This window comes from Streptomyces sp. NPDC058371, assembly GCF_042723265.1.
GTDB lineage: Bacteria > Actinomycetota > Actinomycetes > Streptomycetales > Streptomycetaceae > Streptomyces.
The window spans coordinates 110,725-158,622 of sequence record NZ_JBHXJC010000009.1 but is presented as its reverse complement, the minus strand read 5'-3'; the positions used below and the strand labels follow the sequence as shown (position 1 = coordinate 158,622).

Below are 47,898 nucleotides of genomic sequence, written 5' to 3'. Positions count from 1 at the left end.
CTCTTTCCATGTGTTGGGTTTGGTATTGGCCCATGTTCTCTATGCCCCCCCCCTCCCCCCTCCCCCCCTCTTTCCCCCCGTTCCCCCCCCCTTTTCCCCCCTCCCCCCCCCTCGGTGCTCCTCGCGGGAGGTCTTCGCCGGCCACAGGCCTCAGTCGCCCTGGACGACCTTGTTCTCGATGACGCCCAGGCCCTGGATCTCGCCGCGGAACACGTCGCCCGGCCCCACACCGGGTACCCCCGCGGGCGTGCCGGTGGACAGTACGTCGCCGGGGGCCAGGGTGAGCGCGGTGCTGAGCCACGCCAGCTGTTCGGGGATGGAGTGGCTCATCCCGGCGGTGCTGCCGTCCTGCCGCGGCTCACCGTTGACCCAGGAACGGATGCGCAGGTCGTGCGGTTCGCGGATCTCGTCCGCGGTGACGAACCAGGGTCCGGTCACGCCGAAGGTGTCGAAGCCCTTGGCCCGGTCGGGCCGGTGGTTGTCCAGCGCGGCGACGTCCGGGGCCCCGATGTCGCAGAAGCCGACGTAACCGGCGACGGCCCGCATGGCGGACTCGGGGTCGAGCGCGCGCGAGCGGCTGCCGATGACCACGGCCAGCTCCATCTCCGGCTCGATCCGTTCGCTGATCGCGGGATGGCGGATCTCGTCGTACGGCCCGGCCAGCGAACTGGTCGCCTTCAGGAACCCCTGGAGGGGCCGCCGCGGCTGCCCCGGAGCCGTGCCCTCCCGGTCGGGTGCGGGCCGGTCCTTCGGACAGCCGGCCTCATGCCGACAGGCGACCTCGTGCCGACAGGCGACCTCGTGCGGACAGGCGACCTCGTGCGGACAGGCGGCCGTCATCGCCCAGACCGTGTGGGGGCGTCCGACGGTCGGGCCGAGCCGCTCCGGCCTGTCGGGCCAGAGACAGCCCTCCTGCAGGTCACCGCTGTCCGCGTGGGCGACCACCCAGTCCAGCACCCGGCGCACGGTGGTGAGCCACGGATCCGCCTGGAGCAGCGCGGGCAGATCACCGGGGACGGCGAGACGGGACCGGGCCAGGGCGTCGACCCGGTGTGCGCCGACGGTCTCCAGCCGGAGGGCATGGGCGGCCTGAATGTCCACGAGCTGCTGCGGAACGAGGTCGGGGAAGCAGAGCCGGTCGCCGAAGCGGGTCCGTCGGGAGGAGATCTTCACGGGATCGGGGCTTTCCGTGGGCGGGGCCGGAGCGACGTGCGGGTGCGTCGGCCGCCGGCCCGGAACCGCTCGGCCGGCGGTGGCAGCGCGCCCTTCCGGAGATTTCCGGTCGTCGCCTATGTCCCTAAAGAGACCTCTTTGGTAGGTTTATGTCAAGGTAGGTGGTGGGCTTCTTACCGAATCCTGAGCGAAGCGTTGAGGGCCCCCGGGCACGGGCCGGCTCGTTGCGCGACCTCGGGGCAGACCTACCTGGTAGGTAAACTTCGCGGGGAAGGGGCCACCGGGTCCAGGAACCCTTGGGAGCGACATGTCCGTGCCTCACACCCCGGCGAAGATCTACCGCGGCCGGGTGGCCGACCAGATCGTCGAGGATCTCCGCGAGCAGATCCTCAGCGGGGCGCTCCCGGACGGCTCCCGGCTCCCGGCCGAGCGGGAGCTGGCCGCGTCGTACGACGTCAGCGGCCCCACCATCCGTGAGGCGATCCGCGTCCTGACCGCGATGGGCCTGGTGAACACCAGGAACGGCAGCCGAGCCACGGTCACCGCGCAGGGCGACACCCTGCTCGCCATGTCCATCGCCTCGGTGGTCCAGTTCGAGAAGGTCGGCGCCCGCGAAGTACTGGGCCTGCTGGGGGCGTTGAACGCCTATGCCGCCGAACTCGCCGCGGACCAGGCCTCCGACGAGGAGATCGCGACATTGCGGGACGCGGCCGGGCGGACGGCCGGGGTGGAGAGCGTGGAACAGGCCGCCGCCGCGCTCCAGCACTTCTTCGTCACCCTCTCCGAGATCTCCCACAACCCGCTGCTCGCCGCGCTGTGCCGGTTCATCGGCGACGTCCAGCTCGGACTGGCCGTCAAGATGTCCGACGGCCGCACGGACGACTGGGAGAAGGTCGCGGGCGGTCTCCACCCGGCCCGGGTGGAGATCGTGGACGCCATCGCCGCGCACGAGCCCCAGCGGGCGGCCTCCCTGGTCCGTGACTACCACCGGCAGGTCGTCGAACGGATCCGGTCCGTGCGCAGGTCCGAGGAGATCGCCGCGTCCGACGCCGGCCTCACCGACGCCCTCGCCGCGTGGCTGCGGGCGAACGCGGGGCTGGGCAACCGGGCCGGGGACCGCAGGATCGGGCCGGCGTGACCCGTACCGCGCGCCGCGGGGGCTGACCGCGCGCCCCTGACGGGCCTCGCGGTCAGGGAAGCAGCGGCCGGCGCACCTCGTAGAGGAAGCAGCCGTACTCCACGGCCCGGATGTGGACCAGGGCGACCGCCGGATCGGCGAAGGCCTCCGCGAAGGCCTCGTCGAGCGCCGCGTCGGCGGTGTCCGGCAGCTCCAGGAGACGGCCACCCAGGATGTGACCGTCGGCGGAGTAGCGGCGGACCGTGCGCAGCACGCCCGGCCGTGCGAAGGGATACCGGCCGCCGTCCGGGCCCGCGCACTCCGTGGCGTGGACGAAGACGGGCCCCTGCTCGTCGTACGCCCCCGGCCGGGCCCCCGTCTCCGCGGCCCAGCGCCGCAGGGGCGCGTACGACACCAGGGCGATCCGCTCACCGACCGCGCTGCGGCGCAGGCAGCAGCGCAGCGGAGCGCCGCCCTCGTCGTCGGTGAAGGGGGCGAGCGGCCGCCCGGCGTCGTCCGTCTCGCGCAGTTCCTTCAGGACCGTCGGCTCGATGGGTCGTGCGGTGCAGTTCGTCATGTTCCCCAGGCTCGCGCCCGCGCGGGCCGCCCACCGGCGGGAAACGGACATCGCATTCCGTGCAGGTCCCGTGGAAGGATGGCGCAATCCGCCCACCACCCCCGACGTGGCGCCGTCGCGCCACACCTTTTGAATCATGAGGAGATGACCGCGTGCCTGGCACAAACCTGACCCGCGAAGAGGCGCAGCAGCGGGCGAAGCTGCTCACCGTTGACTCGTACGAGATCGATCTCGACCTCTCCGGCGCGCAGGGTGGGGGCACCTCCCCCGCGGGCGACACCGAGAGCGGGGGAGGCACCTACCGGTCCGTGACCACGGTGCGCTTCGATGTCGACGAGAACGGCGCGGAGTCTTTTATTGACCTGGTGGCACCGACCGTTCACGAGGTGATCCTCAACGGCGACGCGCTGGACCCCGCCGAGGTCTTCGCGGACTCGCGGATCGCGCTCGCCGGTCTGCTGGAGGGCCGTAACGTCCTGCGCGTCGTGGCCGACTGCGCCTACACCAACAGCGGTGAGGGGCTGCACCGGTTCGTCGACCCGGTCGACCAGCAGGCCTACCTGTACACGCAGTTCGAGGTGCCGGACGCCCGGCGCGTCTTCGCCTCGTTCGAGCAGCCCGACCTGAAGGCCACCTTCCAGTTCACCGTGAAGGCGCCCACGGGCTGGACCGTCATCTCCAACTCGCCGTCGCCCGAGCCCAAGGACGACGTCTGGGTCTTCGAGCCCACGCCGCGTATCTCGTCGTACATCACGGCGCTGATCGTGGGTCCCTACCACAGCGTCCACAGCGTGTACGAGAAGGACGGGCAGTCCGTGCCGCTCGGCATCTACTGCCGGCCGTCGCTCGCCGAGTTCCTCGACTCGGACGCCATCTTCGAGGTCACCCGGCAGGGCTTCGAGTGGTTCCAGGAGAAGTTCGACTACGCGTACCCGTTCAAGAAGTACGACCAGCTCTTCGTGCCGGAGTTCAACGCGGGCGCGATGGAGAACGCGGGCGCGGTGACCATCCGCGACCAGTACGTGTTCCGGTCCAAGGTGACCGACGCCGCGTACGAGGTGCGTGCGGAGACGATCCTGCACGAGCTGGCCCACATGTGGTTCGGCGACCTGGTGACCATGGAGTGGTGGAACGACCTGTGGCTCAATGAGTCCTTCGCCACCTACACCTCGATCGCCTGCCAGGCGTACCACCCCGAGTCGCGCTGGCCGCACTCGTGGACCACGTTCGCCAACTCCATGAAGACCTGGGCGTACCGGCAGGACCAGCTGCCCTCCACGCACCCGATCATGGCCGAGATCGGCGACCTGGACGACGTGCTCGTCAACTTCGACGGGATCACGTACGCCAAGGGTGCCTCGGTCCTCAAGCAGCTCGTCGCGTACGTCGGCACGGACGAGTTCTTCCGCGGTGTGCAGGCCTACTTCAAGGCGCACGCGTACGGCAACACGCGCCTGTCCGACCTGCTGGGCAAGCTGGAGGAGACCAGCGGCCGCGACCTGGGGACCTGGTCGCAGAAGTGGCTCCAGACGGCCGGCATCAACGTCCTGCGCCCGGAGATCGAGACCGACGCCGACGGTGTCATCACCTCCTTCGCGATCCGCCAGGAGGCCCCCGCGCTGCCGGCCGGCGCGAAGGGCGAGCCGACACTGCGCCCGCACCGCATCGCGGTCGGCCTGTACGTCCTGGACGAGGCGAGCGGCAAGCTGGTGCGCGACGAGCGCGTCGAGCTGGACGTCGACGGCGAGCTGACCGCCGTACCGCAGCTGGCCGGCAAGCGCCGCCCGCCGGTGATCCTGCTCAACGACGACGACCTCTCGTACGCGAAGGTGCGTCTCGACGAGGAGTCGCTGGCGTTCGTGACGGAGCACCTGGGCGACTTCGAGTCGTCGCTGCCGCGCGCCCTGTGCTGGGCCTCGGCGTGGGACATGACGCGCGACGCGGAGCTGGCGACCCGTGACTACCTCTCCCTCGTCCTCTCCGGTATCGGCAAGGAGTCCGACATCGGCGTGGTGCAGTCGCTGCACCGTCAGGTGAAGCTGGCGATCGAGCTGTACGCGGACCCGGCCGCGCGCGAGGCCCTGCTGACCCGCTGGACCGACGCGACCCTCGCCCATCTGCGGACGTCCGAGCCGGGCAGCGACCACCAGCTGGCCTGGTCGCGCGCCTTCGCGGCGACCGCGCGCACGCCGGAACAGCTGGACCTGCTGGAGTCCCTGCTCGACGGCCGGGAGACCATCGAGGGACTGGCCGTCGACACCGAGCTGCGCTGGGCCTTCGTACAGCGGCTCGCGGCCGTCGGGCGCTACGACGAGGCGGAGATCACCGCCGAGTACGAGCGGGACAACACGGCAGCGGGCGAGCGCCACGCGGCGACCGCCCGTGCGGCCCGGCCCACCGAGGAGGCGAAGGCGGAGGCCTGGACCTCGGTCGTGGAGTCCGACAAGCTCCCGAACGCCGTGCAGGAGGCGGTGATCGGCGGCTTCGTGCAGACCGGTCAGCGTGAACTGCTCGCGCCCTACACGGACAAGTTCTTCACCGTGGTCAAGGACGTCTGGGACTCCCGCTCCCACGAGATGGCCCAGCAGATCGCGGTGGGGCTCTACCCCTCCGTGCAGGTCTCCGAGGAGACCCTCGCGAAGACGGACGCGTGGCTGACCGCCGCCGAGCCGAACGCGGCCCTGCGGCGCCTGATCTCGGAGGCCCGCTCGGGCGTCGAGCGCGCTCTGAAGGCCCAGGCGGCGGACGCGGCGGCGAGCGCGTCGTAGTCGGCGGCACGCGAGCCGGCCGTACGTGAGTTGGGGGGTGCCCGGTGCTGTGCCGGGTGCCCCTTCGCGTCAGCGGTCGAGCCGCGCGGCCACCTCGCGCAGTGTGGCCAGCACCCGGGCGACCGCCGCGCCCTCCTCCGCGCCCCGGCGCACCGCCGCGACCACGTGCCGGTGCGGGCGGTCCGCGTCCAGCGGCCGCATGACCACACCGTCCCGCCGTACGGCCGCCATCCGCGGTACGAGCGCGACGCCCATGCCCGCCTCGACCATGGCCAGGATCGCCGTCCAGCCGGCCGCGGAGTGCCCCTGAAGGGGGCTGAACCCGGCGGCCTCGCACGCGCCCCGCGTGATGTCCGACCAGGGCCCGCTGCCACCGAAGATCCACGGTTCGGCGGCGAGATCGGCCAGCCGCACGGCGTCGGCGCCGGCCAGCGCGTGATCCCGCGGGAGCGCGAGGTCGAGCGGGTCGGCGAGCAGCGGCACCCGGGTGAAGCGGGGGTCGGCCGCCGTCGGGGCCTGCGCGGCCAGCGACAGCGCGAGGTCCACCGCACCCGCGGCGAGCAGTTCGTACGCCTCCGCCGCCTCGGCCTCCCGCACCTGCACGGAGATCCCGGGTCGCGTCGTACGCAGCACCCGCACCGCCGGAACCACCAGCGCGGGCACGGCCGTCGAGAACGCCCCGACCCGCACCTCGCCGACGTCTCCGTGCAGATACGCGGTCAACTCGGCGTCGGCACGCTCCAGTTGCTCGAACACCGCCGCCGCGTGCCGCAGCACCAGCTCCGCCGCGTCGGTGAGCCGCACCCGCCGGCCCTGCGCCTCCAGCAGCGGTACCCCGAGCTGCTTCGCCAGATTGGTCAGCTGCTGCGACACGGCCGAGGGCGTCAGCAGCAGGGCCTCGGCGGTCGCGGTGACGGTGCCGCGCTCCCGCAGGGTACGCAGGATCAGCAGCTTCCGGATGTCCCACCTGTCGTACTCGGCCATGGCGGCAACCTATCGACCCGGGCGCCGAGCTTGTCCGCCGACGTGGCGCGCCCGGCCGCCGACGTGGCGCTTCAGCGGTCCTTGGAGGCGGTGCCGAGGACGACTCCGCCGAGGATCAGCGCCATGCAGACCACCTGCGTCCGGCTCACCGGCTCGCCCAGAACGGCGAACGACAGGGCGGCCACACACACCGGCTGGAGGTGGTAGACCGCACCGGCCCGGGCCGCGCCGACCAGGGAGATCGCCTTGTTCCAGGCGAAGAAGGCGAGCGCGGAGGAGAAGACGCCGACGTAGAGGAGCGGGCCGACGGTGGCGGGCGTCGCCGCGAAGCCGCCCTGGACGGTGACGCTCACCGCGTAGGCCGGGAGCAGCATCGCGGTGCCCAGCGCGAAGGTGGCGAACAGGAAGACGGGGCCGGTGAGTTCGGCGGGCCTGCGGCGCAACAGGGCGCTGTACGAGGCGAAGCTCGTGGCCGCCGCGAGCATCCAGAGGTCGCCCGGCGCGAAGTGCGGGGTGGCCGAGCCCTTGCCGATCAGGAGCAGTACGCCGACGCAGGCGACCAGCATCCCGGTGACCCGGCGCGCCCCGAGACGTACGCCGCCGACCCGCTCGTACACCGCCATCAGGACCGGCGACGCGGCCATGATCATGCCCATGTTGCCGGCGGAGGTGGAGACACCCGCCTGGTTGACCAGGGTGTTGTAGACGGTGACCCCAAGGAGGGAGGCGAGGAGGAGGTGGCGGAGATGGCGGTGCAGTACCGCCCGCCGCCGCCAGGCCTCCCGCGCGGCGAACGGGGCCACCACGACGAGGGCGATGATCCAGCGCCAGAAGGCCTGTTGCACGGGCGGCACGCTGTCGTGCAGGGCCCGCGAGGTGACGAAGCTCCCGGACCAGACGACCGTGGCGACAGCGGCGAGGACGATACCGAGACCGGCCGCCTTCCTTCGTGCCGTCGCGGTCCGGGCCGGCGGGAGCGGGGTGGGGGTAGCGGTTCCGGCGGGCGCGGTGGGCGCCGCGGTTCCGGCGGGCGCGGTGGGCGCCGCGGTTCCGGCGGGCGCGGTGGGCGCCGCGGTTCCGGTGAGCGGGGTGGGCGCGGTGGGTGCAGCGGTTGCGTTGTGGGGCGTGCGGGTCCGGTTCAGGACTGCCACGGGCATCCCTTGCCCTTCGGTAGCGGTCGGTGGGTTGCCCCTACCGTCGCAGCGCCGGAACCGTCACGTCCATCGAATCTTTTCGACCATTCCTTTCAGTTGAACTGAAAGGTCTGGCGGAGCGCGTGAGGGAGCCGGCCGGCTCGGCCGAGGTGACGGGCACGGTGCGGCGAGGCCTCAGCTGGCCCAGCACCGTCGCCCCGAACGCCAGCGTCATGCCCGCCAGCTGGAGCGGCGTCAGCAGCTGACCGAGCGCCGCCCAGCCGATGACGGCCGCGGTGAGCGGCGAGAGCGGGCCGAGGAAGGTGACCTGGGTCGCGGTCAGCCGCCCGATGCCGCGGAACCAGAGCCAGTACACGATCGCCGTGTTCGCCAGCGCGAGATACAGGTAGCCGCCGACGGCCCGCCCGTCCAGCGCGGGCGGGGCCCCTTCGACGAGGAGGGCGACCGGCGCGATCAGCAGCCCGCCCGCCGTCAACTGCCATGCGGTCAGTGCCAGGGGCCCGACGCCGTCCGGCCGCCCCCACCGCTTGGTGAGCACCGTTCCGGTGGACATCGACACGGTCGCGGTGAGGGCCGCGAGGACACCCAGCGCATCCAGCGCCCCGGCCGCCTTGAGCACCACCAGGCTGACTCCGACCGCGGCCAACATCCCGGTGAGCAGGGTGCGTACGGTCGGCCGCTCCCCCAGCAGCAGCGCGGCGAGCCCGGCCACCAGCAGCGGGCCGACCGAGCCGACGACCGCGGCCATCCCGCCGGGCAGCCGGTACGCGGAGAGGAAGAGCAGCGGGAAGAACGCGCCGATGTTCAGCGCGCCCAGCACCGCCGACTTCCACCACCAGGCGCCGCGCGGCAGCACCCGCGCCAGCGCGAGCAGCACGAGACCGGCGGGCAGGGCCCGCATCAGGCCCGTGAACAGCGGGCGGTCCGCCGGCAGGAACTCGGTGGTGACGGCGTAGGTACTGCCCCATGAGACGGGGGCGAGCGCCGTGAGCAGGACGGTCAGAGACCGCCGCGTCGCCGCGGGCCCTCGGGAGCCCTTCGCGGCACCGCGTGGACTCTTCGTGGTGACAGGCCCGCGCGAGCGCTTGGTGGCGATCGGCCGGCGAGAGCCTTGTGTCGTGTCCGTCATGACGGCCCCTCCGTGGATGGGAGCAGCAACTGCCGCTCGGGGCGGCCCGCCCCCGCCTTGCGTCGACGGAAGCAGGCCGAATGAAAGTAGCTTACCGCTAAGCTACTTTCCGTCAAGCAAGTTTCCACCAAGCTACTTTCTTGCGGCCGACCGGTCGCCGTCCGATACTCGACTCATGAGCGCGAACCCGCAGAACAAGGACGCCGTCGACGCGATCATCGAGCAGTGGGCCGCCGTCCGGCCCGACCTCGACACCGCCGCGATGGAGGTCTTCGGGCGCGTCTTCCGGCTCTCGCGCGCCATGGGCGACCGCATGGAGAAGGCGTACGCGAAGTTCGGCATCTCACGCGGGGAGTTCGACGCGCTGGCCACCCTGCGCCGCTCCGGGGAGCCGTACACGCTCTCGCCCCGCCAGCTCTCGGCGACGCTCATGCTCACCACCGGCGGGATGACCGGACGCCTCGACAAACTGGAGCGCGCGGGGCTGTTGCGGCGGTCGCCCGACCCGCACGACCGGCGCGGGCTCCAGGTGACCCTGACGGACGAGGGCCACCGCCTGATCGACGCGGCGGTGGGCGTGGGGCTCGCCACGCAGACCGCCGCCCTCGGCGCCCTCAACGCGGAACAGGCCGGCCAACTGGCCGACCTGTTGCGTCAGTTGCTCTCCGCCACGACGGACTGACCGCCCTTCCCGGCCCGTTCACCGACCGGCACCGCACTCCGGGCTCACGGAGCCCGGGCGGCTCGGCTGCACGCCAACGCTGCGCGCCGACCCGCCGCACGCCACGGCTGCGCGCCGGCCCGGCAAGCACCTCACCACAGCGCCGCGGCCCGGCCACACGCCACCACTACGCGCCGGACGAGCAGGCACCTCACCCCAGCCCCGCGGCCCGACCGCACGTCAGCCCAGCGCGCCGGCCCGGCTGCACATCAGCCCAGCGCAGCGCACCGGCTGCACATCAGCCCAGCGCAGCGGATCGTGCGTCGATCGCGCCCGCGGCAGCCAGTGCGCTCCGGATCGCCGACACGTCCACGGCCTGTCCGGCGCCTTCCGGTTCTGCGGCCCAGGCGACGTATCCGTCGGGCCGCACCAGTACGGTCGTACGCCGCCCGCTCGCCCAACGCTCCACGGCAAGACGGCCGTTGCCCGCCCCCGCTTCCCCGCCCTCCCCCGTCTCGTACGGCTCCGGAGTGATCAGCACGAACCGCCCGCCGCGCAGCGCCTCGTAGAGGCGGCCGCTCTCCAGAGCCACGTCCGGGACCCGCTTGCCGACCAGCGGGTGGGCCCCGCGCGGCGCCGGATAGGCGTACCCGATGCCCGTGATCCGGCCGGTCATCCGGGTGCGGGCGGGGCCGACACGGCCGAGGACGGTGGTGAGCGCGGCGCGGAAGGCCAGTGTCCAGGGGTACTTGGCCATCGCCAGCCGGACGATGCCGCCGCTGCTGCGCAGCACGGACGTACCGACCGGGTAGCGCTCGGCCTGATACGTGTCCAGCAGAGCCGCGTCGGCGTACCCGTCGAGCACCGCGGCCAGCTTCCAGCCGAGGTTCGCCGCGTCCTGGAGGCCGGTGTTCATGCCCTGACCGCCGGCCGGGGTGTGCACGTGCGCGGCGTCCCCGGCGAGGAACACCCGCCCCACGCGGTACGCGGACGCCTGCCGTTCGTCACTGTGGAAACGGGACATCCAGCGGGCGTCGTGCATCCCGTAGTCACGGCCGAGCGCGAGCCGGGCGATCTCCTTGACCTCGTCGAGTTCGAGCGGCGCGCAGTCGGGGACGTCGCGCCCGCGGTGCCAGCCGATCACGCGGTAGTAACCGTCCCCGAAGGGCGCGATGAAGGCGAAGGCGTCACCGACGGCGTCGGCGGTCAGCACCTGCTCGGGCTTCTCGTCGAGCCGCACGTCCGCGAGCACGACCGAGCGGATGACGGACTTCCCCGGGAAGGACAGCTTGATCGCCTTGCGCACCACGCTGTGCAGCCCGTCCGCGCCGACCACATAGGCGGCCGGCAGCGAGTCCGGCTGCCCGTCGGGTCCACGCACCTCCAGCGTCACGCCGTCCGCGTCCTGGGCCAGCCCGGTCACCTCGGTCTCGTACACGAACCGCACCCCGGCCTCGACCGCACGCCGCTCCAACGCCTTCTCCACCTCGTACTGCGGCAGCACCAGCAGGTGATTGAAGCGCGACGGCAACGTGTCGAGCGGGACGGTGAGCCGCCCGAAGAGGCGAATCCGGTCGAGCGCCTGTCCCTTGGCCTCCAGCTCGTCGGCGAGACCGCGGGCATCGAGCTGCTCCAGAGTGCGCGCGTGCAGCACGAAGGCGCGCGACAGATTGCTGATCTCGCGGGCGCGCTTCTCGACGACCGTGACCGGAATGCCGGCGGTGGCGAGATCACCGGCCAGTAGCAGCCCGGTCGGCCCGGAACCGACGACAACCACCGCCCGGGATGCGAGGGGCGAACGGTCCGCCCCGGAGGGGTCCGAGGCGGGGGACGGGACGGAGGTGGCTGACGGCGCTGAGGGGGCGGAGGGCGCTGAGGGGGCGGAGGCGGCCGCGACGGCGGAGGGGGTCGGGGCGGTGGAGGAGGCGGACCCCGCCGCTGCGGTGGAGGCGGTGGACGGGGTGGACGACGCCGTGCGGTGGGTGTTGCCGTTCATCGCGACCTCCTGATGCCAACGTCCGTTGGCCAACACCTGTAGGCCAACGCTCGTTTGCCAACGTAGGGCGACCTCTCTGGACTGTCAACACGTGTTGGCCTACGTTTGTTGGCATGACCGAATACGGACCCTCCGCGCGCGCGACGCCACCCGACCCCGAGCCGGCCGAAGGCCCCGACGCCGACCTCAGGCCCACCGCCCCCCGCCGCTCCGACGCCACCCGGACCGCGATCCTCGCGGCGGCCCGGGAGCGGTTCGCGGCCGACGGCTATGAACGCGCCACGATCCGTTCGATCGCCAAGGACGCGCGGATCGATCCGTCCATGGTGATGCGGTACTACGGCTCGAAAGAGGGCTTGTTCGCCGCGGTGCTGGATGTGGATCTGCGGCTGCCCGAGCCCGCGGCGCTGGATCCGCAGGGAGTGGGGCGCGTTCTGGTGACGCACTTCCTGGATCTCTGGGAGGAGAACGAGGCGCTCACCGCGATGCTGCGCGTCAGCGTCACCAGTTCGGCGGGCGCCGAGCGCATACAGGGCGTCTTCCGGGACCAGATCCTGCCGGTGGCCCGGCAGGTGTGCCCGGACCCCGAACAGGCGCCCGTGCGGGCCGCGCTCAGCGCTTCACAGGTGCTCGGGTTCGCGCTCACCCGCTATGTGCTCCGGTTGCCGCCGGCGGTCTCGCTGCACCGCGAGGAGATCGTGGCCTGGCTGGCGCCGACGGTGCAGCGCTATCTCACGGCCCCGCATCCGCAGACGAGTCCGTGAGCCGTGACGTGCGCGGGCGGCGGACACCGCCACCCGAGGCACGCGAGGCACCCGAGGCACACGAGCCGGACACCCTGGCGACGCACGCGGGAACCGACGCCGGCAGGACCCGCCGGCGACCTGGGCGACGCACCGGCACACAGGCACGCAGGCACGCAGGCACGCAGGCACGCAGGCACGCAAAAACCGTCGAGGGAGCCCGTACACCCGGCCGGGTGCGCGGACTCCCTCGACGCGAAAGGAATCGGGAAGCGGAAGCAGCGGGCGGAATCAGCCCTGCTTCTGCTGCTTGGGGGACTTGTCGAGGACCATCACGAGTCCGGCGATGACCAGGAACAGCACGATCGGGGCTGCCACGTAGAGACCGAGCGTGTCGATCACGCTCAGACCGTGCTTGCCGGGGTCGTCGCCGTCGTCGCGGGTGAGCGCGAGCGCGGGGGACGACATGAGCAGCATCATCAGCGTCGTACCGGCGGCCAGGGCGCCGGCGCGCAGGGCGTTCTTCTTGTCCACGGTGCAAACGTAGCGAACACCCGAACGGGCCGCGCGCCCGGGGTGCCGTACGAAGGAACCGCGGGACGCGAGCCACCGTGGAAGCCGGGCGGGTCAGGGGGTCCGGGAGGCGTCGGTACCCGGGGCCCCCGGGCGGGGGCGCAGCACGTCCAGGAGGGCGTGCAGCCGGGGTGAGGCGGCCAGTTCCTCCAGCGTCACCGGCCGGCCGTCGGCGTCGGCGATGGGCAGGCGCCAGTTCGGATACTGGTCCCAGGTGCCCGGCAGGTTCTGCGGGCGGCGGTCGCCGACCGTGTCCGGGAGCCAGACGCCGACCATGCGGGCGGGCGTGCGCAGCAGGAACCGGTGCACGGCCTGGATCTCGGCCTCCTCGGACGCGACGGAGACACCGCCGCTGCCGCCCTGCAGCAGCCCGAGCCGGGCCAGCAGGGCCAGCCACTCCCGCGTGTCCGCGGCCGCCTCGGCGCGCTCCTCCTCCAGCGGGCGGGTCAACAGGCCGAGGCTGTCGCGGAGTTCGACGTGCTCGCCGGTGAGGCGGGCCGCGGTGGGCGGGAGGTCGTGCGTGGTGGCGGTGGCGAGGCAGTCCGGGCGCCAGCGCTCGGGGGGCAGCGGCAGCCCCGTACCGGCCCAGTCCCGTTCGAACCAGAGCACGGACGTGCCGAGCACACCGCGTTCGTGCAGCGCCTCGCGGACGCCCGGTTCGACGGTGCCGAGGTCCTCGCCGATCACCAGCGCCCCGGCGCGTGAGGCCTCCAGCACCAGGACGGCGAGCATGGCCTCGGCGTCGTAGCGGACGTACGTCCCGTCGGTGGGTGCCTCGCCCAGCGGGATCCACCAGAGCCGGAACAGGCCCATGACGTGGTCGATGCGCAGGGCGCCCGCATAGCGGAACAGGGCGCGCAGGAGGCGGCGGTACGGGGCGTAGCCCGACTCGGCGAGGCGGTCGGGGCGCCAGGGCGGCAGGCCCCAGTCCTGGCCCAGGGCGTTGAAGGCGTCCGGTGGGGCGCCCACGGACATGCCGGACGCGAAGTACTCCTGCTGCGCCCAGGCGTCGGCCCCGCCGGGGTGGACGCCGACGGCGAGGTCGTGGACGAGGCCCACCGGCATCCCCGCGTCGCGCGCGCTGCGCTGGGCGGTGGCGAGCTGGCTGTCAGTGAGCCAGGCGAGGCGGGTGTGGAAGTCGACGCGGTCCATCAACTCGCCCCGCGCACGGGCGGTTTCGGCGGAGCGGGGGTCACGCAGACCGGCCGGCCACTGGTGCCAGTCGGATCCGTGCACCTCGGCGAGCGCGCACCAGGTGGCGTGGTCCTCCAGGGCCTGGCCCTCCTCGGCGAGGAAGTCCCAGTAGGCGGCGAGCCGGCCGGGGCCGAGCGGGACCTCGCGGACGACGTCCAGTGCCTCGCGCTTGAGTTCCCACACGGCGTCGCGGTCGATCAACGCGCCCTTGTCCAGCACCGATTCGCGCAGTCCCTCGGCACGCCGGAGCAGCGCGCGGATCCGCTCACGGTCCTCGGCGTAGGCGAACTCGGGGACGTCCTCGACGCGCAGATGCACCGGGTCGGGGAAGCGGCGGGAGGAGGGCCGGTACGGGGACGGGTCGGTGGGCGTGCCGGGCACGGCCGCGTGCAGGGGGTTGACCTGCACGAATCCGGCGCCGAGGGTGCGGCCGGCCCAGGCGGTCAGCTCGGCGAGGTCGCCGAGGTCGCCCATGCCCCAGGAGCGGCGGGAGAGGAGGGAGTAGAGCTGGACGAGCAGCCCGTACGTGCGTCCCGGCGGCGCGGGCAGCCGGGACGGGGCCACCACGAGGTGGGCGTCGGCGGTGCGGCCGTCCGGCGCGGTGGCGTGCAACGCGTGGACGCCGGGCGGGAGTTGCTGGGCGCCGGCGCGGGTCTCGCCCTGCTCGGTCTCGATGCGCAGCCGGGTGCCGTCGGGCAGGCCGGCGAGGGCGGCGGGCGGACTGCCTCCCCAGGACACCAACGTCGGCGGAAGCAGCCGCTCGCGCAGTACGGCCTCCCGGGCCGCGAGGGCGGTGCGGACGGTCTCCGGAGTGCTCGCGTCCACGCCCAGCGCCGCGAGGGCGGCGGTGACCGCGGTGTCGGAGGCGGCGACCGTACGGTCCGGGGAGGGGCTGTAGGAGGTGGCTACGCCGTGCAGCGCGGCGAGCCGGGACAGCGGTGTCCCGGCGGGGTCGGCCGGCCCGGTCCGCGCCATCAGACCCCCGCGGCGGCGCCGGTCGAGGTCGGCTCGCTGGTCAGGGGCGCGGCGTCGGCGAGCGGCGGTTCGCTGGTGAGGGGCTCGGCGTCGGGCAGCGGTGGTTCGCTGGTCAGCGGCACTTCGGCGCAGGCCTCCTCGCCGAAGACGCACAGGTGAGGATCGGCGGACAGCTCCGCCCAGGGTTTGGAGAGGGCCGGGAGCAGAAGGTGTGCCGGAGCGGCCACGGGGGCCTCCTTGTCGTCGTACGGCTGGACGCGGGTTGTCGCAGCCCTACCCAGTGAGCGCGGCCGCAGACGTACACGAAGGGACAACGTGTCGCTGGTCACATTCTGTTCCAGTCGCGGCCACCGCACCAGGAGACGACCGCAGGCTGCTGGGAGGTACCGGAAATTGCCGGGTCACTGCCGGTCGTCCGGCGCCCGGACTGGGCGTTTGACCCGCATCGGCCACCGCCGCTGACACCGCGGCCGCGAAGGTGCGGTGAACCGTCGGCCCCGAAGAGCGTGAACCGTTCGCCCCGGACCGGTCGATAGACGGGTTGTGAGACTGTTCCGCCCCATGGGGGGCCACCGGGAGGACGCCACGGACGCGGCGCTGCTGCGGGCCGTCGCTGGCGGGGACTCGGCGGCGCTGGCCGCGCTCTACGACCGGCACGCCGGCTGGCTGCACACCCGGCTGACCCGCCGGTGCGGCGACCCCGAGGTCGTGCGCGAGGTGCTCCAGGACACCTTCGTGACCGTATGGCGGTCCGCGGCCTCGCACCGGGGCGCGGAGGCCGGCGGCTGGCTGTGGACGATCGCGGCACGGCGGCTGGTCGACGCGCGGCGGGTCCAGGAGCGAGCCGCCCGGGTGGAGCAGGTGGAGCACACGGCATCCGCGCCCACGCCCTCCGCCGAGGAACGGGTGCTGGCCGGCCTGGAGTACGGAGACGTGGGGACGGCCCTGGACCGCATCTCCCCCGAGCTCCGCGAAGTCCTGCGCGCCACGGTGATCGACGGGCTGACCACCCGCGAGACCGCCCAACTCCTCGGCATCCCCGAGGGCACGGTGAAGACCCGCGCCATGCGGGCCCGCGCCGAACTCCGGGTCGCGCTCGCCCACTTGAACCCGCCCCCGCTGGGAGGCCCGGCATGACCGGCTGGCACACCCCCGACGACCTCATCGCCCGTTACACGGACGGCTCCCTCCCGGAGACGGACTCCTGGTCCCTGGAGAAACACCTGGAGAGCTGCACCGCGTGCGCCGTCCGCGCATCGCACGCGGCGCGCGCCGGGGCGGCGGGAGCGGTGCTCTCGGAGGTGCGGGACGCGGTACTGCACGCGGTACGCGCCCCGGCCGCCGTCCCGTCCCAGGCCCACGCATCCGCACCGACGCCGGCGCCCGCGCCCGCAGGCCGCCGCGCCCGAGCCGTCGGGGGGCGGCTCGGGCGGATCGTGTGGGCCGCCGGGCCCGCGTTGCGCGGGGCGTGGCTGGGAGCCGTCGTACTGGTGGCCCTGGGAGCCCTCGCCCTCGCGTACGCCGGTGGGTTCGCCGGCGCACGGCCGCTGCTGCTGGCCGTCGCACCGGTGGTGCCCGTCGCGGGAGTCGCCCTCTCCTACGGCCGGCACGCCGATCCCCTGTACGAGATCGTCGCGACCTCGCCCACCGGCGGGCTGCGCCTGGTGCTGATGCGGACGGCCGCCGTACTCACGGTCAGCGTGCCGCTGCTGACGGCCGCGGGTCTGTTGCTCCCGTCGGCCGGCCCGCGCCTGCCCCAGGCCCCGGCGACCGCCGCCTGGCTGCTGCCCGGGCTCGCCCTGACCCTGGCCGCGCTGGCGCTCTCCGGATACCTGGGCTGCCGTACCGCGTCCCTGGTGGTCGGCGGCGGCTGGGTGCTCGCACTGGCGGCGCCCGTCCTCACCGCCACCGGCCCCGGTCTGACGGCCCGGCTCACCGAGCAGCTCTCCCGCTATCTCACCGGCGCCCCGCCGCAGGGGGCCTGGGCCGCGGCCGCCGCGCTCTGCGCCCTCCTCCTCGCCGCGCGCCGCACCGCGTACGACCGTCTGGAGACGATGTGAACACCCCTGGTACGACCGGTACGCCCACCGCGTCCGGGCCCGCCGGCTCCGGTGCCCCGCCGGCCTCCGCCTCCGCACCCGCCGTCCGCGTCTCCGCGCTGACCGTCCGGCACCGCAGGACCACCGCACTGGACGCCGTCGACCTGGATTTCGGGCCCGGGGTCCATGGACTGCTGGGGCCCAACGGCGCCGGCAAGACCTCCCTCATCCGCGTGCTCGCGACGGTCTCGGCGCCCGCGGCGGGCCGGGTGGAGATGCTCGGCAGCGACCTCGGGCGGCACCGGGAACGCAGTGCGGTCCGCCGTGAACTGGGCTATCTGCCACAGGAGTTCGGGTACTACCCGGGCTTCACCGTGCGGGAGTTCGTGGCGTACGTGGCGTGGCTGAAGGAGGTGCCCGCCGCGGTCACCCCGGCCGCGGTCGAGCGGGCGGTGGCCAGGGTCGGGCTCACCGACCGCATCGACGCGAAGGTCAAGACCCTGTCCGGCGGCATGATCCGGCGCGTCGGCATCGCCCAGGCCATCGTGAACGACCCGCGCGTGCTGCTCCTCGACGAGCCCACCGCGGGCCTGGATCCCGAGCAGCGGGTCGAGTTCCGCGCGCTGCTCCGGGATCTCGGAAAGGCCGCCACCGTCATCGTCTCGACCCACCTGGTCGAGGACGTGGCAGCGGCCTGCACGGACGTCACCCTGATCGAGGCCGGCCGGGTCGCCTACCGGGGCACGCCCCAGTCGCTGGCGGCCCTGGGAGCGGACGGCCACGAGGCCGACGGCAACGCCACCGAACGCGGCTACACCGCCGCCCTGCGCGGTCACCGCGCCGGGACACCGACGGAGGCCGGCCGATGACCGTACGGATCCCTCCGGGCGGCGACCGCGGCACCCCGACGTCCCCCGCCGAACCCGCGAGCCCTCTGATCGGCGGCCACTCCGACGCCGCCTCCGCACCGGACGGGAACCGCACCTACCGCGACGACGAGACCACCGGAGACCGCGCCAACCGCCCCGGTCACCCCACCGGAGACCGCGCCGCCAGCGCCGGCGACAGCACCGACCGAGTCGACCTCCGCACCGACGTCCGTAGCGACCCAGCCGACCGCCCCGCCGAACGTCGCACCCGGCTCGGCAGGGCCCCCCGAACGAAGGCCCCCGCCCCACCCGAACCCACCCCCACACACCGTCATCGCCACCCCCTCCGCACCGAAGCCCTGCGCGGCTTCGCCCCCTGGGCGGCCGCCGGGATGCTGATCACGTTCGCCTGGGCGCTCGGCGCCTCGGCGGACCAGTGGCAGGGCAGCTGGGGTGAGACGACCGCCCTGCTGAGCACCGGGGCGGGCCTCATCGGCGCCCCCTTCGCGCTGGCCGCAGGCGCCTGGCAGGGCGGCCGGGACCGGCGGCTGCGGATGACGGAGCTGCGGGCCTCCGCCGCTCGCGGCCGGCTCGCGCAGCTCCTGACGGCCGCGCTGCCGCTCGCCTGCTGGCTGGCCGCGGCGTACGGGGTGGCGGTGGCCGGCGCCCTGCTGGCCTGTGCGCCGTACGCGTCGGCCGGCGGCCCGCAGCCGACGGTCTTCGTGGGCACCGCCCTCTCGCTCGCGGCCTGCGCGGTGCTCGGTCATGTGGCCGGGCAGGTGCTGCCCTGGCGGCTGACCGCGCCCGCGTTCGCGATCTGCGGGTACGTCCTCTTCGGCATGGTCGCCCATGCGCCGTCGGACCTCCGCAATCTCGCACTCGCCCATGTGCGCGTGGTCGGCGACCGTGAACTGCCGGTCTGGTGGTACCCGCTCGTGTCGGCCCTCTGGGCGGCCGGTCTCGCCGCGACCGCGGTCCTGGCGCACGCCGGCCGGCGTCGCGTCATCGCGCTGCTGCCACTCACGGCCGCGCTCGGGACCGCCGCAGGCGGGCGACGGTCTGTTGCGCGACAACCCGCTCGTGCACCGGCAGGTGTGCGACGACTCCACCACTCCGGCGGTCTGCGTCAACGCCACCCACCCGGGTCTGCTGCCGGACGTGACCCGGGCGCTCTCCGGTCTCACCGGCCGGCTGGAGGGCGTGCAGAACCTGCCCGTCCGCTTCGAGGACCTGGGGCGCGACCCGCACGAGGACGAGACGCAGTTGCCGATGCTCACGCCCTTCGGCTGGAGCGCCGTACGCGGCAAGGTGACCGATCCGCAGCGCTACGCCTGGGAGGCCGCGCAGCTGATGGTCCGCACGGACTGCGAGCGGGAACCGTCCGAGCGGCGGATCCCGGAGACCGATGAGGCCGTACTGCGCTGGCTGGCTCCGGACGCTGTTGCGAAGGACATCCGTGACGTGTCCGTGGCAGGGGCCCTGGAGCGAGGTGACGAGCCGGGGATCGCGAGGCACCGCGCCGAGGACAGGGCGTACGCGCGTCTCGCCGCCATGCCGGACGACGAGCGCCGCGCCTGGCTGAGCCGCTACTTCGCCACCGCCCAGGACTGCGACCCGGACCCGCAGGAGGTTCCGTCCCTGTGAACGCCCAGCGCAGTCCCGGCACCCCCCTCACGCTCTACGCCCGCTCCCGTGGCCTGCCCCTGACCGCGGCCGCGCTGGCCTGTGCCGCGCTGCTCACGCTGTGGGTGGCGAGCCGGCCCGGCGTCTATCTGGACCCCTACCGCCGGGTGCCGCTGCTCTCCCTGGCCCCGCTGCTGGCGTCCGCGGCGATCGGCGTGAGTCTCCACTCGTACGCGCGCGACCTGGACGACACCGCCGTACGCCCCTGGTGGCCCAGGCGGCTGGCGCATCTGCTGGTGCTGACGGCGCTCGCGGCGGCGGCGCTCGCCTCTGCGGTGCCGGGACAGGCCGAGGTGTTCGGCGCGCCGGCGATGGTCCGCAACACGCTGGGGGCCGTCGGTCTGACGGCGGGCGCGGCGGTGCTGTGCGGTGCCCGGGCGAGCTGGATGCCGACGACGCTGTACTTCAGTGGCGTGTATCTCTCGGGCGCCTCACCCCGTGTGAGAAGAGAGACAGTCCTCACCTGGCCCCTGCAGACGGGCCCTCAGCCCGGCGCCTGGGCCGTCGCGCTGACACTCTTCGTGGCCGGCTCGGCGCTCTGCGCGGTGTACGGCGCCCGCCCCGAGGGGCCCCGCGGCTGACACGGGGCCGTGCGGGACGGGCCGGCGGGTGAGGGGGTATGCAAAAGCCCGGATCGTCAGGCGGAAATGCCGTCGATCCGGGCCATCGCGTCCTCAGCGCCGTATGGCTGCAGGTAAGGCAACCAGCGCGGGTCCCTGTGCCCCGTTCCGATGATGCGCCAGGCGAGCCCCGTCGGCGGGGCCGGTTTGTGGCGCAGACGCCAGCCGATCTCGACCAGATGACGGTCGGCCTTGACGTGGTTGCAGCGGCGGCACGACGCCACCACGTTGTCCCAGGCGTGCTGACCCCCGCGGCTGCGCGGGATGACGTGGTCGACGCTGGTTGCGACGCCACCGCAGTACATGCACCGGCCGCCGTCGCGAGCGAAGAGCGCTCGCCTGGTCAGCGGAACGGGCCCCCGATAAGGGACCCGGACGAACCTCTTCAGCCGGACCACGCTGGGTGCGGGGACAGTAACGGTCGCGCTGTGCATGAAGGCGCCGGATTCCTCGAGAGATACGGCCTTGTTCTCAAGGACGAGGACGAGCGCGCGGCGGAGCGGTACGACGCCGAGTGGCTCGTACGACGCATTGAGGACCAGGACATGCGGCACGGATGCCTCCTTGTACGCCGGCGGCGCGTGGCTCGCGCCGGGACGATCTGCAGTCAGTCTCCCCTCATGCCTGGTGGAAGCGCCACCATGTCCCGGTAACGGGCTGGGAGTGTTTTCGACCACACCTTCTTCATCCCCAGGTGAGTCCGGTCTCTCCCTCGAACATGACAACGATCCGCACACCATGCCCCGTTAGTGTGGTGAGTCTGCCCGACCGGTGTCCCTCTCGTGTCCCTGCCGGGGGCAGACCGCTACGCCTGGAGGTACCCGCTGTGTCCTTGTCCGTCCTGCCGGCCGCCGCCGTCACCCCGTCACCGTCCCCCTCGACGACGACGGCTCCGCCGGCCCCCACGCTTCAGGACGCCCAGGAGAGTGCCACCAACGCCGCGAGCTGGGTCGAGCAGAACTGGTCCACATGGCTGAGCATCGGCCTGCGCGTGCTGCTGATCCTGGTGATCGCGGCGGTCCTCAGAGTCGCGGTACGCCGGGCGATCACCAAGCTGATAGAGCGGATGAACCGCACGGCGCAGGCGGTCGACGGCACCGCGCTCGGCGGTCTGCTGGTGAACGTGGAGCGCCGTCGCCAGCGCTCGCACGCCATCGGCTCGGTCCTCCGTTCGGTCGCGTCCTTCCTGATCATGGGCACGGCCGGGCTGATGGTCCTCGGCACGTTCGAGATCAATCTGGCCCCGCTGCTGGCCTCGGCCGGGGTGGCCGGGGTGGCCATCGGTTTCGGCGCCCGCAACCTGGTCACCGACTTCCTCTCCGGCGTCTTCATGATCCTTGAGGACCAGTACGGTGTCGGCGACTCGATCGACGCGGGCGTCGCCTCGGGCGAGGTCATAGAGGTCGGCCTGCGGGTCACGAAGCTGCGCGGCGACAACGGTGAGATCTGGTACGTCCGCAACGGCGAGGTCAAGCGCATCGGCAACCTCTCCCAGGGCTGGGCCACGGCGGGCGTCGACGTCACCGTCCGGGCGGCCGAGAACCTGGACCACGTCCGGTCCGTCCTCGCCGACGTCGCCGAGAACATGAGCAAGGCCGAGCCCTGGAACGAGCTGCTGTGGGGCCCGATCGAGGTCCTGGGCCTGGACAGCGTCCTCCTGGACTCGATGGTCGTCCGGGTCACGGCCAAGACGATGCCCGGCAAGGCGCTGACCGTCGAGCGCGAGCTCCGCTGGCGCATCAAGCACGCCTTCGACGACGCCGACATCCGCATCATGGGCGGTTCGACGGTCCAGCCGGAGGAGACCCCGGCCTCGGACCCGACGGCGGCCGTGGCGGCCCCCTCGGCCTACGCCTCCACCTCGTCCCCGCAGTCCCAGAACGCCTCGCCCATCACTCCGCCGGGGGCCGCGAAGTAGCGCACGGCGCGAGAACGGGCGGCGGCTGCGGCCACCCGAACGACGACGGTCCGAGGCCGCCGGGGTGCACACACCCCGGCGGCCTCAGCCGTTCCTCCCGAGGTAACGACTTGATTGCCCGCCCTGGCCGGTATTGACGCCCCTGCCAACACCGGCCTACTTTCCTCTCACCCAATAGGAAACTTTCCTAACAATGATCTTGGCGGTGGACTCCACCCTCGGGACACTGCGAAGCTGGGGCATTCGAGAGGCAGGGGGCGACACGCATGGCAGGATCCGCCGGTACGCCGGGCACGCCGCGCGTCCTGCGCGCCATGAACGACCGCGCCGCCCTGGACCTCCTCCTGGAGCACGGCCCGCTGTCCCGCACCCGGATCGGCAAGCTCACCGGCCTGTCCAAGCCCACCGCCTCACAGCTCCTGGCCCGGCTGGAAGCGGCCGGCCTGGTGCTCGCCACCGGAACCAGCGAGGGGCGCCCCGGCCCCAACGCCCAGTTGTACGTGGTCAATCCGGCCGCGGCCCACGCGGCCGGACTCGATGTCACCCCCGAACGCATCCGCGCCGCCGTCGCGGACGTCACCGGCCGGACCGTCGGCGAGTACGAGCTGGCCACGCCCGGCCGGCGCCCCGCCCAACCCGTCGTACGACAGGTCACCGACGCCCTCGACGGGGCGGTGAAGGAGGCCGGGCTGGCGCGCGGCGACATCCACCGGCTGGTCATCGGGACGCCCGGCGCCTTCGACCCCAACACCGGCCGGCTGCGCTACGCCTCGCACCTGCCGGGCTGGCACACGCCGAGTCTCCTCGACGAGCTGGCCGCCGCGCTGCCGATGCCGGTCGAGTACGAGAACGACGTGAACCTCGTCGCCATCGCGGAGCAGCGGCTCGGCGCGGCCCGCGGACACGAGGACTTCGTCCTGCTGTGGAACGAGGGCGGTCTCGGCGCCGCGCTCGTCCTCGGCGGGAGGCTGCACCGCGGCTGGACCGGCGGCGCCGGCGAGGTCGGCTTCCTGCCGGTGCCGGGCGCGCCCCTGGTGCGGCAGGTGACGAAGGCCAACAGCGGTGGTTACCAGGAGCTGGCCGGCTCACAGGCCCTTCCCCAGCTGGCCCGCGAGCTGGGCGTCCGGCCCGTGCCGAGCGGACCGTACGCGGAGGTCGCGGCCGCCCTGGTCGCGCAGGCCGCGGCCGTGAACGAGGGGCCGCACCTGCGGCTCCTGGAGACGTACGCGACCGGGCTCGCCACCGGTCTCGCCTCACTCGTCTCCGTGCTCGATCCCGAGCTGGTCGTCCTCAGCGGCGCCTCGCTCACCGCGGGCGGCGAACCGCTGCGCGCCCTGGTCCAGGCCGAGTTGGAGGAGCTGGCCGCGTCCCGGCCGCGCCTCGTGGTCGGCGACGTACACGAACATCCTGTGCTGCGCGGCGCGTTGGAGAGCGCGCTGGCAGCCACCCGCGACGAGGTCTTCGACACCTCCCGCTGAGTCCGCTCCTCGCACTGTCCGCCCCCCGCATCGTCCACCGCCCCGCCCTGCCCTAGGGAGATCCCGTCATGCCCGGAATGTCCAGGAAAGCGGTCGCCGCGTTCGCCGCCTCCGCCTCGATAGCCCTCCTCGCCACCGCCTGTACCGGCCAGTCCGACTCCGGTGGGAGCGACGACGCGTCCAAGGAACAGACGATCAACTTCTGGCACGCGTGGAGCGCGCCGAACGAGGTCAAGGGCGTGAAGGCGCTGGTGGCGGGCTTCGAGAAGGCGCACCCCAACATCCACGTGAACGTCGTCGGCAACATGACGGACGACAAGATCAACCAGGCGCTGCGCGCGGGCGGCAGCAAGGCTCCCGACGTCGTCTCCTCCTTCACCACCAACAACGTGGGCAAGTTCTGCTCGTCCGGCGCCTTCGTCGATCTGAACCCCCTCTTCAAGAAGGCGGGCATCGACCCGCAGACGACGTTCCCGAAGGCGATGAACGAGTACACGCAGTTCGACGGCAACCGCTGCACGGCGCCGCTGCTCGGTGACGCGTACGGGCTCTACTACAACAAGACCGCCTTCGAGAAGGCCGGCATCAAGAGCCCGCCGAAGACCTGGTCGGAGTTCGAGAAGGACGCCAAGAAGCTGACCATCGCCAAGGGCGACTCGTACTCCCAGCTCGGCTTCATGCCGAACTACCATGGCTGGGAGTCGACGACCGAGCACTACTTCGGGCAGTTCTCGCCGACGTACTTCGACAAGAGCGGCAAGTCGAACATCGCCAAGGACCCCGCGTTCGAGGCCGGGTTCACCCTCCAGAAGAACCTCGTCGACTCGCTCGGCGGCTACCAGAAGCTGGAGAAGTACCGCTCCAAGCTGGGTGACGAGTGGGGACCCAAGCACCCCTTCCACACCGGCCAGGTCGCGATGCAGCTGGACGGCGAGTGGCGACTGGGCATGGCCGAGGAGGCCAAGCCCGGCTTCGAGATCGGTGTCGCACCCCTGCCCGTGCCGGACGACCAGGCGGACCAGTACGGCAAGGGCTACATCACCGGCACCATCACCGGCATCGCCTCCACCAGCAAGAAGCAGAACGCGGCCTGGGAGCTGGTGAAGTACATGACGACGGACACGGACGCCGTGGTCGGCTTCGCCAACGCCATCCACAACGTGCCCTCCACGCTGGCCGCCCTGAAGTCGCCGAAGCTGAAGTACGACGCGCGCTTCAAGACGTTCCTGGACATCGCCTCGAACCCCGACTCGACGACGTCTCCGGCGTCGATCAACGGCGGTACCTACCTCGTGTCGATCCAGCAGTTCGGCTACGACTACGAGAGCGGCAGGACCAAGGATCTGAAGGCGGGTCTGGCATCCACCGCCAAGCAGATCGACACGGACATCGCGCAGGCGAAGTAGCCGCACGCCCATGAGTACTGTCACGCTGGCTTCGAAGCGCCGCCGGTCGGCGCTGCGGACCCTCGCCTTCATGTCGCCCTGGCTGATCGGTTTCGCGGTCTTCTTCGCGTATCCGCTGATCTCGACCGTCTACTTCTCGTTCATGCACTACGACGGCTTCAAGCCGCCGACCTGGGCCGGGACGAAGAACTGGGTCTACGTCTTCCAGAACTACCCGCTGTTCTGGCCCGCCCTGCGCAACACGCTGTGGCTCGTGGTCATCATGGTCAGCCTGCGCGTCCTCTTCGGACTCGGCGTCGGCATGCTGATCACGAAGGTCAAGTCGGCCACGGGTGTCTTCCGCACCCTCTTCTATCTGCCCTACCTCGCACCGCCCGTCGCCGCCACGATGGCCTTCGCCTTCCTCCTCAACCCCGGTACGGGGCCGGTCAACTCGATCCTGGAGAAGATCGGCATCCCGGCGCCGGGCTGGTTCAACGACCCCAGCTGGTCGAAGCCCGCGCTCACCCTGCTCGCCCTGTGGGGCATCGGGGACCTCATGGTCATCTTCATGGCCGCGCTGCTCGACGTACCGCAGGAGCAGTACGAGGCGGCCGAGCTGGACGGCGCGTCCGCGTGGCAGCGGTTCCGGTACGTGACACTGCCGAACATCTCGCCGATCGTGATGTTCGCCGTGGTCACCGGCGTGATCCAGACGATGCAGTACTACACACAGCCACTCATCGCCGGGAAGGTCGCCTCGGGCGTCATCCAGGGCGCCGGTACGCAGTTCGAGCCCGGCTACCCGGACAAGTCGACGCTCACTCTGCCGCAGCTCGTCTACAACCTCGGCTTCCAGCGCTTCGACTACGGCTCTGCCTGTGTGGTCGCGCTCGTGCTGTTCGCCCTGTCCATGGTGTTCACCGCGTTCCTGATGCGGCGCCGGGGCGGTCTCATCCAGGCAGGTGACTGACGTATGACCCAAGTACTGGACAAGCCCGTGGAGTTGCAGACGCAGCCCGTGTCCCCCGCCGAACGCACCGCCCGCCGCAAGGCGTTCCTGGAGTGGATCGCCGTGCACGCGCTGGGCGTCGCGGCAGCCCTCTTCTTCGTCCTCCCCTTCGTGTTCGTGTTCCTGACCTCGCTGATGAGCGACACGCAGGCGCTCAGCCGGGATCTGATCCCGCACACCTGGGAGTGGGGCAACTACAAGAAGGTCTTCGACACGCCGGGCTTCCTGACCTGGTGGAAGAACACGCTCCTGTACGCCGGTGGCGGCACCGTGCTCACGGTCGTGTCGTCGATCCCGGTGGCGTACGCACTCGCCAAGTTCCGCTTCCGCGGCCGGAATCTGTCGCTGATGCTGGTCATCTCGATGATGATGCTGCCGCCGCAGGTCGTCATCATCCCGATGTACCTCTTCTGGGCGAAGCAGCTGGATCTGTCGGGCACGCTGTGGCCGCTGATCATCCCGATGGCGTTCGGGGACGCCTTCTCCATCTTCCTGCTGCGCCAGTTCCTGATGACCATCCCGAACGAGTACCTCGACGCGGCCAAGGTGGACGGCTGCGGGGACCTCAGGACACTGCTCAAGGTCGTGCTGCCGATGGCGAAGCCGGGCATCGCGGCGGTCGCGCTCTTCCAGTTCTTCTACGCCTGGAACGACTACTTCGGACCGCAGATCTACGCGTCCGAGAACCCGGGTGCCTGGACGCTGAGTTACGGCCTGGAGTCGTTCAAGGGCGCGCACCACACCGACTGGAATCTCACCATGGCCGCGACCGTACTGGTCATGGCCCCCGTGATCCTCGTGTTCTTCTTCGCGCAGAAGGCGTTCGTCGAGGGTGTCACGCTCACCGGAGTGAAGGGCTGATCATGAAACTGGCCGTAGTGGGCGGGGGCTCCACCTACACCCCTGAACTCATCGACGGATTCGCGCGGTTGCGGGACACGCTGCCGATCGAGGAGCTGGTGCTCGTCGACCCGGCGGCCGACCGTCTGGAGCTGGTGGGCGGCCTGGCCCGGCGCATCTTCGCCAAGCAGGGCCACCCCGGCCGGATCGTCACCACCTCCGACCTGGACGCGGGCGTCGAGGGCGCCGCCGCCGTGCTGCTGCAACTGCGCGTCGGCGGTCAGGCCGCGCGCAACGAGGACGAGACCTGGCCGCTGGAGTGCGGCTGCGTCGGGCAGGAGACGACGGGCGCGGGCGGCCTCGCCAAGGCGCTGCGCACGGTGCCGGTGGTGCTGGACATCGCCGAGCGCGTCCGCCGTACCAACCCGGACGCCTGGATCATCGACTTCACCAACCCCGTCGGGATCGTGACCCGCGCCCTGCTCCAGGCCGGTCACAAGACGGTCGGACTGTGCAACGTGGCGATCGGATTCCAGCGGAAGTTCGCCGGAATGCTGGGGGTCGCGCCCGCCAATGTGCACCTGGACCATGTGGGTCTCAACCACCTCAGCTGGGAAACGGGTGTGCGTCTGGGCGGGCCCGAGGGCGAGAACGTCCTGCCGAAGCTGATCGCCGAGCACGGTGACTCCATCGCCGACGATCTCCACCTGCCGCGCAGCATCGTCGACCGGCTGGGCGTCGTCCCGTCCTACTACCTGCGCTACTACTACGCGCACGACGAGGTCGTCCGCGAACTGCGGACCAAGCCGTCGCGAGCCGCCGAAGTCGCCGAGATGGAACGGGAGTTGCTCGCGATGTACGGCGACCCGTCGCTCGACGAGAAGCCGGAACTGCTGGCCAAGAGGGGCGGCGCCTACTACTCGGAGGCGGCCGTGGACCTGGCCGCCGCGCTGCTCGGCGGGGGCGGCAGCCCCTACCAGGTGGTCAACACGTACAACAGGGGGACGCTGCCGTTCCTGCCGGACGACGCGGTGATCGAGGTTCAGGCGGCGGTCGGCTCCCACGGCCCGGCCCCGCTGCCGGTGCCGGCCGTCGACCCGCTGTACGCGGGGCTGATGGCCAACGTGACGGCGTACGAGGACCTGGCCCTGGAGGCCGCGCTGCGCGGCGGGCGCGACCGGGTCTTCCGGGCCCTGCTCGCCCACCCCCTCGTCGGCCAGCACGCGTACGCCGACGCCCTCACCGACCAGCTGATCGCGCACAACCGGGAGCACCTCGCGTGGGCATGACGTCATCGGAATCCGGCCCCGGAACGCCCGCCGGGGCCGTCCCCACGGCCTCCGCGTCGGCTCCGGCCGCCGGGTCCACGAGCTCCGCGTACGGGCCGGTCGTCGGGGGCGCGGGCACCACGTCCGGGCCGGCCGCCGGGGCCACAGGCTCCTCGTCCGGGCCGGCCGCCGGGGCTGTGCCGGCTCCAGGGGGTGCCGGGCGCGTCGCCGGGCGCCCCGGGGGTGCCGGGTCCGTGCTCGCCATCGACGCGGGGAACAGCAAGACGGATGTCGCCGTCGTGACGGCGGACGGGCGGGTGGCCGGCACCGCGCGCGGCGGCGGCTTCCGGCCGCCCACCGTGGGCGTGGAGACCGCCGTGGACGCGGTCGCCGACGCCGTCGGCCGCGCCTTCGCCGCGGCGGGCCTCACCTCGGTGGAGCACGTCTCGGCCTGTCTCGCCAACGCCGATCTCCCTGTCGAGGAGGAGGAGTTGGCAGCCGCCCTGCACGCGCGCGCGTGGGGCACGAGTGTGGAGGTGCGCAACGACACGTTCGCGATCCTGCGCGCCGGGATCGCCGAGCCGCGCGGGGTCGCCGTGGTGTGCGGCGCCGGTATCAACTGCGTGGGGATGCGGCCCGACGGCCGTACCGCCCGCTTTCCCGCGATCGGGCGCATCTCCGGTGACTGGGGCGGCGGTTGGGGGATGGCGGAGGAGGCCCTGTGGCACGCGGCGCGCGCGGAGGACGGCCGGGGCGGCCCGACGGCCCTCGCCCGCACCCTGCCCGCCCACTTCGGACTCGGCTCCATGTACGCCCTGATCGAGGCGCTCCACCTGGGGCACATCGGCAACGCCCGGCGCCACGAACTCACTCCGGTGCTGTTCGCCACGGCGGTGGACGGCGACCCGGTGGCCCGCGCTCTCGTCGACCGGCTCGCGGACGAGGTGGTCGCCATGGCCACGGTGGCCCTGACCCGCCTGGAGCTGCTGGACGAGGAGACTCCCGTCCTCCTCGGCGGCAGCATCCTCGCCGCCCGGCACCCCCAACTCGACGACCGCATCGCCGAACTGCTGGCGGACCGCGCCCCCAAGGCGGTCCCCCGGGTGGTCACGGCGAGCCCCGTGCTGGGAGCCGCACTGCTGGGCCTGGACCACGTCCGGGCCCCGGACGACGTGCACGCGCGCGTACGGGCGCACTACGAAGAAGCGTGACCGCTCCCCGGGCGGGGGCCCGACCCCCGCCCGGGCGACGGCACGCTGCACCGCGCAGGAACGACGCGCGCCCCCGCTCGCGCCGGCGCCCGGGCCCCCGCGTACGAGACGGCGTGAGCCCCCGCTCACGAGGCGGCGCGAACCCCTCGCGGTCGTACGGGAACCGAACCCATACGGCACGCGTATTCATGGGCAGGGGGGAGGTGCGGGGAGTCGTGCGCTGCGCGGAAGTTCGTCAAGGGCGCGGCGATCCGCACAAGATCGAGTCAAGGCCTGTGCGGATGTCAGTCCCGGCGGCGATACTTGCGGCCGTGCCACCTCCGTCCGCGCCCTGAGCGCACCGGGGCGAGGTGACCGACGGATGACCATGGGGGAGGTCAAGTGACATACCCGCCGAAGGGCGGCGCGGCACCACCGGCGCAGGCCAGACCCACGATGCCGGCTGTGCCGCCGCAGACCGGGGCCGTACAGCCGGGGTTGCCGGGACAGCCGGGGGCGCAGGCCCCGCGGCCGCTGCCCGACGCCGCACCGCCGCGCCGTACGGCATGGGCCGAGGGCGTCGACCGGCTGCGGGCCGCCGCGACGACCGAGCCCGGCCGGCTGCGGGTCATCGGCGCTCTGCTCGCCCTGCTGGTCGTCGCGTTCGGCGCGGTCACCGCCTGGCAGATGACGGACCGCTCGGCCGCCGCCGACGACGTCCTGCACAACAGCCAGCCGCTGACTTCCGACGCCGCGGAGATCTACCGTTCGCTCGCCGACGCCAACACGGCTGCCTCCAGCGGCTTCCTCGCGGGCGGCCAGGAACCGGCCGTGGACCGCAAGCGCTACGAGGCCGACATCAAGACGGCCGCCGAGAAGCTGGTCACCGCCGCCGCGAACTCGGAGCCCGGCTCCCCCTCCGCGGCCACCATCTCCCGGCTCAACACGCTGCTGCCGGAGTACAAGGGCCTCATCGAGCGGGCCCGCGCCAACAACCGGCAGGGCTTCCCGCTCGGCGGCGCCTATCTGCGGTACGCCAACGAGAAGATGCAGCAGGAGATGCTCCCGGCGGCCGAGGACCTCTACACCAAGGAGAACCAACGGCTCCGCTCGGACTACTCCGACGCGACACCGTACCCCTGGGCAGCCATCGGCCTCGGCGTCCTCGTGCTCGCCGCGCTCGTCTGGGCCCAGCGGCGCCACTACCGGCGGACGAACCGAGTGCTGAACCAAGGCCTGGTCGGCGCCACCACCACGGCCGCGGTGGTGCTGCTCTGGCTCGTCGTCGGCCACAGCGTCGCCCGCGCGGGGCTCGACGCGTCGTACGACCACGGCGTCCGCTCGCTGAACGTGCTGCACGACGCGCAGATCGCCTCGCTCAAGGCCCGGGGCAACGAGAATCTGACCCTGGTCAGCCGCGGCGCGGAGACCGTCGAGGTCAAGGGCGTGATCGAGGACAAGTTCGACGTCGCCTTCAAGGCCTCGATGGAGGACCTCACCACCGGCCTCGCCAAGGCCGCGAGCCTTGCCGACGACCAGGCGGGGGAACAGCCCGTGAAGACGGCCACCGGCAACATGAAGGTGTGGAAGTCCCGTCACACCGAAGCCCGCAAGGCCGACGACTCGGGTGACTACCAAGGCGCCCTGGACAGGATCATCGGCTCCAAGGGGGCGACCGGTGAGTGCTTCGACGGCGTCGACAGCAACCTGACGACGGCCCTCGCCCATGAGCAGCTCGAGTTCAAGCGCTCGGCCGGCGACGGACGGGACGCGATGACCGGACTCCCGGTGGGCGCGGCGGTCCTCGCGATGCTGGGTGCGGCGGGCGCGGTCCTGGGCATCGGGCGCAGGCTTTCGGAGTACCGGTGAGGGGAGGAGCGGCCATGGCCGCACGACGGCTCAGGGCGAGCCTGAAGGGCTGGGGCGGTGTCGGCGCGATGGCGATCGCCTGTGCCCTGACCGCGGTCTTCGCGCTGCTGCTCCCGCTGGCCCACGCGCGCGGGGACGGCAGCACGGGCGTCGGCGGCCAGGGCGTGGCCCAGGGCACCCAGGCGAGGGCGGAGAAGTGCGTTGACCACCCCGAGGACCTGAGCCCCGCCCCGTCCGGCAGCGAGAGCGGCAAGACGATCACCGCCATCAAGGACCGCGGCTATCTCTCGGTCGGCGTCGACCAGAACAGCTACCGCTGGGGCTACCGGGACCCGAACAACACCGACGAGGACGTCGAGTTGGAGGGCTTCGACATCGACCTCGCGCACCGGATCGCCGGCGAGATCCTCGGCGACCCGGCCAAGGTCCGCTTCCGCGCCATCCCCACCAACCAGCGCATCGAGGCCATCCAGAAGGGCCGGGTCGACATGGTGGTCCGCACCATGACGATCACCTGCAAGCGGCTCGACGAAGTGACCTTCTCCGACCCGTACTTCGTGACCGGCCAGCAGGTGCTCGCCCCCAAGACCTCGAAGATCACCGGATACGACAAGTCCCTCGCGGACAAGAAGATCTGCACGGCGACGGGTTCGACCGCCTACGACAAGCTGGACGCCGACAGGAAGGCGGGGGAACTCGCCGGCTCCGCCGACATCTCCACCACGGTCCCGAACCAACTCGACTGCCTGGTCCGGCTGCAGCTCGGTGAGGTCGACGCCGTGGTGACCGACGGCGCGCTCGCCGCGAGCCAGGCCGCCCAGGACCCGACGGTCGAACTCAAGGGCACCACCTTCACCACCGAGTACTACGGTGTGGCGATGAACAAGGACGCCGAGGATCTGGTCCGCCGGGTCAACCAAGTCCTTGTGGACTACCGCAAGAGCGGCTGGCAGACGTCGTACGACAAGTGGCTCTCCGCCACGCTGAAGTCCGACTCGCCGTCGTCCAAGCCGCCCGCCGCCCACTAGAAGCAACGACCGAGAGCGAGAGGTGATCGATGGGCGTCACGGGACCCCCCGGGCCGGTGATGGACCGGGACGAGGTGGACCGTGCGCTGGCGCGGCTCGGCGCGGAGCACGAGGCCATCGAGACCTCGCTCCTCGCCCTGCAGGACCACGCGGGCCGCAGACTCCTCGAAGGCGCCGAGCTCACGGGCACGACCAAGGAGCGCTGGACGGCCGCCGAGGCGTCGATCACCCTGCTGTGGGCGTACTTCGACGCGTACTCGGACGCGCTGCGCGACGCCCGCAACATCCGCTCGCGGCGGCGCTGGTCGAGCCGTGAGGACCTGGTCGAACTGACCGAGCTGCTGCGCGGCGAGAGCGTCACGGTCGCCGGCAGCGCGACGGCCACGGCGAACGCGCCGACGCTCGCCGGCACCGGCAAGCTCAGCGAACGGTTCTCGCTGGCCGCCCTCGTGGAGCGGATGAACGAGCTGTACGCGACCTCGCTGGACATGGTCGTCGCGGCGGACGCCGTCTGGTCGGCGCTGCCCGCCCGGATCGATTTACTGGCCGCGGAGCTCCAGCGCACCCGCCGGCTCGCGCACTCCGTCGGAGTACGCCCCGGAGAGCACCCCTCGGGTGACGACCTGGAGCGGATCACGCGCACGCTGACCTCGCTGCGCGAACGCGTGGTGTCCGACCCGCTGGCCTTCTGGCGGCCCGCGCAAGGGAGTTCGGCGCCCGGTGGCGGCCGCCCGGACACCACGACGTACGACCGTGAGGCGCGCGCCCTGGAGGACGTGCGCCGGGAGATCGACGCGGTGCTCACCGTCCGGCAGGACGCGGAGGCGCGGCTGCTCAGGCTGCGGGACACCCTGAGCCGCGCGGACCGCACCCTCGCCGAGGCCCGCAGCGCGCGGGGCGAGGTGCTGGCGAAGATCGCCGCCTCCGAGGTGCCGGCCGTCAGCGGTCCGTCGACCGCGTTGCAGGAGCAGCTGGCGAGGGCCTCGGAGTACCGGCGGCACGCGCAGTGGCACCGGCTCTCGCCGCTCCTGGAGTCGCTGGAGGAGAAGGCGGAGGACGAACTGCTGCGCGCCCGCGAGTCGTTGACGGCGGTCACCGCGCCGCTCGCGGTCCGCGCCGAGCTGCGCGGCCGCCTCGACGCGTACAAGGCGAAGGTCGCCCGGCACGGCTTCGCGGAGGACCCGTTCCTCGTCGAGCGCTACGACGCGGCGCGGCGGATGTTGTGGAGCGCGCCTTGCGATCTGCGGGTCGCCGAGGACGCGGTGCTGCGCTATCAGCACGCGGCCGCCGACGTGCTCAGTCCGCGGATTCCGGAGCAGGGCGAGCCCCGCGACCGGGCCCACCGGGTGGGCGACGCCGACGGGAGGGGGGAATCGTGAGTCAGCAACCCGTACAGGAGCAGCGCAAGTGCCAGCGGCCCGGTTGCTCGGGGTCGTACGAGGACGTGGGCGGTGGCGAGCTGTACTGCGACACGTGCGGTCTGGCCCCGGTCGTCTCGTCGAACGGCATGGTGGGGTCGCCGCCGACCGGGATCACGGCCGGCGGCAGGGGCTCGCGCGGTTCCCGCAGCAGCAGTTCGCGCAGTAGCGCACGGGGCAGTTCCCGCGCCAGCTCGCGGACGTCGTCGCGGTCCTCGCAGTCCCGGCGCTCGGTGTCGGGCCGGCTGTCGCGCTCGCTCTCGGGCGGCTCGTCCTCGCGGTCGGTGTCCGTGCGCAGCTCGGGCACGGCGGCGAGCTCCTCCAGCCGCGGCCGTCTCGGCGTCGGCCTGGTGCAGGTGCCGGGTGTGCCGCGCCCGGACCCGCGCCAGATGGTGCTGGAGAACCCGGAGGTGCCCGAGCGCAAGCGGTTCTGCTCGCGCTCCGACTGCGGTGCCCCGGTGGGCCGTTCGCGCGGTGAGCGGGCGGGGCGCACGGAGGGCTTCTGCACCAAGTGCGGCCACCCGTACTCGTTCGTGCCGAAGCTGCACACGGCCGACGTCGTGCACGGCCAGTACGAGGTCGTGGGCTGTCTCGCGCACGGCGGCCTCGGCTGGGTCTATCTCGCCGTCGACCGCGCGGTCTCCGACCGCTGGGTGGTCCTCAAGGGCCTCCTCGACACGGGCGACCAGGACGCGATGGAAGCGGCGATCTCCGAGCGCCGGTTCCTCGCCGAGATCGAGCACGCGAACATCGTCCGCATCTACAACTTCGTCGAGCACCTCGACCAGCGCACCGGCTCCCTCGACGGCTACATCGTCATGGAGTACGTCGGCGGCAAGTCCCTCAAGGAGATCGCCAACGGACGTCGCACGGCGGCCGGGAAGCGCGATCCGCTGCCGGTGGAGCAGGCGTGCGCGTACGGCATCGAGGCCCTTGAGGCGCTCGGCCATCTGCACAGCCGCAACCTCCTGTACTGCGACTTCAAGGTCGACAACGCGATCCAGACCGAGGATCAGCTGAAGCTGATCGACATGGGCGCGGTGCGCAGGATGGACGACGACGAGTCGGCCATCTACGGCACGGTGGGCTACCAGGCGCCGGAGGTGGCCGAGGTCGGCCCGTCGGTCGCCTCCGACCTGTACACGGTCGCGCGCACCCTCGCCGTCCTCACCTTCGACTTCCAGGGCTATACGAACGTCTTCGTGGACTCCCTGCCCGACCCCGGCAACATCGAGGTCTTCCGCCAGTACGAGTCCTTCTACCGACTGCTGGTGCGGGCCACCGACCCGGACCCGGCCCGCCGGTTCGCCTCCGCTCAGGAGATGGCCGAGCAGCTGACCGGCGTGCTGCGCGAGGTGGTCTCGCTGCAGACGGGCCGCGCCCGCCCGGCCCTGTCCACCCTCTTCGGGCCCGAACTGAAGGTCACGGACACGGAGTTGTTCGGCCGACTGGACGGGGACGTGTCCCGGCTCGGGGCGCGGGCCGTGCCCGTACGCGCCGGCAGGGCCGCCCCCCAGCTGCCGGCCGGGACGAACGGCGGACCGCTGCCTGCGCCGCCACCCCCGGCGGCCACCCTGGTCAAACCGCTGAACACCGCTGCCACCGCCCTCGCGCTGCCCGTGCCCCGGGTCGATCCGAGCGACCCGAACGCCGGCTTCCTCGCCGGGCTCATGGCGTCCGCGCCCGCGGAGCTGGTGACCGCGCTCGCGGCCGCGCCCAGCGAGTCGGTGGAGACCCGGCTGCGGCAGATCCGGGCCTGGCTGGAGAACGGCGACGCGTACACCGCGCTCGACGCCCTGGTCCGGCTGGAGGAACAGCGGCCCGACGACTGGCGGGTGGTCTGGTACCGGGGTACGGCCGCGCTGGCCACCGGCGACCACGAGGCCGCGGCGCTGTCCTTCGACGCGATCTACGACGCGTTCCCGGGCGAGCCCGCGCCCAAGCTGGCGCTCGGCGTGTGCGCGGAGGTGCTGGGACAGCTGGACAACGCGGCCGAGTACTACCGCCTGGTGTGGACGACCGACCCCAGCTATGTCAGTGCCGCGTTCGGCCTGGCCCGGGTGCAGCTGGCGGCGGGCGACCGGCGCGGCGCCGTCAGGACGCTTGAGTCGGTGCCCGAGTCGTCGATCCACTACACCGCGGCGCGGGTCGCGGCCGTCCGGGCGCGGCTGCGGCACCGCATGGCCGAGGAGGCCGCGGCGCCGCCCTTCCTGGACGACCTGACCGCGGCGGCGGGACAGGTCGAGGCACTCGACGGATACGGCCTCGACGCGGTCCGACGCGAGCAGTTGTCCACAGAGGTCCTTGGCTGCGCGCTGGACTGGGTACTCTCCGGTAGCCAGGGTTCCGCGCCGGTCGTGGGCGGTGGACGTGCGCTGCTCGGCAGCGAGCTGGACGAACGCGGCCTCCGCTTCGGCCTGGAGCGTTCGTACCGGACGCTGGCCCGGCTCGCGCGGGGCGGCGAGGAAAGGATCGACCTGGTGGAACGCGCCAATCGTTACCGCCCCCGGACGTGGGTGTAAGTGATGTCCCAGATGCCCCAGCCGACGGCTCTTTCGCGGTGCCCCAGTTGCGAGGAGCCCCTGGAGTCGGGTGACCGTTTCTGCGGTGCCTGCGGGTTCGACCTGTCGGCGGTGCCCGCGCCGCCGCAGGACACCCCGACGATCACCATGAACGGCACGGCGCCACGGCCTCCCGCGGAAGCCGCGTCGGTGGACTGGCCCGTCGCCTCCGAGCGGGACAGCTCCGACCAGCCCGCGCCGCTGCATCTGCCGACGGACCTCCCGGGCACGGACTCGGGCGGGTCGGCACTGCCGCACGCCCAGCACGCCCCGGACGCATCGGCCGCTCCGGACGCATCGGCCGCTCCGGGCGCAGCGCCCGCCCCGGGCGTACCAGCCGCCGCTGGAGCACCCGCGGCCACTGCCGCCTCCGCCGCCGGCGCCCCCGGCGAGTCCTCCGGCGTACGGTTCGACAGGCCCTCGGAGCCGGACGAGTACCCGCTGGCTCCGCCGGACGAAGCGCCCGCCGATCCGCGTACCGCCGATCTCCCGACACCGCCCGCCGGCACCAAGCTCTGCGTGGCCTGCCGTGCGGGCCATGTCGACCGGGACGGCTACTGCGAGAACTGCGGCCACGCCCAGCCGCGCGAGCGGGACCACATGGAGCAGGAGCTGGCCGCGGTCGCCGCGGTCAGCGACCGGGGTCTGCGCCACCATCGCAACGAGGACGCCTTCGCCGTCTCCTCGATCGCGCTGCCCGACGGCTCGCCCGCCGTCGTCGCGATCGTCTGCGACGGCGTCTCCTCGGCCACCCGCCCCGACGAGGCGTCCCTCGCCGCGTCCCGCGCGGGCGGTGAGGCCCTGCTGGAGACCCTCCCGCTCGGCACCCACCCGCAACAGGCCATGCACGAGGCGATCGTCGCGGCGTCGCACGCGGTCAACGCCCTCGCCGAGGAGCCCGGTTCGGCCCGCGAGCACAGCCCGCACCAGAACGCGCCCGCCTGCACCTTCGTCGGCGCCGTCATCACCACCAGCCTGCTGGTCGTCGGCTGGGTCGGCGACAGCCGCGCCTACTGGATCCCGGTCGACCGCAGTTCGCCCCCGGCCCGGCTGACCGAGGACGACTCGTGGGCCGCGCAGATGGTCGCCGCGGGCCTGATGAACGAGGCGGAGGCGTACGCCGACGAGCGCGCCCACGCGATCACCGGCTGGCTCGGCGCGGACGCGTACGAACTGGAGCCGCACACCGCTTCCTTCAAGCCGGACCGGCCGGGTGTAGTGGTGGTGTGCACCGACGGACTGTGGAACTACGCGGAGGCGGCCGAGGACATGGCCGAGGTCGTGCCGCTCGACGCCGCCGAACGGCCGCTGCACAGCGCCCAGGTGCTGGTCGGCCACGCGCTGGACGGCGGGGGCCACGACAACGTAACAGTGGCCGTCCTGCCGTTCCCCGCCCCGCCGCAGGGGGCAGGATCGGCCTGAGGCCGCAGCACGGGAACGGCCGCGGACCGGAGGGGACCGGTCCGCACATCGTCGTCATTCCGCCCGCCGTGGGACACCCGGGCGGCGCGGGACGCTAGGGGGAGCAGAGAAGGCATGGCCAATTTCTCGAAGTCGAATGTGCCGCAGTTCTCGGTGGACGTGTACCAGAACGAGTACCTGCCCGAGGGCGGCCGCGAGGTCAACGCGATCGTGACGGTGAGCGCGACCGGTGGCGGCACCGTCGGAAGCGTCGTCGCCGCCCCGCTGTACACCGCGGGCCAGGCCCCGGACGCGGCCGTGGCCATCATGGTCGACTGTTCGGGCTCGATGGACTATCCGTCGGCCAAGATGCGCGGCGCGCGGGAGGCGACGGCCGCCGCGATCGACGCCGTCCGTGACGGTGTGCACTTCGCGGTGATCGGCGGCACGCATGTCGCCAAGGAGATCTTCCCGGCGGGCGGCCGGCTCGCGGTGGCCGACGCGGGGACCCGCGAGCAGGCCAAGCAGGCCCTGCGCAGGCTGAGCGCCGGCGGCGGCACCGCGATCGGCACCTGGCTGCGTCTCGCCGACCGTCTGCTGTCCTCGGCCGACGTCTCGATACGGCACGGCATCCTGCTCACCGACGGCCGCAACGAGCACGAGTCACCGGAGGACCTGAAGGCCGCCCTGGACTCCTGCGCGGGTCGTTTCACCTGTGACGCGCGCGGTGTCGGCACGGACTGGGAGGTCAAGGAGGTCACGGGGATCGCCTCCGCGCTGCTCGGCACCGCCGACATCGTCGCCGATCCGGCCGCCCTGTCCGCCGACTTCACGCAGATGATGGAGACGGCCATGGGCAAGGAGGTCGCGGACGTCGCGCTGCGGCTGTGGACGCCGGTCGGCACGGAGATCAAGTTCGTCAAGCAAGTGGCCCCCACGGTCGAGGAGTTGACCGAGCGCCGCACCGAGGCGGGCCCGCGCGCCGGCGACTATCCCACCGGCTCCTGGGGCGACGAGTCCCGTGACTACCACGTGTGCGTGGAGGTCCCCACGGCCGACATCGGCCAGGAGATGCTCGCCGCCCGGGTCTCCCTGGTGATCCCGCAGAGCGACGGAAGCGTGCAGAACCTCGGCGCGCAGGGTCTCGTACGGGCCGTGTGGACCGAGGACATGGTGGCGTCGACGTCGATCAACCCTCAGGTCGCGCACTACACAGGCCAGGCGGAACTGGCACAAGTCATCCAACAAGGTCTCGATGCGCGCAAACTGGGAGATGTCGACGGAGCAACAGCCAAGCTGGGCCGTGCCGTTCAGCTCGCGAGCGCGTCGGGGAATGCCGATACGGCGAAACTGCTTGCGAAGGTGGTGGACGTGGTCGATGCCGCGGCAGGTACTGTGCGATTGAAGGCAAGGGTCGAGGAAGCCGACGAAATGACCCTTGAGACACGGTCCACAAAGACTGTTCGTGTAAAGAAGTAGCGAGCCCGGATCCTCAGGGATTACGGAGAAACCCGGTCATAACGGCCGGAAAAGGAGAGGGGGAAGCGCCGACATGCCGACCTGCCCGAACGGACACCAGTCGGGTTCCGACGACTGGTGCGAGGTCTGCGGTCACCGCATGGCCGGTGCCGTGCCCCCGCCCCCTCCGCCACCGCCCCCCGCCGGTTACGGCTATCCGCCGCCTGGTTCGCCCCCGCCGCCGCCCGGTGCGGGCGGGCGCCAGCAGCACCTCTCGGCCGGACCCGGACCCGAGCCGGAGCTCTGCCCGCAGTGCCGCACGCCCCGCGAGGGCGGTGCGCCGTTCTGCGAGGAGTGCCGGTGGAACTTCCTGACCAACACCGCGACCTCGTACACCCCGGCGGCGCCGCGTCCGCCGGCCCCCGGTCAGGGAGCTCCCGGTCAGGGAGCCCCCGGTCCCGGTGGTCCGGGCCAGGCGCAGCGGTTCCCGCAGCCGCCCGGCCCGTCCTTCGGCGGCGGTGACTCGTACGACTACCAGAGCTCCCGGCCCTCGCAGGTGAACCGGCCCGCCGAGCCGATCCCGCCGTACGGCCAGGACCCGTCGGGCCCCTCCGGCCCGCCCGGTCCCCCCGGCTTCGGCGGCGATCCCTCGCGCCCCGGTCCTTCGGCCTTCGGCGGCGACCCCTCGCGGCCGGTTCCGCCGCCGCCCGGGCCGACGCCCGGCAGCGCGGGCGGTCCCGGTGGCCAGGGTCCCGGTGGCCAGGGTGGTCCCGGTGTTCCGCAGGCGTTCCAGCAGGCGGGGCCGCCGGCTCCGCCCGTGTTCCCGGGAGAGCGGCAGGAGCCGCAGGCTCCCGGGCACCGTGGCGGCCCGGCCTTCGGCGAGGACGACTGGGTGATCCCGCCGCCGTCGAACGGCACGCCCGGTGGCCCGGGCGGTCCCGGTCAGCAGCAAGGCCAGCACCAAGGCCAGCACCAGGGTCAGGGCCAGCCGCAGGCACAGCCACAGGCACCGCAGGGTGGCTACGGCTATCCGCAGGCCGCCGCCACCCAGGCCCCGCCGGGCCCAGGCCCCGGCTATCAGCAGCAGCCGCTGACCTGGACCGCGACGATCGGCCCCGACCGCGCGTACTTCATGGCGATGATGCAGCGCTCGGGACCGGAGGCCGCGGGTCTCAACCTGCCCGCGTACTCGCCCGAGCAGCAGCGCCCGCTCATCGGCAACCAGCTGACCATCGGCCGGCGCCGCCACTCCACCGGCGACATCCCCGACATCGATCTGTCGGTGCCGCCGGAGGACCCGGGCGTCTCGCACCAGCACGCGGTCCTGGTCCAGCAGCCGGACGGCAGCTGGGCGGTCGTCGACCAGAACTCCACCAACGGGACCACGGTCAACGGCGGCGAGGAGCCCATCCAGCCGTTCGTCCCCGTACCGCTTCAGGACGGGGACCGGGTGCACGTCGGAGCCTGGACGACGATCACCATCCGCCGGGGCTGAGCCCCTCTCGTACGCGTACGGGGATCACGGCAGCGGCCAGGCGTAGGGCCCTTGGGGGTCGTCCAGCCACGCCCAGGCGTCCGCGCCGCTGACCGTGACTCCGTACCGTTCGCGCACCGGCTGGTGCTCGCGCTCCCACAGGGCGTACGCGTCGTACGGATCGAGGCTGCCCGCCGTCAGGATCGTCAGGAACCGGAACAGGTCGTCGGTCCTGGCCCAGTACGGCAGGCCGCCCAGCCGCGGCGGCTCCGGTTCGGGCGGGGTGTCGCCGCGCAGCGGCACGAAGAAGGCCGGGGTGTGCAGAAAGTGCCCTTCGGCGTACCCGGCCTCCCGCACCCGCAGGGCGATCAGACCGGTGGCCAGCGGAGCGAGGATCCGGGCGCCCGGCCTGCACTGGGCGAGCCAGGGGCGCGGGATCGAGGTCATTGTGCAGGTCGCGATGATCCGGTCGAAGGGCGCGCGCTCGGGAACTCCGCGCGCGCCGTCGCCGGTGACGACGGCGGGGTGGTGACCGGCGGTGGCCAGATGGCGCCGGGCGGACTCGGTGATCTCCGGGTCGAGGTCGACGGTGGTGACCTGGTCGTCGCCGAGGCGGTGGCCGAGCAGGGCCGCGTTGTATCCGGTGCCGGCGCCGATCTCCAGGACCGCGTCCCCGTCCCGCACCTCCAGTTCGGTCAGCATCTTCGCCATCAGCGAGGGCTGGCTGCTGGAGGAGACCAGCTCCCCGTCCCGCATCCGGGTGGCCAGCGGGACGTCGGCGTACGCACCGCGCAGCCAGGCCTCCCGCCGGTGCGGGTCGGGGTCCTCTCCCCACCTCCGCTCGTGGCCGCCCATGACGCCCACGTAGTAGTACGGCACGAAGAGGTGACGCGGGACGGCCTCGAACGCCGACCGCCACACCGGGTCGGCGTCCCAGGCCCCGCTCGCGTCGATCTCGCGCACCAGTGCCGCCCGCGCCGAGGCGGCGAGGTCGTCCAGGTCGTGGTCGAGAGCGTGCGCACCCATACCTCCACTGTGCTGCGCGCCGGGCCGGGAGGCGAGCGCCGGACTCGGCCGATCCGGAATCCGTACCTCAGCCACTGCCCACGGGATCCGTACGTCAGCCACTGCCCACGGAAGCCGTACGTCAGCCGGTGCCCACGGAAGCCGCTGCCCGCGGGATCCGCACCTCAGCCAGTGCCCACGGAAGCCACTGCCCACGGAGCCGGCCGGAAACCGTCCTTCGGAGGTGAGTGGTCCTAAGCCTTGAGTCCTCGGTAATGCACGGGCCGTTTGTAACAACTTTGAGCTACCGCTGAACGCCCAGCTCAGAGTGGGTGCGTGAAGAGGCCCGGCAGCCGGTTCCGGAGCGTAGTCAGTCCCGCCACGGCATGATCACCCGCGTCAGGGCACGGTCGTGCAGCCGGGCGCGCAGCTCCGGGGGCCACGACTTGATCGCCTCCGCGTCCGCGTCGGCCACGGCGGGCGGGGCAACGGGGCGTTGGGCGGCCGGGGTGCGCTCAGGGCGGGTACGGCGCCGACGGGCCCGCTCCAGCTCGGCGGACAGCTCCGCCACGCGCTCCAAGTCAGGAGTCTCCAGGGAGAGTTCGGCGGTCAGGTCCGCCCGGATGGTGCGCCTAGTCCTCACCGTCGTCCTCCTCGTCGAGCAGGGCACGGGCCCGGGACAGGATGTCGTCCGCGTCGTCCGGCGGGCGGTCGCTCCGGCCCGGCGGCAAGGCAAGCTGCGCCACCGTGGGCGCTCGCTGAGGCTCCACGGCCGCGACCCTGTAGCGCAGCCCGTCCGGCCCGTCGATGTACAGGACCCCGTCCTCGGTGTACGGCGTGGGTGCGACGGCCAGCGGGGGCATGGGCTCAGGCGGGGTGAACTCACCGCCCTCCAGGGCCTTGAGGCGTCCGGCGGCGGCCTCCAGGCCGTACGCCCGCCGGTCGGGCGGCAGGCCTACCGCAGCGAACCCGGCCATGATCGCCTCCACCACCTCCGCAGACTCCTCGCTGATGCGGTGCTCCAGGGAGACCGTGAGCGCCTCGGGGGCGTCCGCACCGTGCAGACGGCGGCGGGACTCGTTGACCGCACGCAGGGTGTTGATCGCCTTGAGCTTGGTGTCAGGGTCGTTGGCTGCGGCGTACTGTGCCTGCGCCTTGAGCCAGAGGTCAGAGAGCTCTGCGTCCCGAACGGCGACCATCGAGCCCACGACCGGCCCGAGATGGGCGGCGATGCGCTGCTCGATGATCGCGTGGACGCGACCGGGGCTCAGGCTGACCTCCTTGGCGATCTGACGTTCGGTGAGGCCGCGAACCTTGAGCTTGAAGATCTTCTCGTCCCGCTCGGCGGTGGCTGCCCGGCGGCGGCGGAGCTGCGGTGGTGCACCCATGTGCTTGCCTTTCTGTGCTTGGCCAGTGGGGCGGGTGGGGCTCAGGGGGTGAGGGCGTCTGCCAGCTCGCACAGCACGTTGACGGCGTTGTCGCAGGCGTTCTCGGCGGCGAGGTGCCAGGCGTCGAGCGCCCGGGTCCAACAATCGCCTCGGGGGCGGTGAGGCCCTGTGCGCCCGCGCACGCGCATCACGCACGGGCGGCCGACGGGAGCGTGGCACCACCGGCACGGGAAGTCCTCCGGCCGGGGCTTGGAGACCCGGGCGGCGTAGCGGTCCCGGGCCTCCGTGCAGGCGTCGATCAGGGCTGTGGTCATGACCGGGCCTCCTGGGCCGCGCGCACCATGTCGGGTGCGGAGGGCAGCGTCCCGGCGAGCACCGGGCAGCCGTCGTCGTGACTGATCCACAGGTGGTTGATGCCACGCTCGTCCTTCGTCGTACGGGTGGTGCTGTTGCAGTGCCCGCACTCGTACGCAGAGGCGAGCCGCGCCGCCATCGGCTCCGGGCGCTCCCGGCGGGGCTTGTTGGGCTTACGTCGGCCCATGATCGTTCCTCCTTCTCGTCGATCTTGGTTGGGGGTGATACCCGCCCTCGGGTATCAGGGGGCCGAACTGATACCCGGGTACCGATACCGGGTATCAGTTCCGGCGGGTATCGGTACCGCCCGTTCGAGGCTCTGACCAGGGCTTATGGTGATACCCAAGATCCGGGTATCACCGGGTATCACTCGGTACCGCCCCTGATACCCGGAGCGGTGGGGGGTCCGTAGGACCCCCTCCGGTATCGGGTACCGCCGCCTGCTTTTCAGCCCTGTGGTTTCGGGCCTTGATCGCACGGTCCTTGAGGTTCTTGCGAAGGGGGATCTTGACCCCTTCGCCGTCCATCCACTTGTGCGTCTCGTTGATGCCGCGCCCCGTGGGCACCCCGGCCTCGTCCATCTTTCGGATGACCCACTCGATGCGGTCCTCGTCCGTCCACTTCGGCTCCTCCTTCTCCTCCGGGACGAACGGGTCCGGCGACTCGAACACGGTCCGCACAGGCCCAGCCGGAGCGCCCTTCTCCGCCTCCGAGGTCATGACGGCCGTGGCGACGGTCTTGCCGACCTGATCCCCGAGGGCGCCTTGGTTGTCCTTGCGGAGGATGAGCCGCGTACGCCCCGTCAGGCCGGGCTTCAGCGGGGCCTCGAACTGGCACTCGTACAGGGCGCCTTGTACCGCCTGTGCCTTGCGGATGGAGCCCGCCTGACGGTCCTTGGACTCGTGGCCGACGTGGTCCACGAACACCCCGCACGCGCCGTGCAGAGTGAACGGCGCGAAGAACTCCCGCACCGCGTTGTCGATGCCGCCGGGGTGGTAGGGGTCGCCCCCGAGCGACGTGACCGCCGGGTTCAGGGCGTCCAGGGTCACGAGCTTGACCGCGCGCTGCACGTCAGCCGTCAGGGCGTCGCGGTCGAGCGTGGAGTACAGCACGTGGAACCGGCCCCGGATGTCCTCGGCCGCCGCACCGGCGTGAAGCAGCCGGGCCACGATCACCATCACCGGGTTGTTGTCGAACTCCCAGTGCACGACGATCCCACCGTCGGCGAGGATGCGGGCCTCCACCTCGGCCTGGATGACCGACTTGCCGACCGAGGCGTCTCCGTAGACCCCGTTCACGAGCCCGGGATAGAACAGTCCGCCCGCCCCTGTGCCCGCCAGCCGGGCCACGGTCGGGATGACCGCCGCCTCCCCGCTCAGCACGGCGTCCAGGGCCTGCGAGACGGTCATGGTGGTTGTGGCCCGCTGGCTCGCCTCCCACTGGCTCACGAGCCGCTGAGCCGCCTTGTACTCCAGCATCCTCTCGGCGGCCTCCCGGACGGCCGGGCTGACGTCCGGAGCGAACACCTCCAGCTCGGTCGGCTCCGGCGCCTCGGCGTCCCCTGCCGGGTCCGGTGCGTCGGCCACGGCCCGCTCCAGCAGGTCCGTGAACTCTGCCTCCCGGCCCCCGCCCGTGGCCGCTTTCCAGTCCGCTTCGAGGAGATCGAACACACCGGCCGCACTGACCTTGCCCTCGGCCGCCGAACGCGCCGCCCACCCGAGTGCCTTGAGCATGGTGTCGTGTCGGCATCCGCCCCGGGAGTCGAACGACTCCCTGATCCGGGCCACCCGTGCCGGGTCCGATTCCTTCGTGTACGTGTCCGTGAAGGTGTCCACGTCCAGACCTGCCCCGGGACCGTTCTCCCGCTGCGGCTTGGACAGGTCGTCGAGCCAGGCCTGGGGCAGCGCGGCGAACTGGTCCAGGGCCGGAGGGGTGTCCGAGCGCCGCCCGTTGTACCAGGCGTACTCCCGGCCGCTCGGGTGCACGGACGGCCACACGATCGCGTACCTGTGGTGGTGCTGGATGACCTCGATGTCCGGGGCCGCGTTGCCCCTCAGCTCACCGCAGTCCTCGGGCACCCGGAAGAAGTAGATCCGGCTCGGTCCGTCGCCGCGCGACGTGGACGACCAGGTGGCCGGGAGGGGTCCGAGCCGGGACTCAAGCTCCGCGAGCTGGTCCGCCCCGTGCTTGTCCTCGTACTGGTCCACGTCCAGGCCGATGATCCCGAGCGGGAGCCTCCAGCCGATGTTGTGATCCCCGTACATACGCACCGCGTCCGGGCCCGTGTACTGCTCGGGCGTGGTCTGGACGCCGTCCCTGCCCGTCACGCCCTTCAGGGCGAGCATCTTGTCCGAGGCGTTGACCGGGACCATGCCCGTGTATCCGAGGGGCGCGTACACCCGTCCGGCACGCTTGAAGGGCCCGCCACTCTGCGGGGTGTCGAAAGGGTCAGCCACGGCGACCGCCCCGTCATACGTCGTCGAATTAGCTTTATCGCCGACAGGCCGGGGTACGATTATCTCGGAGTCGTTGGCGCGATCCACTTCCGGGAGCCGCTCCCCTTGAGCAAGGGGGCGGCTTTCGTGTGTCTGGCTCATTCCGCCGACCCCCCGTTGACCGGACGCAACAGCGGACGCAGTTTTTCGATCTGCTCGTCGGTGAGTTCCGGGGCGCGGTCGACGATCCGCTTGACGTAGGCGTCGAGCGTCGCGTGCACGGCTTTCCCGCCCTTGCGATTCCGTTCGAGGACGGCCTCGCTGACGGTGTACTTCCGGGGCATGAAGGCTCCACGAAGATGAGTGATCTTCGTGGCCCCGGGTGCCTTCCCGTTCCACACTGCGGGCTGAGCCTCGGGACGGGGTGAGCATCCCCCACGGGTCTGTGCCCGGCTGGTCCCGCCGCACGCTCCGGCCGTATCGGCTCCCAGGAGCGTGCGGGTCTACCCCTATTATGCCCGGCCAATTCCACCCGGTAAACGCTCCCGGAAACCGAGCTTGTAAAGGTCTTGTGTTTTAACTAAACAAGCACCCGACAGCTGCCGGCTCTGGATTCACTAAATAGAAAGGGACGCACCCCGTATTCACTCGGCCGGAGGGCTACGGGGCGCGTCCAAAGAAAGCGTACCCTCTGCTTTAGTAACCCGTCGCCGCTGAATAAGGGGCACACCCCAATGGAATCAATACCCGTCGCCGACGCAGCCCGTTCGCTCTCCATATCCTCCGTCGCCGCGTACGAGGCGATGCACGCCGGGCGCCTCGCGCAGCTGCCCGGCTCCGCCCCCGCCCGGGTGTCCCTGGCCTCCGTGCAGCGGCTCGCCACCGAGCGCCGGACCGAGGCCCTGCGTCGCCGGGGCGACCTGTCCGCGCTCGCCCGGAGCGTGGACGCGACCCTGCACCCACCGGCGGACGCAGACGGACGGGTCTCCTTCACCGGCCGCGTCGTCGGACGCAGGGCGCTCCGGCTGCTGCCCACCGACGCGTTCGCCATCTTCGGTCGAGACGTCCTTGAGGCAGCGGCGAGCCGCAACAAGCTCCGCAAAGGCGGCGGGTGTCCGACATGCTGGGCGCGCATGGGCGCGGCCGTGCACGGCACCCGGGCCCCGCGCGACGACGAGGCCCACCGGGTCCTGCTGGGTGAGGCGTGCACAGCCGACCGTGGGGCGTGGGCAGCCGAGGCAGCCGCCCGCCGCCGGGAACTCGACCGGCTCCGGCTCGCCGAGAACGCCAAGCGCCAGCAGGCCGAACAGGACCGTGCGGCAGCGGAGTTCAGCGCAGCCCAGGACGCCGCCCGTACGGCCGCTCAGCGGCTGCGGACGGCGACCCAGGGGTACGCCCCCCTCAACCCCGCCGTGGTCGCCTCAGCGACGACTCAGGCCCGTCAGCGTGGTGCCTTCCGGGCAGCGTCCAAGTGGCCCGCTGGGTGCGACTGCGACGCCACCCACCAGTGCGCGAAGCACGCCGTCATTGACGCTCAGGCGCGCCCGTTCCGGAGGACCGGCCGATGAGCGCCGGATGCGCCTGTACCGGCGGGGGACGCAACATCCGCCCGTGCCTCCTGCACTACGGCGAGCTGCCCCCGGCTGAGCGGAGCCGCGTCCAGATCCGGCTCGGCATCTCCAACCCCCGACCTACGAGGAGGAGTTGACCGTGGAGCAACGTGAACTGATCGTGGCCGCCGGGCGCGAAGCCATCGCCGACGTCCAGCGTGCGGCGGACGAAGCCGTGGCCGCCGTGGTCCGCGTGATCGAGGCCGAGACAGGCGTCACCCTCGCCGTCCCGGCCGCGCCCTCGGTCATGGACGCCACCCGGTCTCAGCTCACGGCGGCCGACGCCCGAGCGCAGCACGCCGTGGCCGCCATGGACATCGTGCTCCGCCGGTGGACGTGGGGCGACGCGCAGACCCTCGGAGAGCTGATGCCCGAACTCCCTGAAGACGTCCGCGAGCAGGTCGTTGATCACCTGGTGCGGGCAGGCCTCTCCTGATGGGCGGCTCCGAGGCGATCAGCCCTGCGCAGCGGCGCCGGGTGCTCGCGGTGGTCCGGGCGTTCCCGGGGCTGACGGCAGCCGAACTTCTCGCCGCCACCGACTCGGCCACCGT

General features: G+C 72.2%; 45 protein-coding genes (1 of these 45 only partly in view). 27 read left to right on the top strand and 18 right to left on the bottom strand.

Annotated features, from left to right (window positions below):
- Positions 1 to 150 precede the first annotated feature (150 nt).
- Complete coding sequence (locus ACFWM2_RS25395; RefSeq protein ID WP_383284153.1) at positions 151 to 1,173, bottom strand: fumarylacetoacetate hydrolase family protein; 1,023 nt, start codon at positions 1,171 to 1,173, stop codon at positions 151 to 153.
- Between the two features lie 307 nt (positions 1,174 to 1,480).
- Here ACFWM2_RS25395 and ACFWM2_RS25390 point away from each other — a divergent pair, with 307 nt between their 5' ends.
- On the top strand, positions 1,481 to 2,311 hold the full coding sequence (locus ACFWM2_RS25390) for a FadR/GntR family transcriptional regulator (protein ID WP_383284150.1): 831 nt from the start codon (positions 1,481 to 1,483) through the stop codon (positions 2,309 to 2,311).
- A 52-nt stretch (positions 2,312 to 2,363) separates the two neighbouring features.
- Here the strand turns inward: ACFWM2_RS25390 and ACFWM2_RS25385 are convergent, their stop codons facing one another.
- On the bottom strand, positions 2,364 to 2,867 hold the full coding sequence (locus ACFWM2_RS25385; protein ID WP_383284147.1) for a DUF1203 domain-containing protein: 504 nt from the start codon (positions 2,865 to 2,867) through the stop codon (positions 2,364 to 2,366).
- A 152-nt stretch (positions 2,868 to 3,019) separates the two neighbouring features.
- On the opposite strand from ACFWM2_RS25385, the gene pepN reads away from it, so the two are divergent.
- Positions 3,020 to 5,635 carry an aminopeptidase N gene (pepN, locus tag ACFWM2_RS25380; RefSeq protein WP_383284145.1) on the top strand — a complete coding sequence of 872 codons (2,616 nt, stop codon included), beginning with the start codon at positions 3,020 to 3,022 and terminating at the stop codon, positions 5,633 to 5,635.
- A 69-nt stretch (positions 5,636 to 5,704) separates the two neighbouring features.
- Here the strand turns inward: pepN and ACFWM2_RS25375 are convergent, their stop codons facing one another.
- The 3 genes from ACFWM2_RS25375 to ACFWM2_RS25365 form a co-directional block, all read right to left on the bottom strand.
- Positions 5,705 to 6,619 (bottom strand): LysR substrate-binding domain-containing protein, encoded by a 915-nt coding sequence (locus tag ACFWM2_RS25375; RefSeq protein ID WP_383284142.1) that lies wholly within the window; start codon positions 6,617 to 6,619, stop codon positions 5,705 to 5,707.
- 71 nt (positions 6,620 to 6,690) lie between these two features.
- Complete coding sequence (locus tag ACFWM2_RS25370; protein WP_383284594.1) at positions 6,691 to 7,545, bottom strand: DMT family transporter; 855 nt, start codon at positions 7,543 to 7,545, stop codon at positions 6,691 to 6,693.
- A gap of 265 nt (positions 7,546 to 7,810) precedes the next feature.
- Entirely contained in the window at positions 7,811 to 8,902 is a 1,092-nt protein-coding gene (locus ACFWM2_RS25365) for an EamA family transporter (protein WP_383284140.1), read from the bottom strand.
- 175 nt (positions 8,903 to 9,077) lie between these two features.
- Between ACFWM2_RS25365 and ACFWM2_RS25360 the strand changes: the two genes are divergently transcribed.
- Entirely contained in the window at positions 9,078 to 9,584 is a 507-nt protein-coding gene (locus tag ACFWM2_RS25360; RefSeq protein WP_383284137.1) for a MarR family winged helix-turn-helix transcriptional regulator, read from the top strand.
- Between the two features lie 277 nt (positions 9,585 to 9,861).
- Here the strand turns inward: ACFWM2_RS25360 and ACFWM2_RS25355 are convergent, their stop codons facing one another.
- Complete coding sequence (locus ACFWM2_RS25355) at positions 9,862 to 11,340, bottom strand: FAD-dependent monooxygenase (protein WP_383284135.1); 1,479 nt, start codon at positions 11,338 to 11,340, stop codon at positions 9,862 to 9,864.
- A 64-nt stretch (positions 11,341 to 11,404) separates the two neighbouring features.
- On the opposite strand from ACFWM2_RS25355, the gene ACFWM2_RS25350 reads away from it, so the two are divergent.
- Together ACFWM2_RS25350 and ACFWM2_RS25345 are read left to right on the top strand one after the other, a co-directional pair.
- The gene (locus tag ACFWM2_RS25350; protein ID WP_383284132.1) at positions 11,405 to 11,572 is read left to right on the top strand and encodes a hypothetical protein; all 168 of its coding nucleotides are present in this window, start codon (positions 11,405 to 11,407) and stop codon (positions 11,570 to 11,572) included.
- Positions 11,573 to 11,672: 100 nt separating this feature from the next.
- Positions 11,673 to 12,323, top strand: coding sequence for a TetR family transcriptional regulator (locus ACFWM2_RS25345; protein ID WP_383284129.1), 651 nt, complete (start codon positions 11,673 to 11,675; stop codon positions 12,321 to 12,323).
- 270 nt (positions 12,324 to 12,593) lie between these two features.
- Here the strand turns inward: ACFWM2_RS25345 and ACFWM2_RS25340 are convergent, their stop codons facing one another.
- The 3 genes from ACFWM2_RS25340 to ACFWM2_RS25330 all read right to left on the bottom strand — a co-directional run bounded on the left by ACFWM2_RS25340 (position 12,594) and on the right by ACFWM2_RS25330 (position 15,271).
- Positions 12,594 to 12,836, bottom strand: a complete 243-nt coding sequence (locus ACFWM2_RS25340; protein WP_383284126.1) for a hypothetical protein — start codon at positions 12,834 to 12,836, stop codon at positions 12,594 to 12,596.
- A gap of 93 nt (positions 12,837 to 12,929) precedes the next feature.
- Entirely contained in the window at positions 12,930 to 15,044 is a 2,115-nt protein-coding gene (gene malQ, locus ACFWM2_RS25335; protein ID WP_383284123.1) for a 4-alpha-glucanotransferase, read from the bottom strand.
- Positions 15,044 to 15,271: a hypothetical protein gene (locus ACFWM2_RS25330; RefSeq protein ID WP_383284120.1), complete on the bottom strand. Its 228-nt coding sequence runs from the start codon at positions 15,269 to 15,271 to the stop codon at positions 15,044 to 15,046. Before ACFWM2_RS25330 ends, malQ begins: the two co-directional genes overlap by 1 nt.
- A 334-nt stretch (positions 15,272 to 15,605) precedes the next feature.
- Here ACFWM2_RS25330 and ACFWM2_RS25325 point away from each other — a divergent pair, with 334 nt between their 5' ends.
- The 3 genes from ACFWM2_RS25325 (at position 15,606) to ACFWM2_RS25315 (ending at position 17,952) form a co-directional block, all read left to right on the top strand.
- Positions 15,606 to 16,181 (top strand): RNA polymerase sigma factor, encoded by a 576-nt coding sequence (locus tag ACFWM2_RS25325; protein ID WP_383284117.1) that lies wholly within the window; start codon positions 15,606 to 15,608, stop codon positions 16,179 to 16,181.
- Positions 16,178 to 17,104, top strand: coding sequence for a zf-HC2 domain-containing protein (locus ACFWM2_RS25320; RefSeq protein ID WP_383284114.1), 927 nt, complete (start codon positions 16,178 to 16,180; stop codon positions 17,102 to 17,104). Before ACFWM2_RS25325 ends, ACFWM2_RS25320 begins: the two co-directional genes overlap by 4 nt.
- Before the next feature lie 98 nt (positions 17,105 to 17,202).
- Positions 17,203 to 17,952, top strand: a complete 750-nt coding sequence (locus ACFWM2_RS25315; RefSeq protein WP_383284591.1) for an ABC transporter ATP-binding protein — start codon at positions 17,203 to 17,205, stop codon at positions 17,950 to 17,952.
- Between the two features lie 331 nt (positions 17,953 to 18,283).
- On the opposite strand, the gene ACFWM2_RS25310 is transcribed toward ACFWM2_RS25315, so the two are convergent.
- Complete coding sequence (locus tag ACFWM2_RS25310; RefSeq protein ID WP_383284112.1) at positions 18,284 to 18,682, bottom strand: hypothetical protein; 399 nt, start codon at positions 18,680 to 18,682, stop codon at positions 18,284 to 18,286.
- 332 nt (positions 18,683 to 19,014) lie between these two features.
- On the opposite strand from ACFWM2_RS25310, the gene ACFWM2_RS25305 reads away from it, so the two are divergent.
- Together ACFWM2_RS25305 and ACFWM2_RS25300 are read left to right on the top strand one after the other, a co-directional pair.
- Positions 19,015 to 19,596: a hypothetical protein gene (locus ACFWM2_RS25305; RefSeq protein ID WP_383284109.1), complete on the top strand. Its 582-nt coding sequence runs from the start codon at positions 19,015 to 19,017 to the stop codon at positions 19,594 to 19,596.
- Positions 19,593 to 20,216 (top strand): hypothetical protein, encoded by a 624-nt coding sequence (locus ACFWM2_RS25300; protein ID WP_383284106.1) that lies wholly within the window; start codon positions 19,593 to 19,595, stop codon positions 20,214 to 20,216. The genes ACFWM2_RS25305 and ACFWM2_RS25300 overlap by 4 nt, the downstream gene beginning before the upstream one ends.
- A 56-nt stretch (positions 20,217 to 20,272) precedes the next feature.
- Here the strand turns inward: ACFWM2_RS25300 and ACFWM2_RS25295 are convergent, their stop codons facing one another.
- Entirely contained in the window at positions 20,273 to 20,809 is a 537-nt protein-coding gene (locus ACFWM2_RS25295; RefSeq protein ID WP_383284103.1) for an HNH endonuclease, read from the bottom strand.
- Positions 20,810 to 21,081: 272 nt separating this feature from the next.
- On the opposite strand from ACFWM2_RS25295, the gene ACFWM2_RS25290 reads away from it, so the two are divergent.
- The 14 genes from ACFWM2_RS25290 to ACFWM2_RS25225 all read left to right on the top strand — a co-directional run bounded on the left by ACFWM2_RS25290 (position 21,082) and on the right by ACFWM2_RS25225 (position 40,576).
- Positions 21,082 to 22,173: a mechanosensitive ion channel family protein gene (locus tag ACFWM2_RS25290; protein WP_383284100.1), complete on the top strand. Its 1,092-nt coding sequence runs from the start codon at positions 21,082 to 21,084 to the stop codon at positions 22,171 to 22,173.
- A 266-nt stretch (positions 22,174 to 22,439) separates the two neighbouring features.
- Positions 22,440 to 23,651 carry an ROK family protein gene (locus tag ACFWM2_RS25285; protein WP_383284097.1) on the top strand — a complete coding sequence of 404 codons (1,212 nt, stop codon included), beginning with the start codon at positions 22,440 to 22,442 and terminating at the stop codon, positions 23,649 to 23,651.
- A gap of 68 nt (positions 23,652 to 23,719) precedes the next feature.
- Positions 23,720 to 25,057 carry an ABC transporter substrate-binding protein gene (locus ACFWM2_RS25280; protein WP_383284094.1) on the top strand — a complete coding sequence of 446 codons (1,338 nt, stop codon included), beginning with the start codon at positions 23,720 to 23,722 and terminating at the stop codon, positions 25,055 to 25,057.
- 10 nt (positions 25,058 to 25,067) lie between these two features.
- A complete protein-coding gene (locus ACFWM2_RS25275) occupies positions 25,068 to 26,009 on the top strand; it encodes a carbohydrate ABC transporter permease (RefSeq protein WP_383284092.1) in 942 nt (313 codons plus the stop codon).
- 3 nt (positions 26,010 to 26,012) lie between these two features.
- A complete protein-coding gene (locus tag ACFWM2_RS25270) occupies positions 26,013 to 26,909 on the top strand; it encodes a carbohydrate ABC transporter permease (RefSeq protein WP_383284089.1) in 897 nt (298 codons plus the stop codon).
- 2 nt (positions 26,910 to 26,911) lie between these two features.
- Positions 26,912 to 28,177 (top strand): 6-phospho-beta-glucosidase, encoded by a 1,266-nt coding sequence (locus tag ACFWM2_RS25265; protein WP_383284086.1) that lies wholly within the window; start codon positions 26,912 to 26,914, stop codon positions 28,175 to 28,177.
- 233 nt (positions 28,178 to 28,410) lie between these two features.
- Positions 28,411 to 29,367: an N-acetylglucosamine kinase gene (locus tag ACFWM2_RS25260; protein WP_383284083.1), complete on the top strand. Its 957-nt coding sequence runs from the start codon at positions 28,411 to 28,413 to the stop codon at positions 29,365 to 29,367.
- A 381-nt stretch (positions 29,368 to 29,748) separates the two neighbouring features.
- Entirely contained in the window at positions 29,749 to 31,215 is a 1,467-nt protein-coding gene (locus ACFWM2_RS25255; protein WP_383284080.1) for a hypothetical protein, read from the top strand.
- A gap of 14 nt (positions 31,216 to 31,229) precedes the next feature.
- Complete coding sequence (locus tag ACFWM2_RS25250; RefSeq protein ID WP_383284077.1) at positions 31,230 to 32,243, top strand: glutamate ABC transporter substrate-binding protein; 1,014 nt, start codon at positions 31,230 to 31,232, stop codon at positions 32,241 to 32,243.
- A 29-nt stretch (positions 32,244 to 32,272) separates the two neighbouring features.
- Complete coding sequence (locus ACFWM2_RS25245) at positions 32,273 to 33,622, top strand: hypothetical protein (RefSeq protein ID WP_383284074.1); 1,350 nt, start codon at positions 32,273 to 32,275, stop codon at positions 33,620 to 33,622.
- Positions 33,619 to 36,183 carry a tetratricopeptide repeat protein gene (locus ACFWM2_RS25240; RefSeq protein WP_383284071.1) on the top strand — a complete coding sequence of 855 codons (2,565 nt, stop codon included), beginning with the start codon at positions 33,619 to 33,621 and terminating at the stop codon, positions 36,181 to 36,183. The genes ACFWM2_RS25245 and ACFWM2_RS25240 overlap by 4 nt, the downstream gene beginning before the upstream one ends.
- The gene (locus ACFWM2_RS25235; protein WP_383284068.1) at positions 36,184 to 37,644 is read left to right on the top strand and encodes a PP2C family serine/threonine-protein phosphatase; all 1,461 of its coding nucleotides are present in this window, start codon (positions 36,184 to 36,186) and stop codon (positions 37,642 to 37,644) included.
- 114 nt (positions 37,645 to 37,758) lie between these two features.
- Positions 37,759 to 39,102: a VWA domain-containing protein gene (locus ACFWM2_RS25230; protein WP_383284066.1), complete on the top strand. Its 1,344-nt coding sequence runs from the start codon at positions 37,759 to 37,761 to the stop codon at positions 39,100 to 39,102.
- Positions 39,103 to 39,175: 73 nt separating this feature from the next.
- Entirely contained in the window at positions 39,176 to 40,576 is a 1,401-nt protein-coding gene (locus ACFWM2_RS25225; protein WP_383284063.1) for an FHA domain-containing protein, read from the top strand.
- Between the two features lie 24 nt (positions 40,577 to 40,600).
- Here the strand turns inward: ACFWM2_RS25225 and ACFWM2_RS25220 are convergent, their stop codons facing one another.
- The 7 genes from ACFWM2_RS25220 to ACFWM2_RS25190 form a co-directional block, all read right to left on the bottom strand.
- Positions 40,601 to 41,581: a methyltransferase domain-containing protein gene (locus ACFWM2_RS25220; RefSeq protein WP_383284060.1), complete on the bottom strand. Its 981-nt coding sequence runs from the start codon at positions 41,579 to 41,581 to the stop codon at positions 40,601 to 40,603.
- A 349-nt stretch (positions 41,582 to 41,930) separates the two neighbouring features.
- Positions 41,931 to 42,203: a hypothetical protein gene (locus ACFWM2_RS25215; RefSeq protein WP_383284057.1), complete on the bottom strand. Its 273-nt coding sequence runs from the start codon at positions 42,201 to 42,203 to the stop codon at positions 41,931 to 41,933.
- Entirely contained in the window at positions 42,193 to 42,948 is a 756-nt protein-coding gene (locus ACFWM2_RS25210; protein ID WP_383284054.1) for a hypothetical protein, read from the bottom strand. Before ACFWM2_RS25210 ends, ACFWM2_RS25215 begins: the two co-directional genes overlap by 11 nt.
- Positions 42,949 to 42,989: 41 nt before the next feature.
- Complete coding sequence (locus ACFWM2_RS25205) at positions 42,990 to 43,262, bottom strand: hypothetical protein (RefSeq protein WP_383284052.1); 273 nt, start codon at positions 43,260 to 43,262, stop codon at positions 42,990 to 42,992.
- Positions 43,259 to 43,489 (bottom strand): hypothetical protein, encoded by a 231-nt coding sequence (locus ACFWM2_RS25200; protein WP_383284050.1) that lies wholly within the window; start codon positions 43,487 to 43,489, stop codon positions 43,259 to 43,261. The genes ACFWM2_RS25205 and ACFWM2_RS25200 overlap by 4 nt, the downstream gene beginning before the upstream one ends.
- Positions 43,490 to 43,658: 169 nt before the next feature.
- Positions 43,659 to 45,758, bottom strand: coding sequence for a bifunctional DNA primase/polymerase (locus tag ACFWM2_RS25195; RefSeq protein WP_383284047.1), 2,100 nt, complete (start codon positions 45,756 to 45,758; stop codon positions 43,659 to 43,661).
- A 137-nt stretch (positions 45,759 to 45,895) separates the two neighbouring features.
- Entirely contained in the window at positions 45,896 to 46,081 is a 186-nt protein-coding gene (locus ACFWM2_RS25190) for a hypothetical protein (protein WP_383284044.1), read from the bottom strand.
- A gap of 390 nt (positions 46,082 to 46,471) precedes the next feature.
- On the opposite strand from ACFWM2_RS25190, the gene ACFWM2_RS25185 reads away from it, so the two are divergent.
- The 3 genes from ACFWM2_RS25185 to ACFWM2_RS25175 form a co-directional block, all read left to right on the top strand.
- Positions 46,472 to 47,305, top strand: coding sequence for a hypothetical protein (locus ACFWM2_RS25185; RefSeq protein WP_383284041.1), 834 nt, complete (start codon positions 46,472 to 46,474; stop codon positions 47,303 to 47,305).
- Between the two features lie 142 nt (positions 47,306 to 47,447).
- Entirely contained in the window at positions 47,448 to 47,783 is a 336-nt protein-coding gene (locus ACFWM2_RS25180; protein WP_383284038.1) for a hypothetical protein, read from the top strand.
- Positions 47,783 to 47,898: the 5' portion of a hypothetical protein gene (locus tag ACFWM2_RS25175; protein WP_383284035.1), read on the top strand. The gene runs 85 nt beyond the window's last position; 116 of the gene's 201 nt are visible here — the first part of the coding sequence; its start codon is at positions 47,783 to 47,785; its stop codon lies off the right edge, out of view. Before ACFWM2_RS25180 ends, ACFWM2_RS25175 begins: the two co-directional genes overlap by 1 nt.

Bases quoted from the DNA above. Each gene is read 5' to 3' on its own strand.
- ACFWM2_RS25390 (WP_383284150.1), top strand. From the start codon at position 1,481: ATGTCCGTGCCTCACACCCCGGCGAAGATCTACCGCGGCCGGGTGGCC.
- ACFWM2_RS25385 (WP_383284147.1), bottom strand. From the start codon at position 2,867: ATGACGAACTGCACCGCACGACCCATCGAGCCGACGGTCCTGAAGGAA.
- ACFWM2_RS25375 (WP_383284142.1), bottom strand. From the start codon at position 6,619: ATGGCCGAGTACGACAGGTGGGACATCCGGAAGCTGCTGATCCTGCGT.
- ACFWM2_RS25365 (WP_383284140.1), bottom strand. From the start codon at position 8,902: ATGACGGACACGACACAAGGCTCTCGCCGGCCGATCGCCACCAAGCGC.
- ACFWM2_RS25360 (WP_383284137.1), top strand. From the start codon at position 9,078: ATGAGCGCGAACCCGCAGAACAAGGACGCCGTCGACGCGATCATCGAG.
- ACFWM2_RS25345 (WP_383284129.1), top strand. From the start codon at position 11,673: ATGACCGAATACGGACCCTCCGCGCGCGCGACGCCACCCGACCCCGAG.
- malQ (WP_383284123.1), bottom strand. From the start codon at position 15,044: ATGGCGCGGACCGGGCCGGCCGACCCCGCCGGGACACCGCTGTCCCGG.
- ACFWM2_RS25325 (WP_383284117.1), top strand. From the start codon at position 15,606: ATGGGGGGCCACCGGGAGGACGCCACGGACGCGGCGCTGCTGCGGGCC.
- ACFWM2_RS25320 (WP_383284114.1), top strand. From the start codon at position 16,178: ATGACCGGCTGGCACACCCCCGACGACCTCATCGCCCGTTACACGGAC.
- ACFWM2_RS25285 (WP_383284097.1), top strand. From the start codon at position 22,440: ATGGCAGGATCCGCCGGTACGCCGGGCACGCCGCGCGTCCTGCGCGCC.
- ACFWM2_RS25280 (WP_383284094.1), top strand. From the start codon at position 23,720: ATGCCCGGAATGTCCAGGAAAGCGGTCGCCGCGTTCGCCGCCTCCGCC.
- ACFWM2_RS25275 (WP_383284092.1), top strand. From the start codon at position 25,068: ATGAGTACTGTCACGCTGGCTTCGAAGCGCCGCCGGTCGGCGCTGCGG.
- ACFWM2_RS25270 (WP_383284089.1), top strand. From the start codon at position 26,013: ATGACCCAAGTACTGGACAAGCCCGTGGAGTTGCAGACGCAGCCCGTG.
- ACFWM2_RS25265 (WP_383284086.1), top strand. From the start codon at position 26,912: ATGAAACTGGCCGTAGTGGGCGGGGGCTCCACCTACACCCCTGAACTC.
- ACFWM2_RS25250 (WP_383284077.1), top strand. From the start codon at position 31,230: ATGGCCGCACGACGGCTCAGGGCGAGCCTGAAGGGCTGGGGCGGTGTC.
- ACFWM2_RS25245 (WP_383284074.1), top strand. From the start codon at position 32,273: ATGGGCGTCACGGGACCCCCCGGGCCGGTGATGGACCGGGACGAGGTG.
- ACFWM2_RS25230 (WP_383284066.1), top strand. From the start codon at position 37,759: ATGGCCAATTTCTCGAAGTCGAATGTGCCGCAGTTCTCGGTGGACGTG.
- ACFWM2_RS25225 (WP_383284063.1), top strand. From the start codon at position 39,176: ATGCCGACCTGCCCGAACGGACACCAGTCGGGTTCCGACGACTGGTGC.
- ACFWM2_RS25220 (WP_383284060.1), bottom strand. From the start codon at position 41,581: ATGGGTGCGCACGCTCTCGACCACGACCTGGACGACCTCGCCGCCTCG.
- ACFWM2_RS25210 (WP_383284054.1), bottom strand. From the start codon at position 42,948: ATGGGTGCACCACCGCAGCTCCGCCGCCGCCGGGCAGCCACCGCCGAG.
- ACFWM2_RS25205 (WP_383284052.1), bottom strand. From the start codon at position 43,262: ATGACCACAGCCCTGATCGACGCCTGCACGGAGGCCCGGGACCGCTAC.
- ACFWM2_RS25200 (WP_383284050.1), bottom strand. From the start codon at position 43,489: ATGGGCCGACGTAAGCCCAACAAGCCCCGCCGGGAGCGCCCGGAGCCG.
- ACFWM2_RS25190 (WP_383284044.1), bottom strand. From the start codon at position 46,081: ATGCCCCGGAAGTACACCGTCAGCGAGGCCGTCCTCGAACGGAATCGC.
- ACFWM2_RS25185 (WP_383284041.1), top strand. From the start codon at position 46,472: ATGGAATCAATACCCGTCGCCGACGCAGCCCGTTCGCTCTCCATATCC.